The 57671-nt window shown below is 62.0% G+C and carries 50 protein-coding genes and 1 pseudogene (1 of these 51 only partly in view); 26 read left to right on the top strand and 25 right to left on the bottom strand.

Annotated elements, in window-relative coordinates; translation table 11 throughout:
• The 6 genes in view from CH289_RS04340 to CH289_RS04315 are tightly spaced (at most 54 nt apart) and all read left to right on the top strand, a layout consistent with a single transcriptional unit that may run on beyond the window.
• On the top strand, positions 1-180 hold the final stretch of the coding sequence (locus tag CH289_RS04340) for a CaiB/BaiF CoA transferase family protein (protein WP_094727439.1). Its footprint begins 1026 nt before the window's first position; only the last 180 of its 1206 coding nucleotides appear in the window; its start codon lies beyond the left edge, outside the window; the stop codon is at positions 178-180.
• Positions 168-947 (top strand): enoyl-CoA hydratase/isomerase family protein, encoded by a 780-nt coding sequence (locus CH289_RS04335; RefSeq protein WP_094727375.1) that lies wholly within the window; start codon positions 168-170, stop codon positions 945-947. Before CH289_RS04340 ends, CH289_RS04335 begins: the two co-directional genes overlap by 13 nt.
• The gene (locus tag CH289_RS04330) at positions 944-2113 is read left to right on the top strand and encodes an acyl-CoA dehydrogenase family protein (protein ID WP_094727374.1); all 1170 of its coding nucleotides are present in this window, start codon (positions 944-946) and stop codon (positions 2111-2113) included. Before CH289_RS04335 ends, CH289_RS04330 begins: the two co-directional genes overlap by 4 nt.
• A gap of 28 nt (positions 2114-2141) precedes the next feature.
• Positions 2142-3632: an aldehyde dehydrogenase gene (locus tag CH289_RS04325; protein WP_179276723.1), complete on the top strand. Its 1491-nt coding sequence runs from the start codon at positions 2142-2144 to the stop codon at positions 3630-3632.
• Positions 3629-4840, top strand: coding sequence for a CoA transferase (locus CH289_RS04320; RefSeq protein WP_094727373.1), 1212 nt, complete (start codon positions 3629-3631; stop codon positions 4838-4840). Before CH289_RS04325 ends, CH289_RS04320 begins: the two co-directional genes overlap by 4 nt.
• Positions 4841-4894: 54 nt before the next feature.
• Complete coding sequence (locus CH289_RS04315; protein ID WP_094727372.1) at positions 4895-5917, top strand: zinc-dependent alcohol dehydrogenase family protein; 1023 nt, start codon at positions 4895-4897, stop codon at positions 5915-5917.
• A 68-nt stretch (positions 5918-5985) separates the two neighbouring features.
• Here CH289_RS04315 and CH289_RS04310 read toward each other — a convergent pair whose 3' ends face one another.
• Positions 5986-6954: an NAD-dependent epimerase/dehydratase family protein gene (locus tag CH289_RS04310; protein WP_094727371.1), complete on the bottom strand. Its 969-nt coding sequence runs from the start codon at positions 6952-6954 to the stop codon at positions 5986-5988.
• A 107-nt stretch (positions 6955-7061) separates the two neighbouring features.
• A complete protein-coding gene (locus tag CH289_RS04305) occupies positions 7062-7895 on the bottom strand; it encodes a FadR/GntR family transcriptional regulator (protein ID WP_256977016.1) in 834 nt (277 codons plus the stop codon).
• A 108-nt stretch (positions 7896-8003) separates the two neighbouring features.
• Between CH289_RS04305 and CH289_RS04300 the strand changes: the two genes are divergently transcribed.
• The 10 genes and pseudogenes from CH289_RS04300 to CH289_RS04255 all read left to right on the top strand — a co-directional run bounded on the left by CH289_RS04300 (position 8004) and on the right by CH289_RS04255 (position 22701).
• Entirely contained in the window at positions 8004-9005 is a 1002-nt protein-coding gene (locus tag CH289_RS04300; RefSeq protein ID WP_094727369.1) for a MaoC family dehydratase, read from the top strand.
• Positions 9002-9853 carry an HpcH/HpaI aldolase/citrate lyase family protein gene (locus CH289_RS04295; RefSeq protein WP_094727437.1) on the top strand — a complete coding sequence of 284 codons (852 nt, stop codon included), beginning with the start codon at positions 9002-9004 and terminating at the stop codon, positions 9851-9853. The genes CH289_RS04300 and CH289_RS04295 overlap by 4 nt, the downstream gene beginning before the upstream one ends.
• A 272-nt stretch (positions 9854-10125) precedes the next feature.
• Positions 10126-11118 carry an ABC transporter permease gene (locus CH289_RS04290; RefSeq protein ID WP_218828445.1) on the top strand — a complete coding sequence of 331 codons (993 nt, stop codon included), beginning with the start codon at positions 10126-10128 and terminating at the stop codon, positions 11116-11118.
• Positions 11119-11168: 50 nt separating this feature from the next.
• A complete protein-coding gene (locus CH289_RS04285; RefSeq protein WP_179276722.1) occupies positions 11169-12419 on the top strand; it encodes a substrate-binding domain-containing protein in 1251 nt (416 codons plus the stop codon).
• A 35-nt stretch (positions 12420-12454) separates the two neighbouring features.
• Entirely contained in the window at positions 12455-14989 is a 2535-nt protein-coding gene (locus tag CH289_RS04280; RefSeq protein ID WP_179276721.1) for an ATP-binding cassette domain-containing protein, read from the top strand.
• A 35-nt stretch (positions 14990-15024) separates the two neighbouring features.
• Complete coding sequence (locus CH289_RS04275; protein ID WP_306427510.1) at positions 15025-15909, top strand: SMP-30/gluconolactonase/LRE family protein; 885 nt, start codon at positions 15025-15027, stop codon at positions 15907-15909.
• A complete protein-coding gene (locus CH289_RS04270; RefSeq protein ID WP_094727364.1) occupies positions 15906-17564 on the top strand; it encodes an AMP-binding protein in 1659 nt (552 codons plus the stop codon). The genes CH289_RS04275 and CH289_RS04270 overlap by 4 nt, the downstream gene beginning before the upstream one ends.
• 43 nt (positions 17565-17607) lie before the next feature.
• Positions 17608-17813: pseudogene (locus CH289_RS28985) on the top strand (MFS transporter); the annotation flags it as partial.
• A gap of 555 nt (positions 17814-18368) precedes the next feature.
• Positions 18369-19238, top strand: a complete 870-nt coding sequence (locus tag CH289_RS04260) for an NAD(P)-dependent oxidoreductase (protein ID WP_094727363.1) — start codon at positions 18369-18371, stop codon at positions 19236-19238.
• Positions 19239-19293: 55 nt separating this feature from the next.
• Entirely contained in the window at positions 19294-22701 is a 3408-nt protein-coding gene (locus CH289_RS04255; RefSeq protein ID WP_094727362.1) for a pyruvate carboxylase, read from the top strand.
• 74 nt (positions 22702-22775) lie between these two features.
• Here CH289_RS04255 and CH289_RS04250 read toward each other — a convergent pair whose 3' ends face one another.
• The 3 genes from CH289_RS04250 to CH289_RS04240 are packed head-to-tail and all read right to left on the bottom strand — an operon-like array spanning position 22776 to position 26554.
• Complete coding sequence (locus CH289_RS04250) at positions 22776-24941, bottom strand: xanthine dehydrogenase family protein molybdopterin-binding subunit (RefSeq protein WP_094727361.1); 2166 nt, start codon at positions 24939-24941, stop codon at positions 22776-22778.
• The gene (locus tag CH289_RS04245) at positions 24938-25915 is read right to left on the bottom strand and encodes an FAD binding domain-containing protein (protein ID WP_094727360.1); all 978 of its coding nucleotides are present in this window, start codon (positions 25913-25915) and stop codon (positions 24938-24940) included. The genes CH289_RS04250 and CH289_RS04245 overlap by 4 nt, the downstream gene beginning before the upstream one ends.
• A 3-nt stretch (positions 25916-25918) precedes the next feature.
• A complete protein-coding gene (locus CH289_RS04240; RefSeq protein WP_256977013.1) occupies positions 25919-26554 on the bottom strand; it encodes a (2Fe-2S)-binding protein in 636 nt (211 codons plus the stop codon).
• Between the two features lie 288 nt (positions 26555-26842).
• Here CH289_RS04240 and CH289_RS04235 point away from each other — a divergent pair, with 288 nt between their 5' ends.
• On the top strand, positions 26843-27964 hold the full coding sequence (locus CH289_RS04235) for an XdhC family protein (protein WP_094727359.1): 1122 nt from the start codon (positions 26843-26845) through the stop codon (positions 27962-27964).
• 56 nt (positions 27965-28020) lie between these two features.
• Here CH289_RS04235 and CH289_RS04230 read toward each other — a convergent pair whose 3' ends face one another.
• From CH289_RS04230 to CH289_RS04215, 4 genes are all read right to left on the bottom strand, one after another.
• A complete protein-coding gene (locus CH289_RS04230; RefSeq protein WP_094727358.1) occupies positions 28021-28305 on the bottom strand; it encodes a hypothetical protein in 285 nt (94 codons plus the stop codon).
• Between the two features lie 17 nt (positions 28306-28322).
• Complete coding sequence (locus CH289_RS04225; protein WP_094727357.1) at positions 28323-29660, bottom strand: TRAP transporter large permease subunit; 1338 nt, start codon at positions 29658-29660, stop codon at positions 28323-28325.
• The gene (locus CH289_RS04220) at positions 29657-31120 is read right to left on the bottom strand and encodes an MmgE/PrpD family protein (RefSeq protein WP_094727356.1); all 1464 of its coding nucleotides are present in this window, start codon (positions 31118-31120) and stop codon (positions 29657-29659) included. Before CH289_RS04220 ends, CH289_RS04225 begins: the two co-directional genes overlap by 4 nt.
• 230 nt (positions 31121-31350) lie before the next feature.
• A complete protein-coding gene (locus CH289_RS04215; RefSeq protein WP_094727355.1) occupies positions 31351-32244 on the bottom strand; it encodes a LysR family transcriptional regulator in 894 nt (297 codons plus the stop codon).
• A 173-nt stretch (positions 32245-32417) separates the two neighbouring features.
• On the opposite strand from CH289_RS04215, the gene CH289_RS04210 reads away from it, so the two are divergent.
• Together CH289_RS04210 and CH289_RS04205 are read left to right on the top strand one after the other, a co-directional pair.
• The gene (locus CH289_RS04210) at positions 32418-33518 is read left to right on the top strand and encodes a tartrate dehydrogenase (RefSeq protein WP_256977012.1); all 1101 of its coding nucleotides are present in this window, start codon (positions 32418-32420) and stop codon (positions 33516-33518) included.
• 291 nt (positions 33519-33809) lie between these two features.
• Positions 33810-35258, top strand: a complete 1449-nt coding sequence (locus CH289_RS04205; RefSeq protein WP_256977011.1) for an aldehyde dehydrogenase family protein — start codon at positions 33810-33812, stop codon at positions 35256-35258.
• 84 nt (positions 35259-35342) lie between these two features.
• On the opposite strand, the gene CH289_RS04200 is transcribed toward CH289_RS04205, so the two are convergent.
• Both CH289_RS04200 and CH289_RS04195 read right to left on the bottom strand, forming a co-directional pair.
• The gene (locus CH289_RS04200) at positions 35343-36737 is read right to left on the bottom strand and encodes an MFS transporter (RefSeq protein WP_094727353.1); all 1395 of its coding nucleotides are present in this window, start codon (positions 36735-36737) and stop codon (positions 35343-35345) included.
• On the bottom strand, positions 36734-37192 hold the full coding sequence (locus tag CH289_RS04195; RefSeq protein WP_094727352.1) for a MarR family winged helix-turn-helix transcriptional regulator: 459 nt from the start codon (positions 37190-37192) through the stop codon (positions 36734-36736). Before CH289_RS04195 ends, CH289_RS04200 begins: the two co-directional genes overlap by 4 nt.
• Positions 37193-37474: 282 nt before the next feature.
• Between CH289_RS04195 and CH289_RS04190 the strand changes: the two genes are divergently transcribed.
• Entirely contained in the window at positions 37475-38251 is a 777-nt protein-coding gene (locus CH289_RS04190; RefSeq protein ID WP_179276719.1) for an IclR family transcriptional regulator, read from the top strand.
• A gap of 88 nt (positions 38252-38339) precedes the next feature.
• Here the strand turns inward: CH289_RS04190 and CH289_RS04185 are convergent, their stop codons facing one another.
• The 8 genes from CH289_RS04185 to CH289_RS04150 all read right to left on the bottom strand — a co-directional run bounded on the left by CH289_RS04185 (position 38340) and on the right by CH289_RS04150 (position 46173).
• Positions 38340-39107 (bottom strand): SDR family oxidoreductase, encoded by a 768-nt coding sequence (locus CH289_RS04185; protein WP_218828444.1) that lies wholly within the window; start codon positions 39105-39107, stop codon positions 38340-38342.
• Positions 39108-39160: 53 nt separating this feature from the next.
• The gene (locus tag CH289_RS04180; RefSeq protein ID WP_256977008.1) at positions 39161-40591 is read right to left on the bottom strand and encodes a sugar porter family MFS transporter; all 1431 of its coding nucleotides are present in this window, start codon (positions 40589-40591) and stop codon (positions 39161-39163) included.
• 436 nt (positions 40592-41027) lie between these two features.
• Positions 41028-41480, bottom strand: coding sequence for a cupin domain-containing protein (locus CH289_RS04175; RefSeq protein ID WP_179276718.1), 453 nt, complete (start codon positions 41478-41480; stop codon positions 41028-41030).
• 74 nt (positions 41481-41554) lie between these two features.
• The gene (locus CH289_RS04170; RefSeq protein ID WP_094727348.1) at positions 41555-41977 is read right to left on the bottom strand and encodes a nuclear transport factor 2 family protein; all 423 of its coding nucleotides are present in this window, start codon (positions 41975-41977) and stop codon (positions 41555-41557) included.
• Positions 41978-42022: 45 nt separating this feature from the next.
• A complete protein-coding gene (locus CH289_RS04165) occupies positions 42023-43018 on the bottom strand; it encodes a ketopantoate reductase family protein (protein WP_094727347.1) in 996 nt (331 codons plus the stop codon).
• A 17-nt stretch (positions 43019-43035) separates the two neighbouring features.
• The gene (locus CH289_RS04160; protein WP_094727346.1) at positions 43036-43827 is read right to left on the bottom strand and encodes an HpcH/HpaI aldolase family protein; all 792 of its coding nucleotides are present in this window, start codon (positions 43825-43827) and stop codon (positions 43036-43038) included.
• A gap of 29 nt (positions 43828-43856) precedes the next feature.
• Positions 43857-45311, bottom strand: a complete 1455-nt coding sequence (locus tag CH289_RS04155) for an aldehyde dehydrogenase family protein (protein ID WP_094727345.1) — start codon at positions 45309-45311, stop codon at positions 43857-43859.
• Positions 45312-45351: 40 nt separating this feature from the next.
• Positions 45352-46173, bottom strand: coding sequence for an SDR family NAD(P)-dependent oxidoreductase (locus tag CH289_RS04150; RefSeq protein ID WP_094727433.1), 822 nt, complete (start codon positions 46171-46173; stop codon positions 45352-45354).
• A gap of 147 nt (positions 46174-46320) precedes the next feature.
• Here CH289_RS04150 and CH289_RS04145 point away from each other — a divergent pair, with 147 nt between their 5' ends.
• Entirely contained in the window at positions 46321-47160 is an 840-nt protein-coding gene (locus tag CH289_RS04145; protein ID WP_094727432.1) for a hypothetical protein, read from the top strand.
• A gap of 121 nt (positions 47161-47281) precedes the next feature.
• Positions 47282-48772 (top strand): NAD-dependent succinate-semialdehyde dehydrogenase, encoded by a 1491-nt coding sequence (locus CH289_RS04140; protein ID WP_094727344.1) that lies wholly within the window; start codon positions 47282-47284, stop codon positions 48770-48772.
• Between the two features lie 128 nt (positions 48773-48900).
• Here the strand turns inward: CH289_RS04140 and CH289_RS04135 are convergent, their stop codons facing one another.
• Both CH289_RS04135 and CH289_RS04130 read right to left on the bottom strand, forming a co-directional pair.
• Positions 48901-49947 carry an NAD(P)-dependent alcohol dehydrogenase gene (locus CH289_RS04135; protein ID WP_094727343.1) on the bottom strand — a complete coding sequence of 349 codons (1047 nt, stop codon included), beginning with the start codon at positions 49945-49947 and terminating at the stop codon, positions 48901-48903.
• Between the two features lie 98 nt (positions 49948-50045).
• A complete protein-coding gene (locus CH289_RS04130) occupies positions 50046-50708 on the bottom strand; it encodes an SDR family NAD(P)-dependent oxidoreductase (protein WP_094727342.1) in 663 nt (220 codons plus the stop codon).
• Between the two features lie 219 nt (positions 50709-50927).
• On the opposite strand from CH289_RS04130, the gene CH289_RS04125 reads away from it, so the two are divergent.
• The 4 genes from CH289_RS04125 (at position 50928) to CH289_RS28640 (ending at position 53999) form a co-directional block, all read left to right on the top strand.
• Complete coding sequence (locus CH289_RS04125) at positions 50928-52112, top strand: MFS transporter (RefSeq protein WP_094727341.1); 1185 nt, start codon at positions 50928-50930, stop codon at positions 52110-52112.
• The gene (locus CH289_RS04120) at positions 52099-53076 is read left to right on the top strand and encodes a serine hydrolase (protein ID WP_094727340.1); all 978 of its coding nucleotides are present in this window, start codon (positions 52099-52101) and stop codon (positions 53074-53076) included. The genes CH289_RS04125 and CH289_RS04120 overlap by 14 nt, the downstream gene beginning before the upstream one ends.
• A 533-nt stretch (positions 53077-53609) precedes the next feature.
• Positions 53610-53840 (top strand): hypothetical protein, encoded by a 231-nt coding sequence (locus CH289_RS28645; protein ID WP_256977006.1) that lies wholly within the window; start codon positions 53610-53612, stop codon positions 53838-53840.
• Between the two features lie 24 nt (positions 53841-53864).
• Positions 53865-53999 carry a hypothetical protein gene (locus CH289_RS28640; protein ID WP_256977005.1) on the top strand — a complete coding sequence of 45 codons (135 nt, stop codon included), beginning with the start codon at positions 53865-53867 and terminating at the stop codon, positions 53997-53999.
• Between the two features lie 130 nt (positions 54000-54129).
• On the opposite strand, the gene CH289_RS04110 is transcribed toward CH289_RS28640, so the two are convergent.
• The 4 genes from CH289_RS04110 to CH289_RS27935 all read right to left on the bottom strand — a co-directional run bounded on the left by CH289_RS04110 (position 54130) and on the right by CH289_RS27935 (position 57537).
• Positions 54130-55371 (bottom strand): MFS transporter, encoded by a 1242-nt coding sequence (locus CH289_RS04110; RefSeq protein WP_256977004.1) that lies wholly within the window; start codon positions 55369-55371, stop codon positions 54130-54132.
• 633 nt (positions 55372-56004) lie between these two features.
• A complete protein-coding gene (locus tag CH289_RS28635; RefSeq protein WP_256977003.1) occupies positions 56005-56130 on the bottom strand; it encodes a hypothetical protein in 126 nt (41 codons plus the stop codon).
• An 83-nt stretch (positions 56131-56213) separates the two neighbouring features.
• Positions 56214-57305, bottom strand: a complete 1092-nt coding sequence (locus tag CH289_RS04105; RefSeq protein ID WP_094727339.1) for a PQQ-dependent sugar dehydrogenase — start codon at positions 57303-57305, stop codon at positions 56214-56216.
• A gap of 19 nt (positions 57306-57324) precedes the next feature.
• A complete protein-coding gene (locus CH289_RS27935) occupies positions 57325-57537 on the bottom strand; it encodes a hypothetical protein (RefSeq protein ID WP_143545036.1) in 213 nt (70 codons plus the stop codon).
• Positions 57538-57671: the final 134 nt, after the last annotated feature.

The following is a 57671-nucleotide window of genomic DNA, read 5'->3' as shown; positions in this document are numbered from 1 at the left end:
GCCGGTACGTTTCGCGGCGTGGGTACGCCATGGCGTCTTGCGTCCGACCCGGAGGATCGGCAGTCTCGTATTCCGGCACCTCTGCGGGGGGAACACGGGAGGGCTGTGCTGAGCGAGATCGGACTCGACGATGCGGCGATCGCACAGTTGGCGAACGAGGAGGTCGTATGGGTTCCGTGATCGACACCATGCGTTCCGGACGAGTGCTGACCATCGAGATCACCCGGCCGGGCCAACTGAACGCACTCAACTCCACCGTCCTAGGGGAAATTCTCGGCGTAGTCACCGACGCACAACACGATAATTCCCTCGGTGCCCTCATTATTCGTGGCAGTGGGGACAGAGCCTTCAGCGCCGGTGCCGATCTCGACGAGATCCGCGGGCTCGATGTCGAAGCTGCACACTCGTTCATTCGAGCCGGTCATCGAACCATGAAAGCCATTGCCGACTCGGTGATCCCGGTTATAGCCGACGTCGACGGATTCGCGCTCGGTGGCGGTTTCGAGTTGATGTTGTCCTGCCACCTGGTAGTCGCGTCCGACCGGAGTCGATTCGGCCTCCCCGAGGCGCGCATCGGGTGCATCCCGGGTTTCGGCGGCACCCAGCGGCTCGCCATGTCAGTGAGCAAACCGGCGGCACTTCTCATGATGCTCGGGGGGGAGCGGATCGACGCGGATCGTGCCTGGCAAATCGGTCTGCTCTCGGTACCTCCGTCGCCGCCGGAGCATTCGACCGCTGAGGCCCGACGCCTGGCCGAGCTGATCGCGTCGGGAAGCCGAACCGGGGTCGCGAACATTCTCGATGCGGCGCGGCCGGCGTTCAGTGCTGCAGCGCTCGATCATGAGGCAGCCCTCGCTGCCATCTCCATTGCTGCCCGCGACGGGCAGGAAGGGATCACGTCCTTCGCAGAGCGTCGCGCACCCGTCTTCCACCAGGAGAACACATGAGTACACCGTGGCCTAGCGTCGACTACGACATCATCGACATCATCGATGCGGTCATCGCGCGCACCATCGCTCCCGAAGCACAGACGATCGACACGACGGGGACATTCCCCGCCGCCGCGATCTCCGAGTTGGCAGAAGCGGGCCTGGGCATTCTGCAGATGCAGAAGTCGCTTGGTGGCGCGGGAGCGAGCACCTCCACCTACGCCGAAGCGCTACTGCGTATTTCGGCAGCGTGCGGAGCGACATCAACCGTCTACATGACGCAGATGCACGCCGCTCACCCGATTCATCTACAGGGCACACGGGAGCAGAGTGAGCGTTGGGTCCCGGCACTGTGCGCAGCGACTGCGATTGGATCCATCGCACTTACAGAACCTGGCGCGGGATCCGATGTCAGTTCGATGCGCACGGTTGCTCGTCGAGATGGGGACAGCTACATAGTCAACGGCGAGAAGACGTTCATCTCCAACGGTGACCGCGCCAACGTGATCGTGCTGTTCGCCACGGTGGATACAGCCCTCGGAAAGTCGGGTATCACAGCGTTTCTGCTCGACACGGCGACTCTCGACGGCTTCGTGCCGGGTCCGCCCATGAAGAAGCTCGGTCAGAAGGGCGCGTCGACGGTGACGTTGTCGTTCCAGGACTGCCGGATCCCGGTCTCGGCTCGGATGGGCGAGGAAGGCGACGGCTATCCGCTGTTGCTGCGCTCCGTCGTTCGATCGCGGATCAGCGCAGCGGCGCAGGGCGTGGGGTTCGCGCAGGGAGCGTTCGACGCAGTGGTGTCCTGGGCTGCGGATCGAGATCTGCTGTCATCGAAAACGTTGCATGCGCAGGACCTGCAGTTCGAGCTCGCCAGGTTGCGCGGCGACATCACGGCTGCGCGGGCGATGCTGCTGTCCGTGTGCGATCAGGTGGACTCGAGTGTCGACGAGCCCGTTGCCGAAGTGTCGCTGGTCAAGATGCACTGCACGACACTGGGAACGACGGTCGCCGCGCGATGCGTCGAGCTTCTGGGGCCGGACGGCGACCTGGTCTCGCTCGGTGTCGAGCGGCTACTGCGCGATGCGAAGATCGCCGAGATCTACGACGGCACCAATCAGGTTCAGAGCATGCTTGTCGCGCGGGACATCCGTCTCACCGCGACACGTACAACCGCGGACGCGTGAGGCATTCGATATGCAGAATTTGAAGGACATGCAGAAGTCAACGTACGAAACGATTTTCGTCGACGGGGAGTGGATCGCCCCTGCGTCGTCCGAAATGACCGAACTCATCTCGCCGACCACCGGCGAGGTCTACGGGACAGTACCCGCAGGATCCGTCGAGGACATGGATACCGCTGTTCGTGCTGCGCGCCGTGCGTTCGACGACGGTAAGTGGCGTGGCACCACGCTGCAGGATCGCCTCGAAATTCTGCAGCGGCTGAGGCAGCTGTTCCTGGACAACGCAGAGGGTCTCGCCACGACGATCACTACCGAGATGGGTTGTCCCATAACCCAATCTCGGTCCATTCAGGCGGCCAACCCGGTCAAGGTCATCGACGCGTCCCTCGACATCGCAGCGGAGTTCCCGTGGCGTTCGCTGCGACGTTCCGAGCTGGCAAACGCTCTCGTCACTCGCAGCCCTGTCGGCGTCGTTGCTGCCGTGTCGCCGTGGAACATGCCGCTCTCGATCAACGTGCAGAAACTCGTGCCCGCGCTCATCGCCGGCTGCACGATGGTGCTCAAGCCGTCGCCGGAAACGCCGTTGGATGCGTATCTGTTGGCCGAGTTGGCAACCGAAGCCGGTCTGCCACCCGGAGTGCTGAACGTCGTGCCCGCAGGCCGAGAGGCGAGTGCGTATCTCGTCGGGCATCCGCTGGTGGACAAGGTGACGTTCACCGGATCCCCGGCAGCGGGTCGAAGCATCGCTGCGCGCTGCGGCGAGGACCTGCGTCGCGTCACTCTCGAACTCGGTGGCAAGTCAGCCGCAGTGGTGCTTCCCGACGCGGACCTGGACCAGGCTGTCGAAGCGCTCCGCATGGGATCGTTCCGCAACAGCGGCCAGGTGTGCTCGCTCAAGACTCGCATTCTCGTGCACGAGTCGCAGCAGGAGGAGTTCACCGACCGACTCGTAGCGATGGTGTCGGCGATGCCCGTCGGTGACCCGATGGACCCCGAGACCCAGATCGGACCACTGGTCTCCGAGCGTCAGCGCACGGTCGTGGAGGGCTACATCGCCGCCGGGCGGGCCGAGGGTGCGCGTTGCGTGCTCGGCGGTGGTCGGACGAAGGACCTCGATCGCGGCTGGTTCGTCGAGCCGACCATCTTCGTCGATGCCACTCCCGACATGAAAATCGTGCGGGAAGAGATCTTCGGGCCCGTGGTGTCGGTACTGTCGTACCGCGACGAGGCGCACGCCATCGAGTTGGCCAACGACTCGGACTACGGACTCAACGGTGCGGTGTTCACCGGGGACGTTCAGCGTGGCCTGCGTGTCGCCGGGCGCATGCAGACCGGCACGGTCGAGGTGAACGGTAGTCCGGCCGGTTTCTCCGCACCGATGGGCGGGATCAAGCTCAGCGGATTGGGTCGGGAGAACGGGCCGGAGGGACTCGAAGCGTATGTCGAGCTCAAGGCTGTCGGTGTGTCGGCGGCGGTTGCCGACGCACTCGTCGCGGCTGACCCGGCACTGGCGAGAACGTGATCGGTGAGGTGGCGGGGCCGCTTGCAGGGGTTCGCGTCATCGAAGCGTCCTCGTTCGTGGCCGGTCCGTCCGCCGGGCTTGCACTCTCCCAGCTCGGGGCGGATGTCATCAGAGTGGATCCGCCGGCCGGCGGTAGTGACGCCGGGCGGTGGCCGCTCTCTCGTACCGGATCGAGCTTGTTCTGGGCGAACCTCAATCGTGGCAAGCGATCTGTGACCATCGACCATCGGACTCCCGAGGGTCGCGAACTCCTCGTCGGACTGGTGACCGCGCCCGGTCCCGGAAGCGGAATTCTGGTCGACAACATGGTGGGCCGCAGCAGGATTCATTACGAGCAGCTTGCCGAGCACCGTGCCGACGCTATCCATGTTCACATCGAAGGACGCAGGGGCGGACCGCCTGCGGTCGATTATTCGATCAATGCCGAGATCGGTGTGCCGATGATGACGGGTCCGAGCCACTCTGTGGGACCTGTCAATCACGTGCTTCCCGCATGGGATCTCGTGACGGGAATGATCGCCGCGACATCTGTGTCGGCGGCGCTGGTCCACCGCGATCGGACGGGGAACGGGTCCAAGGTGGACGTGGCGTTGTCCGACGTGGCTCTCGCCGGTGTGGCGGACATGGGGTGGTTGGCGGAGGCACACGAATCCGGTAGTGCCAGAGCACGGCTGGGCAATCACATGTTCGGGACCTTCGGTGTCGATTTCGAGACCTCGGACGGTCGTCGCGTTATGGTCGTCGCGCTGACGACGGGGCAGTGGCATGCCGTGCAGCGGGCCACGGGCACCGAGACAGTGTTCTCGGCGCTGGCGAAGACGTTCGGTGCGGACCTCGACAACGAAGGCGATCGGTTCCGCTTTCGAGAAACGATCGAATCCGTTCTCCGACCGTGGTTCATGGCGCGCGATTTCTCCGAAATAGAGCAGGCACTCGACGCGGCAAGAGCGCTGTGGAGTCCGTACCGCGATATGAGCGAGGTAGTGCAGCTCGCGCTCGCGGATTCGGCCGGCATCGTGCACGAGATCGATCAACCGGGCGTTGGCACCATGCTCAGCGCTGCGGCACCGTGGCGGTGGGGTGACGTGCATGCGACATCTGCTGCAGCACCAGGCTTGTCGGCGAACACGGACGAAGTCCTTGCCGACGCACTTGGCCTGTCGGGTGCCGAGTTGGCGGGCCTGCACCAGCGCGGTGTCATCGGATAACCCGCTCGGATCGATGAACGAACCTGAGACGATAGCGAACGACAGGAGTACGTGATGCAAGGAGCGGTATACCTCGGCGACAGGAAGGTCGAACTGCGTGACTTTCCGGAACCCACACCGGGTAAGGGCGAAGTCGTCGTGGCCACCAAGGCGTCGGGACTGTGCGGTAGCGACCTCAACTACTACCGGGCCGAGCCCACGGATGGCGAAGGACGCTGCATCGCCGGACACGAGCCCGCGGGTGTAGTGCACGCTGTGGGCGAGGGTGTCTCGGACACCGTCGCGAAGGTCGGCGACCGGGTGATGATCCATCACTACATCGGCTGTGGGGCCTGCTCGGACTGCCGGTCCGGGTGGTCTCAGATGTGTATCGTCTCACCGATCGTCGTGCTCGGTAGCGACGACCATGGCGGCCACGCGCCGTACATCAAGGTGCCTGCGTCTACCCTGGTTCCACTCGATGACACGTTGAGTTTCGAGGCAGGCGCGGCGATTTCGTGCGGAACGGGTACCGCGTGGGGTGCTCTCGACCGGGTCGGTGACGTCGGCGGACGAACGGTGGTCGTCTTCGGTCAGGGGCCGGTCGGGTTGTCCGCAACGATGCTCGCGACGGCCATGGGTGCGCGCGTCATCGCGGTCGACCTCAGTGCCGCCAGGCGGGAGCAGGCACTCAGTTTCGGCGCTGTGGCTGCGATCGATCCGGCGGCCGGGCCGGTACCGGAGGCGGTCCGGAAGGTGGCAGGTGCCGACGGAGTGCCACTGGGGATCGAGACGTCCGGCTCGTCCATCGCCGCTGCCGACCTCGTCGACAGCTTGGCACGATGGGGCCGTGCATGTTTCGTGGGTGTCGGCGCCGAGATCCGGATCGGCGTGTTGCCGTACCTGCGACGTCAGTTGACGGTCATGACCTCGTGGTCGATGTCCTGGGTGGGGCAGAAGGAGTGTGCTGATTTCATTGTCGCGCATGATCTTCCGGTCGATGCCCTGTTCACCCACCGGTGGAAGCTCGGCGAAGTGTCCGAGGCGTATACGGAGTTCGACAAGCAGCGTGCGGGCAAGGGTGTCATCCTGTTCTGACGGTAGCCGAGCGAACGACGCCGACCGTCACACGGTTGGCGTCGTAAACCGTTTTACACCAGTCATTTTCACACGGATGTCGTGTCGAACCACTCGACTACGCTGCGCAAGCCGTCCGTCAGTTCGACCTCCGGCGTGAAGCCCAGCACGTCCTTCATTCGACGCTGGCTCACCAGTTGGTACCGAGTCCGGTTCTCGTCGAAAGCGATCGCTGAGGGGTCAATTCCGGCCATCTCGGCCAAGGTGCCGTAGATCTCCGTCGACGTGCGCGGGGCGCCGGAGACATTGACCGCCATACCCGTCGCGTCGGAAAAGATTGCTCGGCGGACGGCTTCTGCCACGTCGGCAACATGAATCAACCCGTGCTGAGCGGTCGAGGCCCACGGAATGGTCGGTGTCCGGCCGTCGCGAACGGCCGCGAGGAGATCGGTCATCAACGATCCGTTCGAGCCCGGGCTGGTGCGTGGGCCGTAGATCGTGCCCAGCCGCAGCGCCAAGTAGTCGGGCCCACCCGTCGATGCGAACGCCTCGCAATAGGCCTCGCCGGCGAGTTTGGTGGCCGCGTACATGTTGACGCCGGCGCACGGCCACGGCTCGTCTTCTGCGAACGGGGCACGGTGGGCATCGGGAAACGAGCCGTAGACGGTGTGCGAAGACCCGAAAACGAACCGCTTCGCGCCAGAAACACTCGCGGCTGTCAGAAGGTCGAACGTGGATCCGACGTTGACCTCGTGCGCGTCACGGGTGTTCGAGGATGATGCCTTCGTACGGACAGCTGCGAGGTGGACGATCACGTCGACGTCGCGGACCATCGAGGTGATCGAGCACGGATCTCGAAGATCTGCCGAATATGCAGTTACACCGTCCAGTTTGTCCAGTTCTTTCAGCATACCCTCGCCGCCCGCGTCGGTAGCGATCACGTTTGTGTCCGAGTCGGCGGCCAGAAGTTCCACCACATGAGACCCGACGAAGCCCGCTGCTCCGGTGACCAGAATTCTCAGTGGAGCGGCGTCGGGCTGCATTGCAGTGTTCGTCATGGGTGATCTCCAGCCGCAGAATGTAGTCCAGATAGTATGGGTCCACCAAAAATAGCAGCCAGATTAATGTCTGACAATAAAGATGAGTTTACGACTGGACTTGTCCGTCAGCAGGGGAGCGAGTAGCGCAGCACGAAGTCCAGATGTTCTCGCATGGCCGCGCCGGCCTTCTCCGGGTCGCGAGCCTCGATCGCTGCCTCGATGGCGATGTGCTGACGAACCGTCTTCTTTGCGACCTCGGGCGTCACGTCAAGGAACTGGGCGGGGTGGGTGGCGTCGTGCACCGATGAAATGAAAGCCGCGAGCAGGCGATTTCCCGATGCGTAGCCGATCGCGGTGTGGAAGCGAAGGTCGTACTCCGGAATCTCCGGATCGTCGATCGTGATGTTCTTCTGTAGTTCTATGACACTGCGAATTTTGGCAACGTCTTCGTCGGTTCGGTTGCGCGCGGCCCACTCGGCAGCCGGAATTTCGAGAAGCCTGCGCACCTCGGTAATTTCCGCTATGTCCAGAGCGCCGATCCGGACGATCGTGTCCATGGATTCGCTGAGCATCTGGCTCAGTGAATGGGGTGTCACCGTGTTGACGAAGCTGCCACCCGCGACTCCAGGGATTTTGCGTATGAGCCCTGAGCTCACGAGTGCGCCGAGTGCTTCTCGGACGGTCGGGCGGCTGACTCCGAACAGCTGAGCAAGCTCTGTCTCGGGCGGGAGCTTGGCGCCCTGTTTGAAGCGCCCATCGAGGATTGCCTCGCGTAACTGCTCTTCCACCTGATCGCGGGGACGAGTTACTTGACGCGCTTTGAAAGAACTGGTTGGGGTTGAAGGCATGTGATCTCCAGTCGGCGTTGATGAAGTGCTCGCGTTGTCGTCTGACACATCAATGGTCTTACAGTCTCCCATGCTGTCGATCGAACGAGTTTTTGGGCGCTCGACGCTCACTTGTGCAACTGCGCATCTTCGGTCTAGTGGTGAAGGATGTTCAATATGATAAATATCTGACAGTATTCTAGCTGTTCATGTTGTCGATGTGTGAAGGTTGAGTAACGGATGGCAGTGGCAGGTGAGCGTCTCACGACCGAGCGCAGTCCATTTTTCGATGAATTGACGGTCGGGCAAATGTTCGACAAGGCGCCGGCCGTCACCCTGACCGAGGGCATGGCAGCCGTCCATCAGTCCATCGTTGGCAATCGATTTGCGCTTTCGCTCGATCGGCAGCGAGCGCGAACTGTCACCGGTGGCCAACTGGCGAGCCCTGCACTCGTGTGGGATGTCTCGATCGGCCAGTCCACGCCGGCGACCCAGCACGTGCGGGCGAACTTGTTCTACCGTGGGTTGTTCTTTCACCGACTTCCCGCCATCGGCGACACTCTGCGGACCAGGGCTGTGGTGGAAGCACTGAGAGAAAATGCACGAAAGGCTTCGCGGGCTCCTACCGGACTGGCAGTTCTGCGCATCACGACGGTCGACGAACGTGGACGCACAGTCCTGGACTATCGACGGTGCGCCATGTTGCTCCTGTCGCCCGGAGCCCCGCCGACGGACAGTGCCGACGACATCGCGACGGTGAACGACCTCCCTCTGGAGACCGATATGTTCGCCTCGATCACCGACTGGGACATAGCCGGCATTCCCCGGTCGACCAGGATGCCGTGGAAGATCGGAACAGAACTGCGCGTTCTTGGTGGCGACGTCGTCTCCAGCGCACCCGAACTGGCGCGTCTGACAGGAAACGTTGCGCGCGTGCATCACGACAGTGCTGCCGGCGGTGGTTCCCGACTCGTGTACGGCGGGCACACCATCGGGCTCGCATTTCATCATGTGTGTCAGGCCATACCGGGGATCGTCGCGGTCGCGGGATGGCACGGGTGCGACCACCTCGCTGCGGTTCACGAGGGTGACGTTCTGGCGTCGACGGTGGCCATCGAAAGTGTGACCTCGCACCCTTCCGGAATCGATGCACTCGGACTGAAGGTGACCACCTTCCGCAGGCATGCTGACGGCGAACTCGACGAAGTTCTCGCGTGGCGCCCGATCGTGCTCGTGCGATGAGGGCCGCAGATGCAGTCGGTGCCGCGCGATCGTTCCTGTTCGTCCCCGCCTCTCGGCCGGAACTGTTCCGCAAAGCTCACGCGGCCGGCGCTGATGTGGTGATTCTCGATCTCGAGGACGCGGTGGCGCCTGCCGACAAGGACGAGGCTTTAGGTGCTGTCGAGAAATGGTTGACCAGAGCCGACGCAGGTGTCGACGGTGCGTTGACGATGGTTCGCATCAATGCCCACGGAACGCGGTGGCACGGCACCGAGGTCCGCGCGATGCGCGGTCGTGGTGCTGCGATCATGGTGCCGAAAGCGGACTCCGCGGCCAAGCTGGCGTCGCTTCACCGTGAGCTGTCTGCGCCTTTGGTGCCGCTCATCGAGACGGCGAGGGGTGTGGCGAACTCCGAGCGCATCGCTGCAGCCGACGGAGTAACTCGTCTCGCTCTCGGCCATATGGACCTTGCTGTGGCGCTCGGCGTAGATCCGGACTGCCGAGACGCTTTCCGGCACACGCGTTCTCAGTTGGTGCTTGCCAGTGCGGCTTCGGGACTCGCGTCACCCGTGGATGGCGTCACCGCCAGTATCGACGACGCCGCGCAGCTCTCGGACGATGTCGCTCACGCTCTCGCTCTCGGTCTCGGTGCGAAGCTGTGCATACATCCGCGCCAGATCGGCACCGTACACGACGCTATCCGACCGTCACCCGACGAATTAGCATGGGCGACAAGGGTGCTCGAGGTGGTCGAGGCACAGGGCGTCGATGGCGAGGGAGGAGTCGTGGCCTTGGACGGCAAGATGATCGACCCGCCCGTGGTAGCTCGTGCCCGCGCTGTCGTTGCCCGGGTGTACGGGACTGTCTGAGCGTTCGTTCACCGGCTGATGTCCTGAACTGAAGACTGATCGACCCGACCGCTGATCGTGCGGTCGGGTCTTCGGCGTGCATCCGCCTCGGCGTGGCACGACCAGATTTCGGCGAGCTTCGATCGATCGTTGACGAAGCGCCACACTTAAGTAATAGTATGACTTCAATCACTCGGTCACACTTTTGACCGACTGTAAAGAAAGTGTGGCAGATGTCAACGATTATTCAGGGTGGTGGGCCTGCGGGGGCGTCCCGCAGTAGCAGGCAGCGCGTGCTCACCGATCTCAAGTACCGGTATCCGGTCCGCTACCTCGCAGCATGGGGCGCGCTTGGGCTTCTTGTCGTCGTCGCCCTCCTCGCGACTCCGCGGGCACTGTCGGGCGACTCCATCTGGGTTGTCACCGCACTTACCGGTGTGTTGGCACTGGCCGCTCTCGGCCAGATGTTGATCATCATGCTGGGCGCAATCGATCTGTCCGTACCGGCGATCATCGCGGCAGTCGCCGGCATCGTGGTCCATTTCGGTGGTGAAGGAGCGAATGTCACGCTCGTCATCGTCGCGGCGATCCTGACGGCCATCGCCATCAGTGTCGTCAACGGCGTTCTGATCTCCGCTCTCGGGCTGAACTCGCTGATCGTCACCCTGGCCACGTTCGGCATCGTGAGCGGTCTGATCAGTTACCTGACCGGCGTCTCGTTCTCGCTCTCCGGTCTTGCGCCGCAGGTCTTGCAGGACTTCACTCAGACGTCGATCCTCCGAGTGAACGCATGCTTCCTCGTCGCAGTCGTGGTGGCCCTGCTCGTCGCGGGAACTCTGCACCTCACGCGCGCCGGTCGCCGAGTCGCCGAGGTCGGGTCGAACCCACGGGCAGCGCGGGCGCTGGGAGTGCGGGTCACCACCGTTCGCGTGTCCGCCTTCGCCGCCGCAGGACTGCTCTACGGCATCGCCGGTGTACTCGTGTCCGGCTTCGTCGGTACCCCCGACGTGAGCATCGGAATGCCATATCAGCTGGCAACGGTCACCGCAGTCGGCATCGCAGGCGGGATCTTCGCAGGCGGACCGGCAAGTGTCCTCAGCGTGGTCGTGGCCAGCCTGTTCCTTCAGCTGTTGGATCAAGTGCTTGCGATCCTCGGCCTATCGGCGGGTGCCCGAACAATGGTGCAGGGCATTGCACTGGTCACTGCGGTGGCAGCGATCACGCTGGCGACTTTCGGTGCCAGCGGCTTGCGCCGCATCACCGGGGCCATGCGGGTGAAGAAATGACCGATCAGGCTGGACGTTCGCACCCACATTCACGACATCCGGAGAGTTCGATGATTACTGCGCGACTGCGTGGACCCCGTTGGCTGTACCTGGCAGCCCTCGTACCGCTGCTGGTGTTCGGTGCCGGCTGTTCCAGCACAACCTCCGCCGTGGTCGAACGCGGTGTGGTCGAGCCGGTCTCTGCTGACGTGGCCGATCCGGCTGCCCTGCAGGCCACCATCGACAAGGCGTTCTTACAGAGCATCCCCGCCGATTCCCTGAACCCGGTCATCCGCAACACGATGGCCGTCGCCTCGGTTCCGTTCACCCCCGAATTGGACGCCGTCTACGCAGACTGCCTCGACAACAACACGTGTGAGACGGGTCGAGGATCGATGACCGTCGCGTTCGCCAACGACAACGTCAACCCGTGGCGAAGCATCTTCCGCGCCGAGATCACCGCTCAGGCCATCGCGTCGCCGCAGGTCAGCAGATTCATCTACAACACCTCGACCGATGTCGCCGGGTTCCTCGCCAACTTCCGCAGCCTGGTCGTCCAGCAGGTCGACGTCATCGTGATCAATTCGATCTACGGCGGCGCGATCGGGCCGGTGCTCGAGCAGGCCAAGAATGCCGGGATCCTGGTGGTGGAGGCGCAGACTCCGCTCCCGGCCGACCTCGCCGCCACGGTGTCGGCCCAGGTCGTTCCTGATCTGTGCCAGACCTACGCCGAGGCCGGCGACATGATCGCCGCCGCCGGGTCATCCTCCGAGACGTACGCGCTCTACACGGGAATTCCGGGCAACGGCAACGCAGCTGTGTGGCAGCCGTGCCTCGATCAGTCGATGGCCGACAACGGCTGGGAGAAGTCCGTGGAGGGATTCACTCAGTGGACTCCGCAGGGCACATCGCAAGCGGCCAATGCCCTTCTTGCCTCCGGTGAGAATCCGGGCGCTGTCGTCTACGACTACACCCCCGAGGATCTCGTGCGTCCGTTCATCGACCGCGGTGTGACTCCGCCGGTCACGATGTCCGACGTGGTCAACCAGTCCTGGTTGACGGCGTTCTCGGAGGCGCGAGACGCGGGGCTCGAGCCCGTCGGGTTCATCACCAACAGTCAAGTTTGGTCAGGCCGCATCGCGGTGACGGCCGGAATCATGCTCAGGGCCGGGCAGGACGTCGACCAACAAATGGTCTCACCGAATCCTGTTGTTCCGGTGGGCGACATTCTCGATCAGATGGACAGCTCCATCCCCGCGAGCACACCGGTGCCGAGCCTGCTGACCCCTGAACAAATTCGACTCGCACTGTCGGCGTCATGATGCCCGCGGCCATCAATCCGGAAGAAGAAATTGGCATGAACAACAACGATCGTGACACCTCGGTCCGCACCCGCGAGAAGCTGACGCAAAAATCGGATCGGACCCCCGCGCTGGTGATGCGCAACGTCACCAAGACGTATCCGGGAGTTCGTGCGTTGGACGCTGTGTCCTTCGATGTGCTTCCCGGTGAAGTTCACGCCCTGGTGGGCGAGAACGGTTCGGGCAAGTCGACACTCATCAAGTCGGCATCGGGAGTGGTCGTGCCCGATCAGGGCACCGTGATCATCGGCGGGGAAGAACTGGGTGGCCGCGGGGTGCGCCAGGCACGAATGTTGGGGCTGATGGTCGCCTACCAGGACACCTCCCTGATCGCGAACATGACGGTCGAGCAGAATATCGCACTGTCCTTCCACTCGATCGGCGAGACACCGCCGGAGAATCTGACCGGACTGCTGGCGAAATACGATCTTCCGTTCAAGCCGTCCGATTCGGTGGTCGCACTGGGTCCCGGTGCACGCCAACTTCTCGAAGTCGCGAAAGCGATGTGCCACAACCCACTGGTGCTGATGCTCGACGAACCGACGGCGGCCCTGGATATGCGCTACGCAGAGCATCTGGAGGGCCTGGTCCGCCAGTCTCGGGAGGACGGCACTGCCATTGTGTACGTCAGCCATCGCCTCCATGAAGTGCGACGCCTCGCCGATCGGATCACGGTCATCCGCGACGGCATCGGGCAGGGCACCTTCGATTCGGGGGAGTGGGAGGTCGACGACATCGTCGAACTCATGGTCGGTGCGCCGACCGCACTCGAGTTCCCGGAACGCAAGCGTGTGAATTCGGATGCGGCCGAAAGGCTTCGGGTCACCGATCTGTCGGGTCCCGGGTACGGACCCATCGACTTCACTGTGTGCGCGGGCGAGATCGTCGGCGTCGCAGGCGCAGAAGGTAACGGCCAGCGGGCTGCTCTGCGCGGGATGATCGGTATCGGTCAGACCGGCGGCTCGGTATCGATCGACGGCAAGAACATCTCGCGGTTGTCGCCTCCATCCGCACTCGACGCGGGAATCAGCTTCCAAAGCGGTGACAGGGCGGCAGAATCGGTGTTCCTTCCGCTGTCGGTGATGTCCAACGCCACCACCCAGCTCGGATCGGACGCCGGACCCTTCGGCTTGGCTCTGCCCGGGCGACTACGCAGGAGCTTCGAGGACGTCAAAGCCAGTCTGGGAATCGTGACAGTGTCCCCTTACCAGCCCATCGGCGGGCTCTCGGGCGGCAACGCGCAAAAATCGGTCCTCGCGCGCGCGGCTATGAAGCAGGTCAAAGTCCTCATGGTCGACGAGCCGACACAGGGCGTCGATGCCAAGGCTCGCTTGGACATCTATCGGCTCTTGGCGAATGCGGCCGAGTCCGGTGTAGCCGTCGTGGTGAATTCCTCGGACTCGTCGGAACTCGCAGGCCTGTGCGACAGGGTGGTAGTCATGTCCAAGGGTGCGGTGATAGAGGAAATCAATTGTCCCACAACCGAATCCGCGATCGTCAGCTCGTTCGTGGGCGCAGTGGACGTCGACGAGGAGGTGTCCTCGCTTCCGATCGGTCCCAGTTGGCTCGGAAGATTACTGGCCAAGGCCCCGGCGTACGTGCCCGTCACCATGCTGCTTGTCCTTCTGACATTGGTCTCGATCTACACGGGAACGCAGTCGGATGTCTTCTGGACACCGCAGAACTGGGCCAACTTGATGTTGCTGACGTTGCCGCTCGCATTCGTCGCCCTGGGACAGCAGTACACGATGATCTCGGGCAGTCTCGACATCTCGGTCGGATCGACCATGAGTCTGACGGTGGTGATCGCCTCCCTTGTGCTACCGGATTTGTCCGTGGGCACCCTGATGGTGGCGATACCGCTACTCCTGCTCACCGCGTTGGCGGTCGGCGGTCTCAATGCGCTGCTGATCGAAAAGCTGAAGATCAACCCGATCGTGGCGACCGTGGCGACCATGGCGATCATCGCCGGATTGGCGATCGTTCTGCGACCCACTCCCGAAGGTGTCATCGCACCCCAGTTGTACGACTTGTTCGCTCTCGGTGTCGGATTCGTCCCCACCGCCTTCATCGTTCTCGTTCTCGTAGCACTGGCAGGCGAATGGTGGCTGTACCGCCGCGCGGCCGGTCTCGCACTTCGTGCGACGGGCTTCGACATCGAGTCCAGCCGACGTGTCGGCCAGCCGGTCGCTCGTGTGCGAACCATTGGACTGCTCGTCTGCGCATTCGGTGCTGTCGTCGCCGGCGTGTTCCTGGCGTCGCAGACCGGTATCGGATCGAACTCGGTCGGCTCGGGATACACGTTGACCTGTTTCGCGGCGGTGTTCCTCGGTGGCGCGGTACTCACCGGCGGCCGCGGCTCGTTCATCGGCGCGATGTTGGGAGCCTTGTTCCTCTCGCTTCTGAACAACGTCACGCCGTTGCTGAACATCCCGGATTCGTCGCGGCAGGCAATATACGGATTCATTCTGCTGATTGCGGTCGGCACCTACGCCTACGCTCAACGCGGACGGAGGCGCGCCGAAGCATGAGCATTCGGACAGAAACCACCACTGAGGAGTCCACTGTGTCCGAAAAATTCGAGACCATCGTTCCCGGACTGACGTTCACAGAAGGGCCGCGCTGGCACGACGGCCGTATCTGGTTCTCCGATTTGTACACCCACAAGGTTCAGTCGGCACGCCAGGACGGCTCGGACCTGAGAGAGGAAGCGACGGTGCCTAATCAACCGTCGGGTCTCGGGTGGCTCCCCGACGGTCGTTTGCTGATCGTGTCGATGATGGACAAGACACTGCTCCGGCGGGAACCGGACGGGACCCTCGTCGTGCACGCGGATCTGTCCGATTATGTCGGCGGATTCCTCGGTGACATCATCGTCGACACTCAGGGGCGGGCGTACCTCGGCGATTTCGGTTTCGACCTCTATGCAGGCGAGGACATGCGATGCGGCTGCATTCACCGAGTCGATCCGGACGGGACAATCACTCGCGTTGCCGACGACCTGTGGTTCCCGAACGGCTGTGTGATCACCGACGACAACGTCATGCTCGTCAACGAGACGTTTGGCAATCGCATCACGGCGTTCGACTTGACCGACTCGGGAATGCTCGTCAACCGACGGGTGTGGGCGACCTTCGGGTCGCTACCCACGTCGCGGTCAGCGGACGACGCGATGAAGGAGTTGACGGTCTCCCCTGATGGGTCGTGCATAGATTCCGAGGGCGGTGTGTGGCTCGCCGACATCCGACAGGATCGGCTGCTTCGCCTGGTCGACGGTGAAATCGTCGAGAACGTCGACCCGGGCTCTTGTGTCTTCGCGTGCGCACTGGGTGGCGAGGACGGTCGCACCCTGTTCTTCTGTGCGACACCGGATTTCGATGTCGAGGCCCGAAAGTCGGCACGCGACAGCAGCATCGTCACGATGCGAGTCGGCGTCCCGGCAGCACGATGAACACTGTGACCAGAGGGTTGCCCGACGGTTCGGTCGTCACGCACGAGGAAGCGCTCCGCCGGTTGGACGAGGGGGAGTGGCGGCCGGAGTCGTTGTGGGCTTTCCTCGATGACGCGGTCGCCCGCCATCCCGACAGGGTGGCGGCGGTCAGCGTCGACCACACAGGGCGAACCGTCGGCGAGTCGACATATACCGAGCTGGACACGATGAGCCGACGGATCGCAGCCGGTCTGCAGGCCAACGGTGTGAAACCACGCGACGTGGTGACCGTGATGATGACGAACTCGGCGGAGTTCCTTGGCGTCGTCTACGGCGTGCTGAGGGCGGGAGCGACGTATTCGGGCCTTCCGATCACATATGGCTCGCACGAAGTGGAGTCGATGACCGGTGCGACCGGAACGAAGATGCTTGTCGTCTCTCGTTTCCACGGGACCACCGACGTCGTGACCACTGCCCTGTCGGAGAAGATCCGTCAGAACGACGATCTGACGATCGTGGTCGTCGGGGAGCCGGTCGAGGGGACCGTGTCGCTCGACGCGCTTCTGGGGGAAGCGGAGGCATTCGTCGAGGTGCCGGCAGATCCCCTCGGCGTTGCTCAGCTCGCTTTCACTTCCGGGACGACGAGCGAACCCAAGGCCGTGATGAACCTGCACGCCACCCTCGATGTCGTGGTTCGTGGGTGGGCTGTTCACGTTGGTCCCGAGTCGCTTGGTCGGCCGTTCAGAAATCTCGTCATGTCACCGGTAGGGCACTCGACTGGGTTCTTCTGGGGAGCGCTGTTCACTGTTCACCTCGCCGGAACCGCTGTCTTCATGGAGAAGTGGAGTCCCGAGGTCGGCGCTCGCGTCATCGAATCGCAGCGCATCACCACCATGGTGGGCTCTCCGACGTTCCTGATCGACCTGTTGCGTACGTCCGAGCTTCGTCGCGAGAACGCTCCTGATCTCGCCCTGATCGCGGTGGCGGGCGCACCCATCCCACGCCCGCTGATGCGCGAGGCGGAAGAGGCGCTCGGATGCTCCGTGATCCCCGCGTGGGGAATGACCGAGTTCGGTATCGCCGTGTCCGGCAAGCCGGGTCTCGAAGATATCAATAGCACAACCGACGGTATACCGCTCGCGAGTGCTGAGGTCGTCGTTCGTACCGCCGAAGGCGACGACGCGGTCGACGGTGAGATGGGCGATCTCTGGCTGCGCGGTACGGGCATGTTCGTCGGCTATCACAATCGTCCCGAGGCGACCGGGGAGGCGTTCGACGACGGCGGTTGGTTCGCCACCGGTGACACGGCGGTCCACCACTCGGACGGTTCGGTGACGATCACGGGCCGGACCAAGGACATCATCATTCGCGGCGGCGAGAATATTCCGGTCGGATCCGTGGAGAGCCAGATCTTCCGCCATCCGACCGTGACCGATGTGGCTGTGGTCGGGTACGCCGACGACAGGCTGGGCGAGCGCGCGTGCGCCTTCGTCCGGTGTCGACCTGGCACCACAGTGACGGTGGAATCGTTGCGGGACTTCTTGATCGAGTCCGGCTTGGCCAAGCGTTACTGCCCAGAACGGGTGATCGTGGTCGACGACTTGCCGAAGACCATGAGCGGAAAGATTCGTAAGGTCGAGTTGCGCGAGTGTCTCGCAAGCAACCAGTGGAACTGAGGTACACCGTGTCCAGACACCTTCCAGGAATGACGTCTTAGGGGTGGGCATCGCCAGCTTGATGGGCACCACCATCGAGTACTACGACTTCGTCATCTACGGAACCGCTGCCGCGCTGTGTTCGGCACGGCGTTCTTCCCCAATTCCGATCCGGTGACAGGCACGCTGTTTTCGCTCGCGACCTTCGGCGTCGCATTCGTGGCTCGGCCACTGGGTGGAGTCGTCTTCGGTCACTTCGGGGATCGGGTGCTCGTCATCCTCAGGTTGATCATTCGGTCGCGTCTGCAGGAGAGCCCCGAGTTCGAGGCCCTGCTCGAGTTTCATGTCGTCTCGCCGGCCCCCGCGCTGGCCGTTCTTAGTCGACACAAGATGGCTGTTCTTTTGATAGCGGTTGCAGCCGTGGGCAACTCGGTGACCTCCTACTCTGCGACCGTCTTCGGGCTGTCGTACGGCTCCAACCATGGTTTCACCCGAAAAGAGTTGCTCGTGATCATCATTGCGGCGGCCGAGTGGGTGATCGCGGTCAGTATCTTCTTCGGTGCGCTGAGCAACCGCGTCGGTCGGAAGCAGATCTTCATCACTGGCAATCTGGCAATCGCGGTGACCGCGTTCGGATGGATGCGGCCTCCGACATGGAAAACCGGGCCGTCGTTCTCGTTGCTTACCTGGTCATGTTGAACGGCTGCTCGATGACGTGGGGAACCATCGGCGCGATCACGTCGCGAGGAACGCTTAACTGCATTGACAACCAGAACAAAGAATAGCAATATCTAAATTGTCAGACCTACGAAAGAGAGCGGACTCTTGTCGCAGATTATTGGATTCGTCGGCATCGGAGCGATGGGGTCGGCCATCGCGTCTCGACTCGTTGCCACGAGCACGCTGTTGGTCAACGACTTGAACCCCGCCCTCGCAATCCCCCTCGAGGAACGAGGAGCGAGGTTCGCACCACTCGACGAGATCGCTGCATGCGACGTCGTGTTCCTGTCTCTTCCCGGCCCCGACAACGTACTGAAGCTTTTGCTCGGCGACGGCGGCCTCGCCGAGAAGATGGGTCCGGGTTCACTCGTCATCGACACCACGAGCAGCACGCCCATCGTCGACGAGGGGCTCGTCCGTGACCTCGCCGTAAAGTCGATCTCGTACATCGACGCACCGATCGCCGGCGGGGTTCGACGCGCCTACGACGGTCTGGCCACCCTCATGGTCGGCGCAACCGACGAGGATTTCGCCCGCGCCGAGCCGCTGCTGAACACAATCACCTCCAATGTGTTTCACCTGGGGCCGGTAGGTGCCGGACACGCCGCGAAACTGGTCAACAACCTTCTGAACCACTGCAACCGGTTCGCGACGATCGAAATGATCACTCTTGCAGAGCGATACGGAATCGCCCCTGGCGTCATGATCGACGTCCTCAACGTATCGTCCGGGCGCAGCTACGTCACCGATTACACGTATCCCGAGATCGTCTTCCCCAACTTGAAGCAGGGCTTCACGCTCGAATTGATGCGTAAGGACGCGCATCTCGCCGGGGCTTTGGCAGACCACGTCGGGCAGAAACTGCGAGTCGGATCGTTGATCGCCGACATGATGGACGAGGCAGTCGAACGACTCGGGGGCTCCGCCGATCAGACCGACCTCATGCAGAAGTGGTACCCACCTGTGACCGACTGAAGTTCTGCACGACTCAACAGTCCGATTCCAGTTCGTCGAGGGGTTTGCTGTCCGCATGTTTTCCAAGGTATTGGTCGCCAACCGTGGCGAGATCGCAATTCGAGCATTCCGTGCTGCCTACGAGCTCGGAGCGGGCACCGTTGCGGTGTTCCCGTTCGAGGACCGAAATTCGGTGCACCGCACCAAAGCAGACGAGGCGTACGAGATCGGTGAGCCGGGCCACCCGGTTCGCAACTACCTCTCGGTGGACAAGATCGTCGATGCCGCGGTCCGCGCCGGCGCAGATGCGATCTACCCGGGCTACGGATTCTTGTCGGAGAATCCCGATCTGGCGTCCGCGTGCGCAGAAGCGGGAATCACCTTCGTCGGCCCGTCTGCCGATGTGTTGGAGCTGACGGGGAACAAGGCTCGTGCCATAGCAGCGGCGAAGGCCGCGGGTCTGCCCGTGCTCTCGTCGTCGGAACCGTCTTCGGACGTCGACGAGTTGATGGCGGCAGCCGAGACCATGACCTTTCCGGTGTTCGTCAAAGCGGTCGCGGGCGGTGGCGGCCGCGGCATGCGTCGGGTGGCAGAGATCGCAGGTCTGCGCGAAGCGATCGAAGCTGCTGCGCGCGAGGCGGAGTCGGCGTTCGGTGATGCGACGGTATTCCTCGAGCAAGCAGTGATCGAGCCCCGGCACATCGAAGTACAGATCCTCGCAGACACCTATGGCAACGTCATTCATCTCTTCGAGCGAGACTGCTCGGTGCAGCGTCGCCACCAGAAGGTGGTCGAGATTGCACCGGCCCCCAACATCACCGACGCCTTGCGGTCTCGGTTGTGCGGGGACGCAGTCGCCTTTGCGAAGAAGATCGGTTACTCGTGCGCTGGGACCGTGGAGTTCTTGGTCGATCGCGACGGACACCATGTGTTCATCGAGATGAATCCGCGTATTCAGGTCGAGCACACGGTCACCGAGGAGATCACCGATATCGATCTGGTGCAGTCGCAGTTGCGGATCGCGTCGGGTGAGTCGTTGGCGGATCTGGGGCTTCGGCAGCAGGACATCACGATTCGTGGGGCGGCGTTGCAATGCCGTATCACCACGGAGGATCCGGCGAACGAGTTCCGCCCCGATACCGGGCGGATCACCGCGTACCGGACGCCTGGTGGGGCCGGTGTGCGTCTGGACGGTGGCACCACCACCGGTGCGGAGGTCTCCGCCTATTTCGATTCGATGCTGGTCAAACTTACCTGCCGTGGCCGCACCTTCGATGACGCGGTCGCCCGCGCGCGGCGGGGAATCGCCGAGTTTCGCATTCGTGGCGTGGCCACGAACATCCCGTTCCTACAGAGCGTTCTGGCAGATCCCGACTTCCGAGCCGGACACATCACGACCTCGTTCATCGAGGAGCGGCCCGGTCTGCTGACGTCGTTCGCCTCCGGTGACAGAGGCACAAAGATTCTCAGCTACCTCGCGGACATCACGGTGAACATGCCGCACGGCCGTCGCCCGACCGTGGTCTACGCGAGAGACAAATTGCCGGGACTGGACATGACGGTTCCCCCGCAGGACGGTAGTCGTCAACGTCTCCAAAAACTGGGTCCGGAAGGCTTCGCCCGCGCACTACGTGAGCAGAAAGCGCTTGCGTTGACCGACACGACGTTCCGAGATGCGCATCAGTCGTTATTGGCGACGCGTGTACGTACAACTGGTTTGATGGCCGTAGCACCCTACGTGGCGAGAGCGACACCGGAGCTGCTCTCGATCGAAGCGTGGGGCGGCGCGACATACGATGTGGCGCTGCGGTTCCTGCACGAAGATCCGTGGGAGCGGCTGGCTTCCCTGCGCGAGGCTGTGCCCAACATCTGTCTCCAGATGTTGCTGCGAGGTCGCAACACCGTGGGGTACACCCCGTATCCGCAGAAGGTGACGTCCGCGTTCGTGGCGGAGGCCGCGCAGACCGGCGTCGACATCTTCCGTATCTTCGACGCGCTCAACAACGTCGACCAGATGCGACCAGCCATCGACGCCGTACACGAAACTGGCACTGCCGTAGCGGAAGTGGCGCTGAGCTACACCGGTGACCTGTCGAACCCCGGAGAGGACCTCTACACCCTCGACTACTATCTGAAGCTTGCCGAGCAGATCGTCGACGCCGGCGCGCACGTGTTGGCGATCAAGGACATGGCGGGTCTGTTGCGGGCACCGGCGGCGACCACTTTGGTGAGCGCGCTGCGCAAGAACTTCGACCTTCCGGTGCACATGCACACTCACGACACACCCGGTGGGCAGCTTGCGACGTACCTCGCTGCGTGGACGGCCGGGGCGGACGCTGTCGATGGTGCGTCCTCTCCGATGGCGGGCACGACGTCTCAGCCGGCGTTGTCGGCCATCGTGGCGGCTGCGGCGAACACCGAACGCGATACCGGTTTGAGGCTGCAGAGCGTGTGCGATCTGGAGCCGTACTGGGAAGCTCTGCGAAAGGTGTACGCGCCGTTCGAGTCCGGGCTGCCCTCGCCGACAGGGCGGGTGTACCGGCACGAAATTCCTGGCGGTCAGCTGTCGAACCTGCGCCAGCAAGCCATCGCGCTCGGACTCGGAGATCGATTCGAGCTGGTGGAGCGGGCCTACGCCGACGCGGATCGGCTGCTGGGGCGACTGATCAAGGTGACACCGAGTTCGAAAGTGGTCGGCGATCTCGCACTGCACCTGGTAGGTGCGCAGGTGAGCGTCGATGACTTCGCAATGGACCCCGGAAAGTACGACATACCCGATTCGGTGATCGGGTTCCTGCGCGGCGACCTCGGGACACCGGCCGGTGGATGGCCGGAGCCGTTCCGAGAACGGGCGCTCGCCGGACGAACCGGGGCACGCCCTGACGCACCCCTGACACTCGACGACGAGACAGCACTCGACACAGCCGGACCGGTCCGTCGAGAAGCGTTGAACCGGTTGTTGTTCCCCGGCCCCGCCAAGGAACTTGCTGAACACCGCGAAAAGTACGGCGACACCTCGTCGTTGTCGGCGAACCAGTTCTTCTACGGTCTACGACAGGGTGAGGAGCACCGGGTGAAGCTCGAGAAGGGGGTGGAGCTTCTGATCGGGCTCGAGGCCATTTCGGAGCCCGACGACGCCGGAATGCGGACGGTGATGTGCATCCTCAACGGGCAGTTGCGCCCGGTTTCGGTGCGCGACCGGTCGATTGCGGCGGACGCCCCGGCGTCGGAAAAAGCGGATCGAGACGATCCGTCTCACGTGGCGGTACCGTTCGCTGGAGTCGTCACGATGGTTGCGGCGGAGGGGGATGCGGTGTCGGCGGGGGACACGTTGGCCACCATCGAGGCCATGAAGATGGAAGCCGCAATCACCGCACCACGCGGCGGCCGTATCACCCGCCTCGCAATCACCGGTGCCGCGCAGGTCGAAGGTGGAGACCTCATCGCCGTCATCAGTGTCGGGGATACGACCGATCCGTCCTAGGCGGGATAGACCGAGACCGAGAACAGGTACGGCCGTTAGCACACGCGGTCGGCCGCACCTGCTTCATGTTGTGGTCAGAGCATGCTCTCGACGGTGATGGGAAGATCGTTCACCCTGCGACCCGTCGCGTTGTACACAGCGTTGGCAATCGCTGCGGGAACTCCCACCATGACCACTTCACCCAGACCTTTGACGCCGATCGGATCTGCAATATCGTCGCGGGCGTCGAGATACGCAGCGTCCAGAACGGGGACGTCCGCATTCACCGGTACGAGGTAGTCGGAAAGATTCGCGTTGACCAGACGTCCGTCGCGGTAGTCGACTTCTGCGGACTCGAGCAGAGCCATGCCGATGCCCTGTGTCATTCCGCCGAGGGCTTGGCTGTGCGCCATCCTGGGGTTGATGATTCGGCCAGCGTCGTAGACGGCGTATATTCGCCGCACCCGCACGGTACCTAGCAGCTCGTCCACGGCTACCTCGGCAAACACGGCTCCGTATGCGTGCATGGAGAACCGGGCACTTACGTCTTCGGGAGTGTAGGTCTCGGACGCTTCGATGCTCGGTTCGCCGCGGCGCCGCAACATGTCCCGATAGGTCTCTGCTCGGCCAGAGTCGCCACGTACCTGCATCTGCCCGTCGACAATGTCGATCTCGTCCGGCCGCGCCCCGTTCAGGGGGGATGCGGGATCGAGTACGGCGGTTCTGATGATGCGATCACGCAACATGTTCGCAGTGATCTCGATGCTCGAACCGATGCTGGCCATTCCTTGTGACCCGTACTGAGTTGCGGCCTGAGGATAGTTGCTGTCGCCGAGGGAGAATGTGACCCTGTCGAGTGGCAAACCCAGCGCGTCGGCAGCCAGCTGAGTCATCGCAGTGTAGGTACCTGGCCCGATATCACTTGCGGCGGCGAAGATCTCGGCTCTGCCTTCGGAGTTGATCCGAGCCATCGCCGAGGACGGTGAGCGAAGCGTATGGTAAAGCGCCGAAGCTGTACCCATGCCGATGAGCTGGTCGCCGTCACGTACGGTGCCGGGGGTCGGGTTGCGTCGAGACCATCCGAACGCGTCGGCACCTCGGCGGAAGCACTCGGTAAGTCTGCGCGTGGAGAACGGGGTGCCGTTGGTCTGGTCGACGGTAGGCTCGTTCCTGAACCGAATCTCTATCGGATCAAGCCGAAGCTGCTCTGCAACCTCGTCGATGGCGCACTCGAGGGCGAACGCACCGGTGACGGCTCCCGGTCCTCGCATGTATGTCGACTCGCTGGTATCGAGGGGAACGACGGTGGCGGCCGACCGGTATGCCGGCGACGTGTACATCAGTCTCGTCCCCTCCGTTGGGGAGTCCTCGTAGCCTCCGTAACGGGACACCTCGACTTCACTCTCGTGCACGGTTGCGAGAAATCTCCCATCACGATCGGCACCGAGAGCCAGGCGCTGACGGCTCGTAGGGCGGTAGCCGATCGCGGCGTACATCTGGGGTCGCGTCAGTGACAGCTTCACTGGACGACGCAGCTGACGCGCGACCTCCGCCGCGAGAAACTGATGCGGCCAGGTTTCACCGGCGCTACCGAATGCGCCACCCACGAAGGGGGATATGACGCGGATGTTCTCGGCCGGAATTCCGAGTGCGCCACTGTATGCGGCCCTGCTGTAGTGGATTCCTTGCACCTTGTCCCACACCGTCAGGCGGTCGCCGTCCCACGACGCGATCGTCGCGGGGATCTCCATCGGGTTGTGATAGTTGCGGGCAATAGAATATTCGCGGTCGACGACGACAGGTGCGTTTCGGAGTGCTGCGTCGGCGTCTCCGCGGGAGTATGCGGGGCCCATTCGGCTGGGTTCGCGACCCACTTCAGCCGCGTCATCGAGATTGGTGCTCTGGGGTTCTTCGTCGTACTGAACGGACACCAGTGCCGCACCGTGCGTCGCTGCCTCGAGGGTGTTCGCGACGACCACCGCCAACGGTTGTCCGAAGAAGTTGACCCGAGAGATGTCGTAGGGGAGTTCGATACCCGGGAAGTCGGTGATCACACTGACGACGTCAGAATGACCGCTGGCCGCATCGGTGTTCATCGACGCCACGGTTGCCCGCGAAATCGTACTGCACACCAGGACTGCGTGCAGATGGTCCGGTACCGGGTTGTCTGCAGCATAGAGCGCAGCTCCGGTAACCTTCAGACGACCGTCGACGCGGGTGAGGGGTTGACCGGACAGTCTCGCACTCAGTGGGGTCGTCACAACAGGGCCGCCACTCTGGCGAGCTGACGTCGGACGGTGCGTTGGAGCAGTATCACCTTGAATCCGTTCTCGGAGAGGGGTTGCGCGCCTGCTGCCGCAGCATCCGCCGCGGTGTTCCACAACTCGGGGCTCGGCCTCTGTCCAACGAGTCGTTCCTCGACGCCGGTCAGGCGCCACGGCACCGTGCCTACTCCGCCGGCAGCGACTCTGGCCGAACGGACGGTACCGTCGCTGATGTCGAGCGCGACAGCAGCCGAACACAGCGCGAACTCGTAGGACGAGCGGTCACGCACCTTCAGGTACCCGGATCGCCTGGTGTCAGGACGGACCGGGATCTCTACGGCGGTGATGAGTGCTCCGGGGGCGAGGTTGTTCTCGCGGTCAGGAGTGTCTGCGGGCAATCTGAAGAAGTCGGCGATCGGGATCGTACGCTCTCCGTCTCGATCTCGGGTGACGATCGTGGCGTCGAGCGCGGTCAGCGCGACGGCAAGATCGGACGGGTGGGTTGCCACGCACTCCGTGCTGGTTCCGAAGATCGCCAATGTGCGATTGCGCCCATCGATTGCGGCGCAACCGGATCCGGGCTCACGCCGGTTGCAATTGGCATTGACGTCGCGAAAGTACAGGCATCGTGGCCGCTGGAGCAGATTTCCGCCGATAGAGGCCATGTTGCGCAGCTGCGCCGAGGCACTGAGATCCAACGCTTGGGTGATCATCGGAAACTGTTCCTGCACTTGTTCATTGGCCGCAACTTCCGACATTCGAGCGAGGGCACCGATGCGCAGGCGGTTCGAGTCGAGTTCGATGTCGCGGTAGGGTAGCGCGTTGATATCGACGACTCGGGTGGGCCGCTCGACGGTCTGACGCATCAGGTCGACGAGGGTGGTCCCTCCGGCAAGATAACGGGCGCCGCCGTCGGCTGCGTCCAGCGCTGCTGCCTCATCGGCAGCCGTGCCGTACTGAAAAGGAAACATGATTTACGCACCTCCCTGTTCTGCCACGCGGGAGATGGCGGTAACGATGTTGGTGTACGCACCGCATCGGCAGATGTTGCCGCTCATCGATTCTCGAATCTCTTCGGGAGAGCCGGCGTGACCTTCACGGATACAGCCGATTCCCGAGAGAATCTGGCCGGAGGTGCAGAAACCGCACTGGAAGCCGTCTTCGTCGATGAATGCTTGCTGTAGCGGATGCAATTGGCCATTGGTTTCGAGGCCTTCGATGGTTGTGATGTCGGATCCGTTCGCTTGAACGGCAAGCGTCAGGCAGGACAACACCCGCTGACCGTCCGACAGGACGGTGCAGGCACCGCACGCGCCCTGGTCGCAGCCCTTCTTCGTTCCGGTCAACTCCGTGTGCTCTCGCAACATGTCGAGCAGGGAAGTGCGATTGTCAACGGCAAGTTCACGTTCGGCACCGTTCACCGTCAAGCGCACCGACGATGTTTCGGACGGGGTGACCGGGGCGGCCTCGTCAGTGGAGCAGCCGTTCAACAAGGACGTGGCCGCGATCGCTCCACCGGCTGCAACCGAGGTGCCGACGAAGGTGCGGCGCGTTATGGTGCGTCGAAGATGGGTTGGGATGGGCGAATCGACGTCGTGCTGTGGGGCCACTGCAGTCTCCTTGGCACTCTTCGAATGTGAAAACACGAATGTGAGCACCATGATTACCAGCGTCCCGCAGAACTGGACAGGCACTGGCGAGGCGTGCACTGGCAGGGAACCTCAATGTGAGCCGGATTAGTGAGGCGACCGTCCAGTGCGGCGTAGTCTCGATCAGGCGTTGCATCACGCCCGGTCGATGTACCCCAACATGTGGTGCCCGCTGGTCGGTCGTATTACATCGCGCGCGGTCTCGAATGTCGAGGCCTTCAACTCGCCGCACTCCGGGAGGGCCCGTAGATGTACGAATTGCTCGACGACATCAGCACGCTTATCGTGAACTCGCCAGTCGCGTTGGCACGGGTAGTGGCCACGTCCGGGGCGGGACCTCGCGCAGTCGGAGCCAGTATGCTCGTGACCGGGGATGGGGAACCATTGGGTTCGTTGTCGGCAGGCTGCGTCGAATCAGTTGTAATTCATACGGCGCTTGAGGTCATCAAAACCGGAATATCCGCGCGCGAGCTGTTCGGCTACTCCGATCCTGACGCAATCGAGGTCGGACTACCGTGCGGTGGAGAGGTCGAGGTATTCATAGAGCGAATCGACCTCTCGGACAAACAATTGATCGATCGGTTGATCGTGGCTCGGAATCAGGATCGACGGTTCGTGCTGGTCACGGTGCTTAACGACGAGCCGCGGCGTTTCGTATTGGGCGACCAGCAGTCGTCCGAAGACAACGGGCGAGCGAGCGAATTCCCGGCGGGCGAGCTCGCTGTGCACATAACGGGATCGACCGGCATTGTCGTCAGAGCGGACGACGGTGCCCGAGCATTCGTCCACACCTTTCGGCCTCCGCCGCGGATGATCTTGGCCGGCGCGAACGATTTCGTTCGGGCATTGGGTGCATTTGCCACGTTGCTCGGGTACCGGGTGACCGTCGTCGACGCCAGGCCTGTGTTCGCAACCGCCGAACGTTTTCCGAATGTGCGCGAGGTAGTGGTCGACTGGCCGCACCGATATTTGAAAGCCGAATACGCTGCAGGCAAGCTTGACGCTCGCACGGTGGTCTGTGTGATGACCCACGACAGCAAATTCGATGTCCCGATGTTGATGGCCGCACTGGAGCTGGATGAGCTTGCCTTCGTGGGTGCGCTCGGTTCACGGCGGACGCACTCGGAGCGACTCGAAAAACTACGGGCTACTGGACTTTCCGAGCACGTGCTCGCGCGTGTGAACTCACCCCTCGGACTCGATCTCGATGCACGGTCCCCCGAGGAGACCGCCATCTCGATCTTGGCACAGCTGGTAGCTGACCGAAGCGGAGCCTCGGGACAGCGGCTGCGCCAGTTGGACGGTCCCATTCATCGACAGCACGGAGTTGTTGGAGTCGACACGCGCGCGTCGATGAATGCGGTTGTCTAGCAAGAAAATTTTTGCATTCGTCCGTGGGTGCCCGACCTCTGGTCGTTAGGGCTCGTTCATTGCGTTGCGGACGATGCTCCATCCGGTGCCGCGTCACGAATGCTGGAGTCGGCCGTAGAGTCTTCCTCGGGGTCGTCGAGATACGACATGACGAATGCAAGCAACCCGGCTACTCCCGCGCTGCCGAATACGTAAGGGCTCATCAAGGCAAAAGTCTGAGTAACGAATTCCCCTTTGCCGAGGATCAGTCCGGCCGCCTGGCAGAGAACGATCACCAGCCCCCCGACCAGAAAAACGACTGTGCTGAGGCGGAAAAGGGTCGAGACGACTATGCGGAACATGAAGGTGTCCTATCCATTCAGACGGGGAGAATGCCGAGCGCGATCAGCACACCGATAGCGAGAATTGGAATGCAGTAGTACTTGAGCAGCGGCACAAAGATCTTCGACGGATCGATTCTTGCTATTCCTGCGGCGATGTAGATCGGCGCGCCGGACGGTGGTGAAGCTCCCTCGGTGGATGCAAAGACCAGCACCGCGGCAGCCGCGATCGGTGCAGGAACCCCGGCCCCGGCCAATGCTGCGACCGCCACCGGTCCGACGGTTGCCACGGTGGCCGACGCCGTCAAGGGGATTGCGATGACCACTATGATGATGCCGACCAGGATTGCCATCAACCATTTCGGTGCGGCCAATGACTCGAGCATCGAGGTCAACTGCTCGGGCAGGCGCAGCTGGCCAAGGACGGCGGACGCGGAGAACGCAGCGACGAGCGTCGTGCCGATGATTCCGAACTGAGGTGCCGATTCGCCGAGTATTTTCCACCAGCCTTTGCCGTCTCTTGGCAGGTGTCGACGTCCGAGAACGAGGACGAGCAAGATCATCAGCACGGGGATCCAGGTGATGATGCTTATCGCTCTCGACATCACCAAGTCGGTGTATCGACCGAGTGCGTTCGCGATCGGCCCCTGGGTGAGGAACAAGGGGACGAGCAGCGGAATCAGTAGAAGGCCCGAGGTCCACCCAGCACGAAGACTGCGTCGGGTAGGAATTCGGTCCTCGACCGCGATCGGCTGCAGGCCGTTCCTGCGAATCAGATAGAAATTGAGCGCAAGTCGGTAGACGAGACACCACACGCCAGCGATGGCGAGAGGGACGATGATTTCGTCCGCGTCCATCATGCCACTCACAGTGGCCGATCCGACCAAGATGAACATCGTGGCACTGAATGGAAACGTCAAGCCCATACCTGCTGAACCGGCTACGACGGTGGCGGACAATTCTCCGCTGACGCCGGAACGCTTCATCCAAGGAACAGTCACCGATCCCACGACTGCGGCCATGGATGCGCCGACATGGGCAACAGCACCGAAAATCGCGCCAGCCAGCGTCGTGGTGTAAATCGGCCCTCCCTTCATTCGCCCGAGGAATGAGTTGAGAATATCGATGAGCCGATCGAGCACCGGTGTCTTCGCCAGAATGAAACTCATGAAAATGAACGCCAGAGCAGCGAAGGTAATTTCGGCCTGAATCGCGCCGACGAAGCCGCTCGCCATATATCGCGGCGCATCTCGGCCGGCGAATGCGCCGACTACGACGAAGCCGACAAGCATCGCCTCGCCGATGTTTCTTTTGAGTACTGCATTCCACGTTACGATCGTGCCGATGAATGCCACGAGCGCCCAGATAGCGATCACAATCGCGCCTCGGATTTCGTCGAAGTCGACTGCGACGATGTCCCGTACTTCAGTGAAGAACTCTCGCCCGCAGCAGGACTGAGAATTTCCATTATGACCGATGCGTCGTCGAGCGACTCCAAGTTCTTGATCAAGTTCACGACCTTGTCAAGACTGTCGTCTGAATGCTTGATAACGGCGACTGCGGCACAATCGATGAACTTTTCGGCCAGGTCGCTCCAAGAGAGCGGCGCATCATTGTTTCCTGGTACCCCGGTGCCGGGCTTCTCGTATCGCCGACCGTCCTGAGTGACGATCTCGACTCGTCCCGGAGGTAACTCGAGAGTCCAGTCCAGAGACGCATCACTTATCGGCACTATTTTCTGAGCAACGGCCAAAACAGATGTGTCTTTCAATGATTCGCTGCTGAAGTGCGAGATCTTTACGGTTCCATGAACTGCGCCGACAGCGACGAGAAACGGTAGACTGAACTTTGCGTCGACCAACGTCGTCGGGGTTCGGCGTGCTTCGAGCGGACGGCACATGAGATCGTGGTAATCGCCGACGAATACGCGAATCTCGATGAGGTCGTCCGCAGTCAAATCATTTTCTTTCAGTAGCTCGATGGTCGCGTGAATGTGGCTGTGAGCGGTACCGACGGCCGGCCACTTCTTGTAGAGAGTTCCGCTACCTCGGTAATCGTTTCCAAGGCCCTCGAGGATTTTCTCGCGGTCGTATACGCCGCCGAAGTATGTTTTCAGGAAGCCATATTCGCCCTCGAACAGGGTGTCGACGCCCGTGGTGCCTTTCTCGGCCAATAGAACGGCTGTTACTGCCCCGCGGGCGGAAAAACCAGCGTACATACCCCGCAGGTCGCTTCCGGTTCCAGCCACTACCTCCATGACACCGCTCGATTGCATGCTTGCGATGCCGAGTGCGTGGGCGAGCTGACTGGCGGAAAGGCCAAGTACGCGGCCCGCTGCCGCGGTGGCGGCAAACACCCCCACCACTGTCGACAGGTTCCAGTCCTTACGCCAACCGACGTTGCACCGAAGCCGGGCGAACAGGTCTTGACCCGTCGCGACCGCCGCGATGAGGTCCTGGCCGGTTACGCAGCCCTTGCGCTCTGCGACGGCGAAAACGGCGGGGATGATCGAACTGGAAGCATGTTGACCCCAGGGAGTCTGATCGTCGTAGTCGAGGCAGTGCGCCAAGGCACCGTTGGCGAATGCTGCAGCGATGGCCGGTAGCTTGCCTCCGAAAGCCATGAGGGACGCCTCAGGGGTACCACCACCCTCTCGGGCCAGGTCGATAGCTGCGCGTACCGCCGGCTCGACGCCACTGGCGGCGAGGATTACCCCGAGAGTGTCCAAGACGCTCTTCTTGGCGGCGTCGATTGCTTCCTGCGAGAGCATCTCGAACGTCGTGTTGGCCGCGGCGTAGGCCAAATGATGGACCAGATCGTCGGTTTCGGTCGGCATGTAGGAACCCCTATCGCGATTACCTCGAATAACAGTGACCGGTCCTGGAGGCACGTTGTCGCCGGGGTCACAGTTCGAGTAGGTCTATTAAGGGGTTGCACTGTGCGAATGTCCAATACGAATCATCAATCGCGGTTATTGATTCTGCCGATGTTCGGGTGCGGGATGAATATCGAGAACGGCTACGGTGGTTGCGAATCACTCTGGTGCAGCGAAGGCCTTGGCAATCATCATTTAGGTACTTCGACGGCGTATTTTCGGGCTTCGTCCATGAGAACTCGTGCCGGCGGAGTCACGTGTGTCTGTCGGCACACGGCAGCGACGTGTAGGTAGGACTCCGGGACGATACGGCGAACTCGAGCACCTGCCTGCGTGGCAGAGGTTGCCCACGCGGAGGGTGTGACCGCATGTCCGAAGCCACTGAGCACCATGGGAAGAATGGACGTCCGGTGTGCGACCTCGGCGGCAATGGTGACGGGGATCCCGCTGGCAAGAATGTCGTCCACCAGCGATCGCATCAGGGACCCTTGTTGAGAAGCGATCAACCTGAGCCCGGACAGCTCTGATCGCTCGATCTCGGGGCGGTCGGGTAGATCGGCGTTGGGGCTCGACAGAAGGAGTAGAGGTTGCCTCTCTAGGGTCACCACGTGCAGGTCCGGTGCCTGAACGGGCTGGGGTGAACCCAGAATGCCGATCTCGCTGACACCGGTGCGAACTGCTCGGAGGACCTCCTCAGGTGTGAATGCGGCTTGGGCGTTCACGGTTACTGCAGGGAACAGCCGGCCGAAAGCGGTGAGGATAGTTGTGAGTGGCTCAATCCCTGGTGATGGCATCGTGATCAAGTCGATGCGTCCACCTCGGAGTCCTTTCAGTGCGTGTACAGCTGCTTCTGCGTCGTCTAGATCGCGTAGAACTACGCGAGCCGGACCTACCAGAGCTTCGCCCGCGGCACTTAGAACGAGTCGTCGACCGATGCGATGAAACAACGGGACTCCCAGTTCGCGTTCCAGTCCGGCGATGGCCTGAGAGAGAGTGGGCTGGGCGATGAGCAACACGTCGGACGCTCGGTTGATACTTCCTTCGTCGACGATCGCTAGAAAGTACTTCAGCTTTCGGACGTCCACTCGAACCTGCCTCCTTGTTGTGCGGGTCGTGAGTTCGATGCAGTCTAGCTGCGGTCGAACCCTTCCTATTGGTCGAGCCTATGAGGGGCATCGGAACTTGGTATTGGACGGGGGCAGCTTGCGCAGTCTTAATTAGTGGACCAAGCGTGATCTGTCTGACATCGGAGGTAGTTGTGGGGTCGCAATCGACCACGTATCGGATCGCATCGATCCCTGCCGACGGTGTCGGCGCAGAGGTGGTGGACGCGGGCAGGCGAGTACTTGACGTCGTGGCGGGACACTCCGGCGGTGCGTTCGCCTTCGAATGGAACGAGTTTCCTTGGGGTAGCGAATATTACGCGAAGACAGGAAAAATGATGGCAGACGACGGGCTCGAGATACTGAGAGCCTACGACGCCATCTACTTCGGTGCCGTGGGGTGGGAGAACGTCCCGGACCACGTCAGTCTGTGGGGTCTGCGTCTGAACATCACACAGAACTTCGATCAGTGGGCGAATGTGCGACCGGTGAAGTTTCTGCCCGGAGTGCAATCCCCGCTACGCAAGGCCGACGACACAGAACTCGACTGGGTCGTCGTCAGAGAAAACAGTGAGGGCGAATACGCAGGCCTCGGTGGACGCAACCTTGGTGGACGCGGACTCGGTAACGAGGTGGCACTGCAGACGTCTTTGTTCACCGACAAGGGTTGCGAGCGGATCATGCGTTTCGCGTTCGATCTGGCGCGCACTCGTACTGTCGCAAAAGTCTCCTCGGTCACGAAGTCCAACGCCCAGCAGTACGGCATGGTGCTGTGGGACGAGGTCTTCCGTCGAGTGGCAGCGGACTATCCCGACGTTGCCACGGAGAGCGTTCTGGTCGATGCGATGAGCGCGAAATTCATTCTCCACCCTGAAGAACTGTCCGTCGTTGTCGCGTCGAACCTCAACGCTGACATTCTCTCCGACCTCGGGTCTGCACTCGCTGGCAGCCTCGGCATCGCAGCGAGTGCCAACCTCAACCCCGAACGCCGTTATCCGAGCATGTTCGAACCCGTCCACGGATCAGCCCCCGACATCGCAGGCAAAGGCATCAGCAACCCCATCGGTGCGATCGCCAGCGCAGCCCTCATGCTCGATCACTTCGGACGCCACGCCGAGGCGAGGCAGGTCGAAGCCGCCATCGAAGCCACCACCGCTGGGGGAGTTCTTACCCGAGACATCGGTGGCACAGCAAGCACCAAGGCCGTCACCGATGCCATCGTGAGCGCGCTACGGACTGCGCTCACCCCAGTATGACCCGGTGTATCAGACCCCGGTCGGCTCGATAGGACTCTTGTCGAGCCGACTGGTTCCAAACCAAGTTCCACCCGAGCGTCCGCGTACATCCGCCGGAGGGGCTCCGAGATGTGAAATTCTTGTACGCGAATCAGTTTCGGCCCATGTATGCAGAGTCTGCGTCCGAAATACAGAACCGTCAATTTGGTTGAGGCTCCGCCGACCGACGCGGTGTCGTCGGAGATTTTCGAGAGGATGCAAGTGAGTACGGATCTCCAGAATTTTGTACTTTTGGATAATGCACAGAGTTTCTTGGCACGAGAGGTGCACCACCCCTTCGTTGACGGGCGCATTGTACCGGTTGATTCCGGAGAGACTCTGACAACCGTCAATCCGTCGACGGGCGAGATACTCGCCCGGATCGGAGCAGGCGGCGAGTCGGACATCGACCGGGCGGTGGTCGCGGCTCGCCGCGCCTTCCACGGTCAGTGGAGCACCTGGTCGCCCTACGAACGTCAAGCTCTGTTGACGCGTGTTGCGCACATGATGGACGACCGTTTCGACGAACTGATTCAGATCGAGGCGCTGGACATGGGTGCCCCGGTCACGAGGTTGCGCAACTCCAAGGCAGCCTTGATGAAGATGTTGTCGTTCTTTTCGACGCAAGCGGGAAACATCTCCGGTAGTACCTTGATGAACGGCATCCCTGGCGACATCGCCACCATGACGTTGAAAGCTCCAGTTGGTGTCATCGGGGGGATCATCCCGTGGAACGGTCCGTTGGGTGGTCAGTTCTGGATCATCGGCGCGGTGCTGGCCAGTGGGTGTACCACCGTCCTCAAGCCATCCGAGGACGCGTCGCTATCCGTTCTGAGAACAGCAGAAATACTGCACGAGGCGGGCGTTCCCGCCGGCGTAGTCAACGTGGTCACTGGCTTGGGCAAAGATGCAGGCAACGCGCTGGCCAGTCATCCTGACGTCGACCGAATTGCGTTCACAGGATCGACGCAGACCGGCCGCAACATCATCAAGGCGTCGACCGTAAACATCAAAGGCCTGCAGCTCGAACTCGGTGGAAAATCCGCTGACATCGTCTGCTCCGATGCAGATTTGGACAAGGCGGTACCAGGTGCCGCCATGGGTGTGTTTGCCAACTCCGGTCAGATTTGTTTCGCCGGAACGCGTGTGTTGGTTCAGCGGTCCATCGTCGATCAGTTCACCGAACGACTCCTGCAGTACATGGACGAGATCCGAGTCGGACACAGCCTCGACGACGCGGCCACCCTGGGCCCGATCATCTCGCAGCCTCAGTTGGACAAGGTCATGGCCTACACCGACATCGGTCGTGAGGAAGGAGCAGAACTGCTCCGTGGCGGCGAGCGATTGGGCGGCGATCTCGGCAGCGGCTACTTCATGGCACCGACCGTGTTCGGCGGTGTGTCGAACGATATGCGTATCGCGCGCGAGGAGATCTTCGGACCGGTGCTCTCCATTCTCCCGTTCGACGACGTGGACGAGGCCATTCATATTGCCAACGACAGCGACTACGGGCTCGGCGGTGCAGTGTGGTCGCGGGGTCTGTCGACCGCCATGAAAGTGGTTCGTGGGGTGCACACGGGCACGATGTGGGTGAACTGCTACGGCTACATCGATCCCATGGTCGGTTTCGGCGGCACCAAGTTGAGCGGATACGGAGCCAAAGGCAACGTTGCCCACATGGACAACTACCTCTACACCAAGTGCGTTTACATGGAGCTGTGACGACTCGCTGACCGCACAAGCGGGCCCTTCCGTCGATTGTGTTGCGTAACTCCGTAATCAACGGAAAGGGCCCGCTTTTTGTGCTCAACCTCGTGACGTCGCCGCTCGACGGTAGGCGAGCAACCCCGCGAGTACGACTGCGGCGCAGACCATGATGAACACACCTGTACGGTGCAGGCCGTCGTCGTCGACAACCGGACCTGCAGTGATCTGGAGTACGACCACCGCAAGATTTGCTCCGACGAAGGCGATGGTCCGGTACATCCCGATAGCGGTGCCGACATCGTCGACCGAGGTCGTCGCATTGATGAGGCTCTGGTTGCCGATGTTATGGAAGCCGTTGGGAATTCCGAGTACCGCGGCGACCAGAAGGAGTACGTAGATCGGGGCGGTGCTGGACTCGACGGTGGCGATCAGAGTGCCACCGACGAGCATCATCACCGTGCCGGCGAGAAGGGTGCGTCGCGCGCCGAACCGGCCGTACACGCGGGCTCCGAGCACCGTGGACAGGACGGTGACTCCGGCGACCGGCAGCATGGTCAGGCCGGTCTCGATGGGTGTCATTCCCCGAGACGCCTGCAGCCATTGTGGAATACCGAAAAACACACAGTAGAAGCACGTGTACGTGATCAGCGCACCGCCCAGGGTCGCGGCCAGCGCACGGTTCTGGGCGAGTGTGCGTACGTCGAAGAACGGTTGCATCGTGCGACGTTCCCATACGACGAACAGCACGAACGCGACCGAGGATACGGGGAGTATCCACCATCGGGCTGTGTCTGCGATCGACGCCAGAAACACCATCAACGACGCCACTGCGGTAACGAAGAACGCGATCCCTATTCCGTCCATGGCTCCGAGTGCCTCTCGCACGGACACTGTCGAACGACCCTCGTCTCCGACGTCGACCGATAGCACTGCGATCGCGCTGATGACCACGACGGGAAGGTTCACCCAGAGGATCGACTGCCAGCCGAACGTTCCTACCAGAAGCCCCCCGACTGTCGGGCCGAGCGCAGCAACAGACTGCCCGCACATCACGATGGTGGTGAGCGCGGTGCGGGTTTGCTGCCCGTGCAGTTCTCCGTAAGCACGCACCATGGTCATTGCGTTGGGCATATGCGCCGAAATACCCACTCCGAGAACGACGTACGATGCGATCAACGTCCCGATGTTCGGTGCGAAGGCACCACAGACGGAACCCAACGCCACGAAAACCAAACCTGCCAAAAACACGCGACGAGCGCCGAGCATCGATCCCAAGCGACCCGCCATCGGCGCGCAGACTGCCGTTGTGATGTACATAGCCGAGATGACCCACGAGACATTGGCGCTCGGGCCGAACTGGGCTGCAATTCCGACGATGGCCACAGCGATCATGGACGAGTTGAGCGGTTGAAGCACGGTTCCGGTGGCGGCCGCTCCTCGGACGCTGAAGGGAACCGATGTTCGCGTCAGCCCTGTTTCGGTACTCCGCGTCATTCGCGCACCGCCCGATCGTCGACGCCGTCGCTGACGACAGGCGCGCTCGACAGGCGGCGCAGCAGGGCTCCGGCGGCGAAGAGTACGTCGCGTTCCACGGCACTGCAATGCGTGTCGAGTGCGGTCGCCAACCACTCGTCGCGCTTGCGACGATCGGCTCCGAGCTTGGCCTTACCCTCGCGGGTGATCGAGATGATTTGCGCGCGACCGTCATAGGGGTCTTGAATGCGTGTCACCAGTCCGCGCTCTTCCAGGAGTGTGACCGTCCTGGCCACCGTCTGCGGTGTCACCCGCTCCACTTTGGCCAGTTCACGGGCGCTCATTGCACCGATGCGGTCGAGATTCCCAAGGGTCTGAAGCTGGGTGGGTGTCAGTAGGTGGCCGGCGACGTTCGTTCGAATTGCTCGGTTGAACAGCACGATGTCTTCTCGAAGTACATCGACCCGATCGTCCACGCGATCCTCCTCTTTAGTAGACAGCATTGCTTACAAATATACGCCTTATAGTGCATTTTTGGAGCTACCCTGTCGGAAAAGTAGGCAGCATCACTGGCTAAACCTTTGTTGACCGCTCGACCGTGCGGCGTTACACGCCATGACGGTCCAAGCACTAGGATGAGCGGTACGCGGCGAACGACGGAAGAAACGGGTCGGACTCGAACGATGGCACAGTCTCATGCATCGAATGACGTCGATGAGGTGGCGGAAAGCCCGGACACGGCTGGCAGTCTGGAGAAGATGCTCCACATCCTGCAATTGTTCAGTGAAGCCCAGCCCATGTGGTCCACTGCCGAGATTCTCGGGTACCTCGATACTTCTCGTTCGACGGGATATCGGTACATCAAGACGTTGAACGATGCCGGGTTGATCGCCGCTGTGCGAAACGGGCAGTACGCTCTCGGCCCCCGCATCATCGAGATGGATCGCCAGATTCGTGAGACCGATCCTCTTCTGCTGGCCAGCCGTGGTGTGCTCGAGGATCTCGTCGACAACATCGGCCACTCGGCGTTGTTGTGTCGACCATTTGGTGACTCGGTCCTCTGTGTCGGTGAGTACCGAGCTCCGCTCAGTCCGGCCAACCGTTTTTCTCGCGGCGAACGGCGTCCGTTGTTTCAAGGAGCGGTGTCGAAAATAATATTGGCCTACCTTCCGCATCACCGCCTGAAGGCGTTGTACCCGCGTCAACGTGAGCAAATTCAGCAGGCGGGTCTGGGTGACTCGTGGACCGCCTTCCGTGCGACTTTGGGTGCATTCAAGAAAGACGGTTTCGTTGTCACAGTGGGGGAGTTCAACCCTGGGGTCTGCGGCGTTGCGGCACCCGTTCTCACTGGGCAGAAAACGGCGCTGGGTAGTGTGGGGGTGGCGTGGGATGTGAACGAGCGGCGCGACGTCGACGTGCGGCGGGCGGTGGCGGCCGTGAAGCTCGCAGCGTCGAAGATCTCGGACGGGGTAGCCGATATACAAAGTCGAGCCGACGCCGCAGACGGGGCGGGGCCGGTCCCGACCTCCCTGTGATCGAAGCTTTCGAGAACACAACGGAAATCGCCGCCAGACTATGTGCTCTCACATAGTCTGACGGCGATTCGTGATACTGGGAGGTCGATCAGATTCCTACGGTCTGGCCTCCGTCGATCACCATTGCATGACCGGTCGCGAAGCTTCCGAGGTCTGACGAGAGCCACAGAACCGCAGACGCGATCTCGGCGGCGGTTCCCATCCGTCCCACGGGTTCCTGGCCGATCACACGAGCCCTGCCTTCAGGAGTGCCGCCCGAGAACCTGTCCATCATGGGCGTCTCGATGATGCCAGGACAGACCGCGTTGACCCGAATTCCCTGGTCAGCGTAGTCGAGCGCGGCGGACTTGGTCAGTCCGATCAATCCGTGCTTGGCAGCGACGTATGCGGCCTGCCCTCGAATTCCGATGACACCTGCTCCCGACGACGTGTTGACGATGGATCCACCACCGTTTTTGAGCATCGCTGGAATCTGGTACTTCATGCAGAGAAAAGCGCTTCGCAGATCGATGTCGATCAGCCGTGTCCACTCGTCTTCCTCGATGTCGACCAGTGGTGCGGCCGGCTGTTCGATGCCTGCGTTGTTGAATGCGACGTCGAGCCGTCCGAATTCGGCGACGGTCCGCTCGATGGCGCTACGAATGTCGGCGGAGGACGACACGTCGCAGTGCACGGCTATCGTTCGGCCGCCGTGTTCGGCTGCAAGCCTGGCGCTTTCGTCATTTCCGGCGGCATCTATGTCGGCCAGAACCACGTCCGCGCCCTCGCTCGCAAAGGCCAAGGCGGTTGCGCGGCCGATTCCGCTGCCGGATCCCGTCACGAATACGGCTTTTCCGGCAAATCTGCGTTCAGTCATTTTGGGCATTCGCCTTCTGTTAGGTGAGTGAGAAAGGTCGGCTCTGCGTCAGGTTACGAACTGGACGCGGTGCCGCGGGCTCGCATCTCGACTTCCACTTCTTCGAGGGTGCGCCCCTTGGTCTCGGGAATGAACCGAAACGCGAACAGTGCGGCGAGCACGTTCAGCACCATGAATCCGCCGAACACCACCACTGACCCGAACCGCTCCGCGAGGATCGGGAAGAGGAACGAAATGAGTGAGTTCGCAATCCAGAGCCCGCCCAGAGAGGCACCCATGGCAAACCCACGGATAGGCAGGGGGAACAGTTCGGACAGCACCAGGAAGCCCGTCGTTCCGAGGAAGGTCACCATGAAGCCCGTGACCGACAGCATGAACAGCAGGATCAGGTACGAACGTACGGTGGATTCGGGCATCATGTACGTGACCAGGAGACCGAAGTGTGACACCGCGACACCGACGAAACCGAACATCATCATCTTGCGTCGTCCCATAAGGCCGAGGATCCACATTCCGATGATAGTGAAGATGATCATCGCAAGGCCTACCGTGACGGACGCGAGCAGCGCGGCGGATCTGGTCAGGCCGGACGTTTCCAGGACTGTTGGTGCGTAGTACATGACCACGTTGATTCCTGTGGTCTGCTGAGCAACCGCTAGAATGATGCCGACGATAATCAGGCGCTTCATCCACGGTTCGTTGCTGAGTACGGCGAGGACGGACACTTTGCCCTTGATTTGATCGTCTTCCACGATTGAAGAGATCTGCTCGTACTCGGCTTCGACCCGGTCTGCCGAATGGGCACGTCGGAGCACATTCTTTGCTTCGTCCCATCTCTGCTTGCTTGCATACCAACGAGGGGTGTCGGGTAGCGCGAGCATGCCGAAGAACAGGGCGACGGCAGGGATAGCGGCAATGCCGATCATGTAGCGCCACACAACTGAGCTGTCGACCAGGTTTGCCAGTAGCGCGTTGAGTACGAAGGCCAAGAATAGTCCGACGGTGATCATCAACTGATTCATCGTGACGATGCGGCCTCGCTGCGACGCCGGTGCCATCTCGGCGAGATAAAGCGGGACGACCACGGATGCGACTCCGACGGCATAACCCAGGGCAATTCGTCCTGCGACCAGAATTGCGACCGTCGGAGCGAGAGCACAGACGATTGTGCTGACAATGAAGATGAAGCCAGCGATGACCAATGATTTTCTGCGTCCCAAGCGGTCTGCGATCGGACCGCCCAAGAGTGCACCTGCTGTCGCGCCGGGAAACAGCAGCGAGGTGACGACCAGCCCTTCGCTGACGGCGCTAAGATTGAAGTCGTCGCGTAGATACACCAATGCACCTGCGATCACGCCAGTGTCGAGGCCGAACAGCAACCCGCCGATACTGGCGATCAGCGTCAGTCGGAACAGAAACGTTCTGGGGTCTTCGCGACTACCTTGAGCGGTCGTGACCCGCGTGGAGTCCAACTTGTCGGACACAGAAATTCTCCTTCGTAATGAATGGGCTGTGCCGCGGAAGTTCGCATTCATCGGTCGATGTCCGGTCTTGCGGTCGGTCTTCGGCAACAGTGTGGGTGCAGCCGTGATTGTCACGGCAGCGACACGTTCTACTGTGAAACGCGGGCACCGGGGCGGGCGGCAGTGGCCGCGCTGCCTGATGGTCTACGCGTCGTTGGAGGGCTGACACTTGCTGGCGTTACGCAAGTGACGGCACTCACATCATTGAAGATATCCTGCCATGTGGGAAATAGTCAACAGTCTGGTGGGATCTGTCCAGCAATATCGCCGTGCGGGTGGTGAAGGAGCAAGATCTCGGGTGCCGGGTACCGACCCTGGATTCGATTGCTTCGGTCACGTTGATGGACAAAAGATTCCGGCTCCGCCCAGCGGAACCGGAATCTCGGGTCGGTATGAGTCAGCGAGTCGCGCTGATGTGCACAGCGGAGACTACACAGAATTCGTCGGTCCGATTTCGCCACGCATGCTTGGTTCCACGTTGAATGATGGTGTCGCCCGGCCGCATGACCGTCTCGCCGGTGTCGAGTACGACGCATGCCTCACCCGAGATGACGGTGACGATGTCGATGGTGTCCGTCGTGTGCATCCCCGGGGGGTCTGTCGAGTCGACCGCATCGCCTGCGCCCGATTCCGCCAAGATTCGCGCGTAGCCGCCTTCGTAATCCCACTCGTTGTCTGGGGCGAAAGCGGTAATTACGTAGTTGTATCCGGCCGGCGGGGGCGGAATCACGGCGGCGCTCGGAGGGCCGTTCGGAGCCGTAACCGGAGTCGGAACCTCGGTTCCCTGCCACAGGTGGTTCCGGGTGTAGCCGTCGGCTACCAGGCGGTCGGTCGTCGGACCGTCACTCATGATCGTTGAAAGGCCATCGTTGCCAAGGCCTGTGACGATCAGGCGAGACTGAAACTCGCGGTGCTCTCCGGTCATCAGTGAATCTTCTTTCCGCTGTCCAATGTCGCCGACTCTCGCAGCAGTGCCTCGTCTACAGGTGCATTGTCCACATAGATTCTCTGGTCCACGAACTTCCCATCGACAATGGTGATCTTGGAGGCGGCCTTGATCTCGACGACCTCACCGCCGCGCAAGGTCCAACGACCGAGAGACTCGAAGAAGACGACGCCTCCGTCCTCTTCCCAGACGTTGACGAGATCGTGTGCGAGTGATTCGACCCTGTCCAGCGCGGTGGTGAAGGCCGAGACGACGTTGTCCCGCCCAACGACTTCAGGGCTGTTCCCGAACGTCAAAGTCATGTTCTCTGCGTAGTACTTTGCGAATTGTCGAGGATCGTTCTTCTGCATGGCCGTGTAGTACTGGGTGAGCAGAGTGATCGTGTCGGACGTTGCGCGCATGGGTGCGATCTCCGTAATTGACAGTGGTAGGGGTGGGTCGACGGTTCAAGCCGGGTCGCGATAGAGTCCCGCAGCACGTGCTCGTTGAATGACCAGTTCGATCACGAAGGACAACGCCGGTGTCGGTACATGCGCCAGCGCGGCCAGCTCGAGAGGGACTCGAAACAGAGCGTCGATCTCCATCGGCCGGCCGGCCTGTAGATCCTGAACGACGCTCTGCAGATGAGTCGACGCCGATTGCTTACGTAGAACGACTTCGGGATCGGCCGGTTCGCATCCCAGCGCTCGTGCGATGGCGCTGTTTTCGGTCACCATCGTCAACGCGGTCGCTGCCACAGGTGGTTTGTCGAGGACGTCCTTCATGACAGAGCTGCTCAGCACGCCGAGCGCGCCACCGATCAGATTCATCGACAGTTTGACCCAGACGGCGTCGCGGATCGTCGAGGTGGTTGTTGCTTCGAGCCCGCTCGAGTCGAAGAGCGACGCGACGGCATCCAAGCGGCTGTCGACTCGACCGTCGGGCCTGCCGAGTATCAGCCTGTTGCTTGGATTGGTGGCAGCGATTTCGCCTGGTCCAACGACGGTTCCCGCGGTGTAAGCAACGGCACCCACTGAGCGATCGGGACCGATGAGCGAGAACAGGGAGAGATCGGGATCGAGTCGTCGTAAATCGGTGCCGTCCAGCTGTCCACCGTGGGAGTGGAAGTACCACCATGGAATTCCGTTCGAGACGAACACGACGAGGCTGTCATCGTGCAGCAGCGACGCGATGTCCGCGGCGATGGACGGCAGCGTGGGGGCCTTGACCGTGACGAAAACGATGTCCTGTGGCTCGAGATCGCCCGGGTGGTCGGTGGCGAACGGGTGCGAGTGCAGTTCCCCGTCGTGGGTTCGCACCCGCAGGCCGCGTTCGCGAACCGCGGCGAGATGTGGGCCTCGCGCGATGACCGAGACCTGGGGACCGCCCTCACCTGCAGCAAGGCGGCCTGCAAGGTGTCCCCCGACGGCTCCGGCTCCGTAAATACATACTTTCGTGGGCATGTGACTGCTTTCCCGCGTCAGGAGAATTGCTGACGCTTCTGAACGGCGGCGCCGGCGAGGAACGAAATGTCGTTGCCGGTCGAGACGTAGCCGGCACCCATTTCCAGGTACTGACGGATCAAGTCCGGGCGACCACCCATTCCGCCGATTCCCACAGTCTTTCCACCGGCCTTACATGCTGCAATGACTCGCAGGTACGCCTCGTGAATTTTCGGATGATCCACCTGCCCGGCGACACCGAGGGCGACGCTCAGATCGTTGGCTCCCACAAGCACCACGTCGACGCCGTCGACCGACGCGATGTCCTCGGCCGCGTCGAGACCGGCCTGAGATTCGATCATGACGATGACCATCGACGACTGGTCCAGCTCGCGCACGACCTGCTCGGCCGGCAGTGTTCGATAGAGCAGTTGGGGGGCTGCCCCGGCAAGCGAGCGCTCGCCGAGAGGGGCGTGCTTGACCGCTTGAACAGCGGCCCGCGCCTCGTCGGCGGACGCAACACCCGGAACAACAATTCCCATTGCGCCGGAGTCCATCACGCGTGCGATGAGCGCCGGATCGAGGTCAGGAACGCGAACCAAAGGCGTGACGCCGAGATGATTGCACGCCATACATATCTGGCCTGCGTCCTGCAACGAGAAGCTGCTGTGTTCGAGGTCGATGTAGACAGTGTCGAATCCCGCGGTATGTGCGATCGAGGCGATGTCGATCGTCCGTACGAGGCGTACGGTCATCGAGTAAACGGGTTCGCCTCTCGAGAGTTTCTCTTTGGCGAAATTGTGCAGTAGAACCGGGGTTTCGTCGCTCATGTGCTGGGTCTCCTGTTTGATCTGTGTGTTCAGCCGAACAGGGCGGGCAAGTCGCTCGCCTCGTCGTCGAACCCGTAGACAGACTTGACTTCCAAATATTCCTCGAGGCCGAGCCTGCCCATCGAGCGACCGATGCCGGATTGCTTGTAGCCACCCATCGGTGTGTGGGAATCGGTTGCTGCGCCGTTGATACTGATGCGTCCGGCGCGAATACGGTTCGCCACCTTCTTGGCGTTCGTGAGATCGCCCCCGAACACGTAACCACCGAGGCCGTAGGGGGAGTCGTTGGCAATGTTCACTGCTTCGTTCTGGTCGCGGTAGGGAAGCACGACCAGAACGGGTCCGAATACCTCCTCGCGGGCGATCGTCATCTTCGGTGTGACTCCGGTGAACACCGTCGGTTGCACGAAGTAACCGCGGTCGGTGCCCTTCGGTCGGTCGACGCCACCCGTTTCCAGCACGGCACCCTCGTCGATGGCGGTCCGGATCAGATCCTGGATAGATGCGAACTGGGCAGCGCTGACGACCGGACCCATGGTGGTCGAACTGTCAAGTGGGTCACCGATGCGGAAGCGCTCCGCCTCGTCGAGGAGGAACGGAATGACTTTCTCGATCTGGCTCTCGTGCACCAGCATTCGGCTGGGGGCGTGGCACGACTGGCCGGTGTTGACGAAGCATCGCTGGATGTTCCATCGTGCGGCCTTCTCGAGGTCTGCGTCCGGAAGAACGATGTTCGCAGACTTGCCGCCCAGTTCGAGGCATACCCGCTTCACAGTGCTTGTTGCCGCTGCAGCTCCCACGAGCTTGCCGGCACCAGTGGATCCAGTGAACGAGATCATGTCGACGTCGGGGTGATGGGATAGCCGGTCACCTACTTCGCGACCGGTACCACTCACTAGATTGAACACGCCGGCGGGGACACCGGCCTCGTCGAGCACCTCGGCCAGGAGTACGCCGCTGGCAGCGGATTCGACGCTCGGTTTGGCAACGACGGTACACCCGGCCGCCAAGGCGTAGATGATTTTGATGACTCCCGTCTGAACCGGCCAGTTCCACGGCGAGACCAACGCGCACACGCCGATCGGTTCGCGACGAACGATCGCTGTGCCGACCCTCGACTCGAACGGATAGTCGCGCAGGATGTCGCGGGCAACCTTCATGTGGTCGGCCGGTCCTGCGACCTGAGCACGGTTCGAGACCGGGATGCCGACCTCCCGTGCGATGAGCTCCGAGAAGTCGTCGAGGCGCGACTCGTACACCTCGATTATGCGGTCGATCAACGCGATTCGACTCTCGACAGAGGTCTCGGAGAAGGTATCGAATGCGCGCCTCGCGGCCTCGACCGCGAGGTCCGCGTCTGCGACGCCACCGAGTGCGACGGTGGCGAACGCTTCCTCGTGCGTGGGGTCTATCAGTTCGATCTGTCGGGGTGCGATGGGCTCGACCCATCGACCGTCGATGTACAGGTGGGGATACTGCCTCATGGTCGAGCCTTCCTCCGGGGTAGATGGCACGTTGGGTGGACTAGCTGCTGTGTGTGTAGCCCCCATCGCACGCAATCGTCTGCCCTGTGACGAACGCGGACGCAGGTGTAGCCAGGAAGAACATAATTCCGACGAGATCGGTCGGCACCATTCCGCGTGGAATGCATTGAAGCGACTGCGCGCGCTGGCGCACCTCGGCGGTGGGGTTGATGACTCTTTCGACCTCGGTGGCAACTGACCCAGGGCGAATGCAGTTGACGGTGATTCCGTAGGGGCCGAGCTCGCGTGCCAACGAGTTGGTCATACCGATCAGTGCGGACTTCGAGGTCACGTAGTGCAGGTAGTTCACCGTGCCACGGGTCACCGCATCGGAGGAGATGTTGACAATGCGACCGAAGCCCGCCTTGCGCATGTGCGCCGCGACTGCCCGGACACAGAGGTAGGTCCCGGTGATGTTGACCCGCAACACGTGTTCCCACTGTGCGACGGGAATTTCGTCGAAGGGGCCCTTCTCGATGGTCGCGAATACGGATGCGTTGTTGATAAGCACGTCGACACGGCCCCACTTTGCGACGACGGTATCGACCATCGCGCGCACGGCCTGCTCGTCAGCGACATCGACCTGCACGGCCAACCCGACGCCCCCTGCGCTCTCGATTTCGCCGACGACAGACTTTGCCCTGGCTTCGTCGAGATCTGCAACAACGGCCAGAGCCCCGGCGGCAGCGAACTGTCGTGCGATCTCACGGCCGATGCCTTGTCCTGCACCGGTCACGATGACCACCCGATCTTCGACGCTGAAGTCGCGCGCCGAAGCGGGAACTCCCGAATCCTGGGGGGCGTGTGTGAGCGCTGTCGTCATGTCGGTCCTTGTCGGAGTCGCGGTGTGTTGTGTCTCGGTGGTCAGCGGGATTGTGACCCGCATCTAGCTGATGCTGGACAATATCCCGAACTGTGGGATATTGTCAACGAAGTTCGGATCGATTGTCACCTGGTGAAGGAGCAGAAAATGCGAGTGAGTAGGGCATCGGAGACCGGTGAAGAAGCCGTCGGCACAATGCGCGAGGGAAAGCTCGAACAGAAGCATCTGCTGTTCGGTGTGGACGGCTCGCCCAACAACTACGACCTGAACACCGGCTACACCGGTAGCGGTGGATGGAGAACTCCACGTCACCGGCACGACTTCGATCAGGTCCGTTACGTCGTCGAGGGCCGGCTGCCGTACTCGGAGACCGACTACCTGGAACAGGGTTGGGTCGGCTACTTCCCGGAAAGCGTCCATTACGGACCGCAGGAACGTGAGGAAGGTTTGCGCACACTGGTTCTGCAGGCAGGTGGAGCCAGCGGCAACGGCTATCTCTCTGTGGCGCAGCGTGAGGCGACCAACGCCGAGCTGAACAAGAAGGGTGTGTTCAAGAAGGGGCTCTACCACTACACCGATGAGAATGGCGTGGAGCAGACCTCGGACGGTTCGCAGGCGATCTTCGAGCACGCCACCGGCCGCAAGCTCGAGTTCGCTCCTCCGCGGTACACCGACGTGATCGCCATGAACCCAGAGGCGTACGACTGGATCCAGCAGGGTGACACGGGCGTGTGGGACAAGTGGCTCGGCAACTTCACCGAGCGCAACCTCCGCCTCGGGTTCGTCCGCCTAGACGCAGGTGCAACCTACGAGGCCGGACAGTTCTCGTCGATCGAGATTCTCTTCCAGCTCGACGGCAACGTGCTGGTCGGTGGCGAAAAGTACGGTGCCGAAACGGGTTACGAGTTCCTGGCCAACGAGGGGCCCGTGGCCATCGAAGCCGTCGAACCCACAGAGTTCTTTCGCGCGGTGCTGCACACGTTCTGAGAATGCTGCTGAACGATGGCGTGCCTTGCCTTGACGTATGCCTACACGCGCCGCGTGCGCAAGAGTTGGACGATCGGCGACTGGTCGACACGCCGTCACCGGAAAGTGGGCTGAGAAAATCATGACTACCCATCTCATCGACAGCCGTTCGTCCCAACCCGCAAGGGCGGCCATCGCCGCAGTCCCTACCGGCGTATTTATCGGTGGGGAATGGGCAGAAGCAGCATCCGGTGAACGTTTTGAGGTCATCGACCCAGCAAGTGGGTACGTCATAGCGACAGTCGCGGACGGAGGACCGGCGGACGCACAGCGTGCCATCGAAGCAGCCGGCCGCGTCCAGAAGGACTGGGCCAAGACCTCGCCCCGCGAGCGAAGCGAGCTCCTGCGCCGGGCGTATGAACTGATACTGCTCAAGCAGGAGGATCTCGCACTCATCATCACCAGCGAGATGGGCAAACCCATTGGGCAGGCGAGGGACGAGGTCGGCTACGCTGCCGAATTCTTCCGATGGTTCTCCGAGGAAGCAGTTCGCGTCGCCGGTGACGTCACGACGACGGGTGACGGAAAGAATCGCATCATCGTCTCTCGTGAACCGGTTGGACCATGTGTGCTCATCACTCCGTGGAACTTTCCCCTCGCGATGGGTACGCGGAAGCTCGGGCCGGCCATCGCGGCAGGATGCACCGTGGTATTCAAACCCGCGAATCTCGCACCGCTCGCTTCCCTCGCACTCGTGGACATTCTTGTTCGGGCCGGCCTACCCGAAGGTGTCGTCAACGTCGTGTGTACGACCGATGCATCGGCTGTCGTGTCGCCGTGGATGTCCAGTGGAATAGCCCGCAAGATCAGCTTTACCGGCTCGACGGCGGTCGGCGTCCTGCTTCTAAAGCAGGCGTCTCGCCATGTCATGCGGTCGTCGATGGAGCTCGGCGGTAACGCTCCATTGATCGTGTTCGAGGATGCGAATCTGGATCGAGCCGTCGAAGGCGCGCTCGTGGCCAAGATGCGGAACATGGGCGAGGCGTGCACAGCGGCCAATCGTATTCTGGTGCAGCGGTCGGTCGCAGATGAGTTTGCCAGTCGGCTCGCAGAGCGGTTTGGCGCGCTCGCGCTCGGTGATGGGGTCGAAGAACATACGGAAGTCGGCCCTCTCGTAGATACGAATGCTCTAACGAAGGTCGAGGATCTCGTCGGCGATGCCGTCCGCAGAGGAGCGAAGGTGATCTGCGGCGGTGCGAGGCCGGACCGTCCTGGATACTTCTATCTGCCAACGGTTCTCGTCGACGTCCCGGCCGACGCTGACCTCATGTTCGAGGAAATTTTCGGGCCCGTGGCTGCCATAGTGCCGTTCGACTCGGAGGACGAGGCTGTGCGTCTCGCCAACGACACCCCGTGGGGTCTTGCTGCGTATCTGTTCACCCAGGATGTCGATCGAAGCTTTCGCGTCGGGGATGCCCTGGAAGTCGGAATGGTAGGTCTCAACACCGGCATCGTGTCCAACCCTGCCGCGCCGTTCGGCGGTGTAAAGGCCTCTGGTTTGGGGCGCGAGGGTGGACGGGTGGGGATCGACGAGTTCCTCGAGTACAAATACATGGCACTTCCGCGTACCTGACCGGCACCGGATTCCATACGTGCACGGGCGTTGCAAATGCCGATACCACGAACAACGATGGCAATGACTGCCGGCGCAAGCACCTCACGGGCGTGCGCCGGCCGTCGGCGTCGTAGTCGAGTGAGGACTCAGACCAGGGTCGCGGTATCGATGACGAATCGGTAGCGGACGTCGGATGCGAGGACCCGCTCCCAGGCGTCGTTGATCTTGTCGGCGGAGATGACCTCGATCTCGGCACCGAGATGGTGCTCGGCACAGAAGTCGAGCATTTCCTGAGTTTCGGCGATTGATCCGATGGCCGACCCTGCGAACGTCCTGCGGTGAGGGATGAGCGAGAAAACCTGTATCGGAAGCGGTTCCGCGGGGGCACCGACGTTGACCATGGCGCCGTCTACTGCGAGCAGGGACAGGTGTGCGTTCAGGTCGATCGAGGCGCTGACGGTGTTGATGATCAGGTCGAACGACGACGCGAGCGTCTCGAAGGTATCCGGATCGCTGGTTGCGTAATAGTGGTCGGCACCTAATCGGAGTCCGTCTTCCTGCTTCTTCAGTGACTGCGACAGAACCGTCACCTCGGCACCCATGGCGTGAGCGATTTTGACGGCCATGTGACCCAATCCGCCCATGCCGACTATGGCGACCTTCTTTCCGGGTCCGGCACCCCAGTGGCGGAGGGGGGAGTAGGTGGTGATCCCGGCGCACAACAGCGGGGCAGCCGCGTCGAGCGCGATGCCCTCAGGGATCTTGACCACGAAGTGCTCGGTGACGACGACCTGCTGGGAGTAACCGCCCTGGGTCACAGTGCCGTCGCGGTCCGTGCTGCCGTAAGTCTGGATGTTGCCGACGAGGCAGTACTGCTCGAGGCCCTGGACGCACTTGACGCACTCACCACACGAGTTGACCATGCACCCGACTCCGACGCGATCGCCGACAGCGTGCTTGGTGACTTCGGAGCCGACCTCCGCAATGATGCCGGCGATCTCGTGTCCAACGACCTGGGGGTAGCTGATCGGTCCCCATTCGCCGCGCGCGGTGTGGATGTCGGAGTGGCAGATGCCGGCAAACTCGATGTCGATGCGGACATCGTGGGGCCCAACGTCGCGGCGTTCGATCGTGGTGGGCGACAGGGGCTGGTCGGCTGCGGTGGCGGCGTATGCCTTCACTGGAGTTGTCATATTTCGATGAAACACCCCGAACGGCAACCGAACCAGTCTCTGAGAAAGGGTGTACCGGCAGGGTGCCCTTCGTCGACGCTCGACCGCCGGTTCGAAGCTCAATCCAGAGGAGCGACGAAGACGCGGAATTCTTTGCGCTCGGTGTGAATCCCCCACAGCGACTGGGCAAGGGCATCCGGCTCGTGCGATGGCTCACCTGCGCCGATTCCCCGCGGAATGATCAACTGGCCGACATGGAGCCCCTCGGGTGCAAGGGCATCGTGAAGAAGTTGCGCGTAGGCACTTTCCCCGGCGAACGCGATCGAGGTACCCGCGACGGATGGTCCGGGACGAACAGCGCTCGATCCGTTCACGAAGAGGACTGTGCCACGCCCTAGCGCGCGCATTCCGGGCAGCACGTGCGTCACAGCCGTGATCGGGCCGTAGATGGAGAATTCGACTGGACCGGCAAGATCCTCGGCAGTGGTCTCCAGTACAGGCTTCATGAATTCCTTCGCGGGCACGGGGCTGTATTGCAGTACCTCGACCGGGCCCAGTTGTTCGGCCGCTGAATCCAGTGCTGCCGTCAGCGATTTCGCATCCCGTACATCGGCGGCGAAACCCTGGGCGGTAATTCCGTCGTCGACAAGCCGTCCGGCGATGCGGTCGACGTTGTCCTGGTTCCTGGAAATGAGCGCTACTGCGAGTCCTTCGCGTCCGAAGCGTCGAGCCACAGCGGAGCCGAGACCTTCGCCCGCACCGATGATTGCGATCGTGGTCATTTGTTTTATCTCCTCGTGTTGGGGTGTTCACTGATCTCTGTCCTTTCCACAGTGTCGTGAAATTTCCCGAGTGGCAAGTTCGGTGCTGACGGTGACCAGGCCTTTTCCGCGATAAGCGGTTCCCTGTCAGGACACCCCACAGCAGGGACTTCCGCGGTCGCCGCTCGCTCTGTTTACTCGAGTGCATGCCCCTAGGACAATCGCCTTTCATCGCCGCCGATGACCGCGCCTGAAGATCGAACGCCGCAACCGTTCGCTTTCGCGACCGCAACAACGGCGCTCGTCGCGGTTTTCGCTGCGTCCGGGGCCCCTATTCCGTTGTACGAGCGATACCGAGCTGCGGCAGGATTGAGCACGCAAGACCTGTCGCTGGCCGCGGTCGCGTACTTCGTCGCGGTCCTGATCGCACTGGTAGTAATGGGCCGCTTGTCCGACCATCTGGGCCGCCGTGTCGTTGCAATTGCGGCCGTGATCCTCGCCGCGATCGGAAGCCTCATCCTGCTCGATGTGTCGAACCTCGGTATTCTGTTGACCGGCAGAGTCTTTCACGGATTAGCATGTGGGCTCGCGTCTTCAGCGCTCACCACCTACGTCATCGACACTGCCCCCAACCGCCCGCGCTGGCTTGCTGCCGGCGCAGCTGCGGGTGCACCAGTCTCGGGGCTCACTATCGGGTCGCTCGGAACCGGAGCTCTCGCTCAGTACGCTCCGGCACCCCTGGTGGCCACCTACGTGATCGATGCAGGCCTGCTCGCAGTGTGCGCTGTGCTGCTCCTGTTCGCTTATGACCCTGCGGACCGGCGACAGGGAGCATTGACGTCGCTACGTCCTGGCGTGTCCATTCCCGCGGCGGTTCGACCGTTGTTGCCGGGCGCTGTTGCCGTGTTCGGTGCGACGTGGGCGCTTGGCGGTTTCTACCAGGCCTTCAGCCCCACGATCGCGGCCCGAGACCTGGGGACCACCAACACCCTCGTGGCTGCAGTGGTCTTCGCGTCGTTCATGGCCCCATACGCACTGGGCGGCCCACTCGCCGCCCGCCTTGCGCCATCCGTGGCGCAGCGCGCGGGCATCGTCGTGTTCGCAGTTGCCGTCGTCGGCATCGCAACAAGTTTGCTTGCCGGATCGACTTTCGGGGTCATCGCTTTCGGCGTAATCGCCGGTGCGGCGCAGGGTATGGCGTTCACAGGGTCCGTCAGCGCGTTATTGGCAAAAACGACTGGGGGCGAACGTGCAGGCCTGATGTCGGCGGTGTATCTCTTCTCCTATTGTGGAGCTGCCGCACCGAGTCTTGTCGCCGGCCGTTTGTCCAGCATCGTTGCCCTCCCACACATCGCATTCGGATATGCGGCGATCGCCGCGGTGTCCGCCGTCGTCACAGTAAGGACTTCTCGTGCAGAGCGCTGAAATACCGCGCCGGCAGATCGCTTGGGCCGGGTCTCGAATTGCAGTCGGCCGTGCTGCTCTGACTGCAGTCGTCGTTCTCGTGCTGTCCGTGTCGGCACCGATGCACTGCGTTGCAACCGATCTGGTTGCTGCGCCTGGCGCTGTCGAGAGTGCGGAACCATCTGCCGAGACAGCCACCGACGTTTCAGGGATCGAATTGGCGCGCATCGAGACGCGGATGCACGCTGCCACCGAGGTTGGGGCGCTGAACGGTGCGCGAGTGTCCATCACTTTCATGGACCGGGTCAGCGGGATTCAGGCTACCAACGGTAACGAGGAGCCGATCGAAACTGCGTCGGTGTCGAAGCTCTTCATCGCCGACGATCTCCTGTTCCGTAACGAGCGCGGTGAGGTCGATTTGAGCGGAAGCGACAGGGCCCAGATCGACGCTATGCTGCGTTCCTCGGACGATGCCGCGGCCGAGCAACTCTGGAATCGGTTTGGGCGCACCGACATCGTGGGACGCGTAGCTGCTCGCTACGGGTTGCCCTCCACTTCGGTGCGGCCGGGTGACGAATGGTGGCGAACTCGAACCACGATGAACGATGTGGTGACCTTCTACTCTGCGATGATCGACGGTGCTGGTGGTCTCTCGCGCTCTCGGTCGGTTGCTGTCCTTTCGAATCTGCAGAACTTCACGCCTTTCGGCGCGGACGGCTACTACCAACGTTTTGGACTTCCTGATGCGTTGCCTGATGAGGACAGCCTCGGTGTCAAGCAGGGGTGGATGTGCTGCGTGGGTGGCGACTGGATTCATTTGTCGACCGGGTTCGTCGGTCCCGACCACCGCTACTTAGTGGCAATCGCCTCTCGCGAGGCCGCGAGCGAATACGGCGGAGGTTCGGTCGGCGCGGACCATGCTCGTCGGACCATGACCGCGATTGCGTCCGAGCTGTTTCCCTCAGGCCGTGTCGATCCTCGTTGAGCCCCCCCGGCAAGCAGACTCGCTCTCGTTTGTGACCCCTACGGTCGGTCCACCACCGTAGTGCGGTGTCGGCTCCTTGCCCTGGCAAGGTCCGGGTCGTCGGCCATTCCGACAACATGGCGAACGGCCATCGGTGCCAGCACGGACGTGACGGGATCGTCGACGTTGCGGACGTGACCGACGGTTTCGAGTGCGGCGAAGCCATGAACAAGGCACCACAGTTTGTGGGAACTCCACCAGTGGGGCAACTGTCCGCGTGGACTTGCTGCCGGGACTCGCACGGGTTTTCGGCCAGGTACTCCCGCCCGGCGCTGCGATCCGTTCCATCACCGACGTCAGTTACTTCGGCGGCGCTCACCACTGGGTCGGTTGGTCGATACTCGCTGTCTGGATTGTGGTGGCAGGTGGACTCACAGTTCTGAAAGATGGAGAAACAAGACGCCGGTGTTATGAAAAGGTATGTCTTACAATGCTTTACCCTCAGGGACTTCCGTCCTGGATCTCCTGCCACTCGACCGAAGGGAGCGACCGTCATGCCGACAACTGCCGCACTGAATGCTCCGTCGTCATTTCCGCCGAAGGCATTGATCGCCGGGCGCATCGTCGTCGCTGCGACCCAACTGTTCACGCCACGCCTCGTCGCGGAGGTCTTCGGGATGGAATCGAGGGATACTCCCGCCATCGCCTGTGGACGGATGTTTGGGATACGCAATGCAGCATTGGCACTTGGCCTGATCAACCTCGGAAGTTTCGGTGGACCATAGCGTTTCGTTCAACTCAACATTGTCATGGACGCCGTCGACGCGGCTGCGTATCTCGCCGCGGGTACGCGCGGCGAGATCGGTGTGAGGTCGACAGTGATGAGTACAGCGGTCGCGCTGTCGGCCGTGGACGGCGGGGCTGCTGCGCTTCGAGCTCTCTGAAACTGGACGGCGGGCGTGGTTCGACATCGATGTCGAACCACGCCCAACCATGCTGAGTTCCGGATCGTCGCCGGGTGCTCACGGTTCCGAACGGGGCCGCCGCACCGCGACGCGTTCATGACCGGATCGGTCAGCACACCGCCACTTCGTGGTCGGTGACCGAGTGCTTCGGTGCAGACGCACCATCATCATCGTTACCCCGACGTGCCCGGTCCATGATCACGAGCGTGGCCAGCGGAACCAGAAGTAACACTGCGAACAGTGCACCCACGACGGGAATTGCGGCGGGTCCGTATGCGCTGATCGCCTCCGCTGTGACCCATGTGCCGACGGCGGTGCCGAGGTTGAACATCGACGTGCACAGCGAGGTGGCCAGAGTCGGCGCGCCCTCTGCGAATCGGACGGCCATCGACATGAGCACGGGGTTCGTGCCCAGGCCTGCCATGCCTGCGAGTGAGAGAAGGACGATCGATGGCGCAGTGAACGATGACAAGACACTCAGCAAGCTGAGTGCGACCACGACGATGACGCCACCGGTCAGCGCGGTGACGTAGGGCGCGCGGTCTGCGAACCGACCGCTGTTGAGAGTGCCGGTGACGGCACCGACACCGAAGACGGCGAGACCTACGGGAAGAAGTCCGGCGGACAGGCTGGAGCGTTCCGTGAGCAGGGGAGCGATGAACGAGTAGGTCGACATCACGGCCGTCGAGATCAGAACGCACGCCGCCATCACAACCCAGAGTCGACCGGTGGCGATTGAGGCGAGCTGCGAGCGCAGCGGCACGGTCGTCGACGTCGAGCGACCGCCGGGAACGAATCGCGCGATGGGAATCGACGCGAGCACGGCGAGTACTGCGAGGATCCAGAACGGACCGCGCCACCCGACGAGCTGTCCGGCGACCGAGCCGAGAGGGACCCCGATCACCGTCGCGAGAATGCCGCCACTGAGGACCAGGCCGATGGCGCGCGTACTGGCGTCCGGTCCCGCAATGCGGGACGCGACAGATGCAGCGATCGACCAGAATGCGCCCGTTGCGAGCGCGGTCACGAACCGGGCCACGAGGACGATGGAGAGGTCGTCGGCGAGTGCGACGACGATGTGTCCGGCGGAGTAGACGGCGAGCGCGAGGAGGAGAGTCGTCCGTTCGGGCATCTTGAGTGCCGCCACCGAGATCAACGGGGTGGCGATCATGCCGATCGCGAACGCAGTGACGAGCAGTCCGGCCTCGGAGATACCGATGGCGAGGTCAGAGGCGATATCGGGCAGGAGTCCGGCAACGACGAATTCCGACGTGCCCATGAGAAACGTACCCATTGCGAGGACGTAGACGAGGAACGGCAAGGACTTTCGTTCGTTGGTGGAAGTAGACACAGCTGAATTCTCTCGGGTGGGGTCGTAGTGGAGTCGAGTTCGGACCAGGCGCGGGCGAGATCGGAGTCCGACCCTGGGTGCGCGATACCGATTTGCCCCTCAGGACCGGAAACGACGTGGCCTGATCCGTCTTCGACACTATTGGCTACGAAGCATGTGTAGAAGGCACGGACAGGGAACCCCACCTGCGTCGATCGAGAAAACCGGCGTCCGGTGCGGATTGTGGCAGGAGTGCCCGAGATTCGAGTTCGCCTCACGCGTTCGCGACCGAAATCACCAAAAGTGTTCGCACTCAGATGTTTTGACCGAAGGAGAGTTGCAATCTTGCCGATTTGTCGCTCAGCGCTGGGGCAGGATTCGCGAAATTCGTTCCGCCGCTGCGTGCTCGAATGCGAGTGCAAGTGACAAAGATCTCGATGCATGTGGTCGATGACGTCGATTGCATTTGGGACAGCTGATACGAGTTTCGGCTGATCGCGGCCGGGACGCAAGGGTTGACGCCCCACGGTCCAACTGTAGGAAGGCATGTTGATCCGCGGACTATGGAATGCATTTTCGGAGGCCGTCGGTGGCCGAGATTTCGAGCCCGAAGCCGGGGTGCCATGGTTATATTTATCGAGAAATACTGTCATTTCACGTACCGCGCGCGTCCAGATAAGTAAGCACCCCCAGCAGAACTACCAGCGCGACGAAGAGCACAACGGTGGGCATGTCGGGGTCAGGTCTGGGTGGTAAATCGCGCCGGTTGTCGTTGTCCATATTCCGTCCTCAGTCGACGTTTGCGGATCGAGGCATTTCCTTGGGTCCAACCCGACCCGGCGGCATCCGTGCGCAGCTTCACATTATCGAATGTCGAAGCGGAGAAGCCTGTCGTCACCGGCCGTTGGGTTACCTCGCCCATCGGTGTTGTTGGTCAGTATCAACAATGAGCCGTCGGGGGCGACGGTGACGTCTCGCAGTCGTCCGTATGTTCCAACGAATCGATCGACGGCCGAGTCGGGGTCGTCGAGGTTCACCTCGGTCAGTCGTTCGCCTCTGAGATTCGCCATGAACAGGGTGGAACCATTGATAGCGATGCCACTCGGACTTGCCTCACTCGTGGCCCACTGGTGGATGGGGTCGACGAATCCGTCGGTATCCCCGATGCCTTCGATCTGTGGCCACCCGTAATTGCTTCCGGGCTCGATGACGTTCAGCTCGTCCCACGTGTTGGCACCGAATTCGCTTGCGTACATCACGCCGTTTGCATCCCAAGCAATGCCTTGAGGGTTGCGGTGACCGAAGCTGTACACGAACGAATCCGGGAAGGGATTGTCCAGTGGCACCGCCCCTTCGGGAGTGATTCTGAGGATCTTTCCAGCAAGCGAGGAAAGGTCTTGTGCGCGGTCGCGTTGGCCGGCGTCCCCGGTTGTGGCGTACAACATGCCGTCTGGCCCGAATGCCAACCGGCCGCCGTCGTGATAGCTGGCCGCCGGGATGCCGTCGAGCACAGTGGTTCGCTCACCCAAGGTGAGAGAACCGGGTGCGCCGAGTAGGTCGAATCGGTCGATTCGATTTCCATCAGTGTCCGTGGAATAGGTGTAGAGGTCACCCTCGTGGACTTCGAGTCCCAACAGCCCGGCTTCGCCCGCAGGGGCCACATCCACCGTTCCTGCAGTGTTTCGGCTGCCATCGTCACCGAGTTCGATGATGTGTCCGGTGTCGCGTTCGCTTATCAGCATGCTGGTCTCGAAGAAGGCTACGGCCCATGGTGTCTCCAAGCCATCTGTCACGATCGAGGCTTCACCGAAGTCCGACGACGCAGGTGCCTCGACTGACCCAGTAGATCCGCTGGGTGCGGGTGCGTCCTCGGCTGGCGGCGATGCGCACGAGGAGAGGGTGAGGGCGACGATGGATGCGGCGGCGTAGGCGGCAGCGCGGTACGTGGTCCTCATCGGAGGCTTGAGACTGCGGTCAGCCGAGACGTCGGCGATGCTTGTTCCATTGTGTTGCTCCCGTGAGTAGATCGCGTTGGATGTGCGGGCAGTGCCAATGGAAGCCGCTGGTATCCGAACCGTCGGGCGGTATCAGTGCACTGTCCGGCTTCGGGCCACCGATTCCGGTCTTGTGCCGAACCCATTTCATGCCTACGAGTCGAAGGCCCGAGAGCCGATCTCCTCGCGGCATGGCTCGACAGTAGGTGACAATTGGGGCAAACGGGATGCCCTCCCAGTACACCTCACATCAGGGACTCCCTCTCGCGGGCGCGAGGCGGTTATCTGGTTGAACGCGACTCGGCCGTTCGACCGGGAACCAATCAT

Origin of the sequence: Rhodococcus sp. RS1C4 (assembly GCF_002258225.1) — a bacterium.
GTDB classification, from domain to species: Bacteria; Actinomycetota; Actinomycetes; order Mycobacteriales; family Mycobacteriaceae; genus Rhodococcoides; species Rhodococcoides fascians_E.
The sequence above is the reverse complement of the archived record's forward strand: the minus strand, read 5'-3'. Positions and strand labels throughout refer to the sequence as shown.

Coding starts and splice junctions, on each gene's coding strand:
- CH289_RS04335 (WP_094727375.1), top strand. CDS start 168: ATGGGTTCCGTGATCGACACCATGCGTTCCGGACGAGTGCTGACCATC.
- CH289_RS04330 (WP_094727374.1), top strand. CDS start 944: ATGAGTACACCGTGGCCTAGCGTCGACTACGACATCATCGACATCATC.
- CH289_RS04325 (WP_179276723.1), top strand. CDS start 2,142: ATGCAGAAGTCAACGTACGAAACGATTTTCGTCGACGGGGAGTGGATC.
- CH289_RS04315 (WP_094727372.1), top strand. CDS start 4,895: ATGCAAGGAGCGGTATACCTCGGCGACAGGAAGGTCGAACTGCGTGAC.
- CH289_RS04310 (WP_094727371.1), bottom strand. CDS start 6,954: ATGACGAACACTGCAATGCAGCCCGACGCCGCTCCACTGAGAATTCTG.
- CH289_RS04300 (WP_094727369.1), top strand. CDS start 8,004: ATGGCAGTGGCAGGTGAGCGTCTCACGACCGAGCGCAGTCCATTTTTC.
- CH289_RS04295 (WP_094727437.1), top strand. CDS start 9,002: ATGAGGGCCGCAGATGCAGTCGGTGCCGCGCGATCGTTCCTGTTCGTC.
- CH289_RS04285 (WP_179276722.1), top strand. CDS start 11,169: ATGATTACTGCGCGACTGCGTGGACCCCGTTGGCTGTACCTGGCAGCC.
- CH289_RS04280 (WP_179276721.1), top strand. CDS start 12,455: ATGAACAACAACGATCGTGACACCTCGGTCCGCACCCGCGAGAAGCTG.
- CH289_RS04270 (WP_094727364.1), top strand. CDS start 15,906: ATGAACACTGTGACCAGAGGGTTGCCCGACGGTTCGGTCGTCACGCAC.
- CH289_RS04255 (WP_094727362.1), top strand. CDS start 19,294: ATGTTTTCCAAGGTATTGGTCGCCAACCGTGGCGAGATCGCAATTCGA.
- CH289_RS04245 (WP_094727360.1), bottom strand. CDS start 25,915: ATGTTTCCTTTTCAGTACGGCACGGCTGCCGATGAGGCAGCAGCGCTG.
- CH289_RS04235 (WP_094727359.1), top strand. CDS start 26,843: ATGTACGAATTGCTCGACGACATCAGCACGCTTATCGTGAACTCGCCA.
- CH289_RS04230 (WP_094727358.1), bottom strand. CDS start 28,305: ATGTTCCGCATAGTCGTCTCGACCCTTTTCCGCCTCAGCACAGTCGTT.
- CH289_RS04220 (WP_094727356.1), bottom strand. CDS start 31,120: ATGCCGACCGAAACCGACGATCTGGTCCATCATTTGGCCTACGCCGCG.
- CH289_RS04200 (WP_094727353.1), bottom strand. CDS start 36,737: ATGACGCGGAGTACCGAAACAGGGCTGACGCGAACATCGGTTCCCTTC.
- CH289_RS04190 (WP_179276719.1), top strand. CDS start 37,475: ATGCTCCACATCCTGCAATTGTTCAGTGAAGCCCAGCCCATGTGGTCC.
- CH289_RS04185 (WP_218828444.1), bottom strand. CDS start 39,107: ATGACTGAACGCAGATTTGCCGGAAAAGCCGTATTCGTGACGGGATCC.
- CH289_RS04175 (WP_179276718.1), bottom strand. CDS start 41,480: ATGAGTGACGGTCCGACGACCGACCGCCTGGTAGCCGACGGCTACACC.
- CH289_RS04170 (WP_094727348.1), bottom strand. CDS start 41,977: ATGCGCGCAACGTCCGACACGATCACTCTGCTCACCCAGTACTACACG.
- CH289_RS04165 (WP_094727347.1), bottom strand. CDS start 43,018: ATGCCCACGAAAGTATGTATTTACGGAGCCGGAGCCGTCGGGGGACAC.
- CH289_RS04160 (WP_094727346.1), bottom strand. CDS start 43,827: ATGAGCGACGAAACCCCGGTTCTACTGCACAATTTCGCCAAAGAGAAA.
- CH289_RS04155 (WP_094727345.1), bottom strand. CDS start 45,311: ATGAGGCAGTATCCCCACCTGTACATCGACGGTCGATGGGTCGAGCCC.
- CH289_RS04150 (WP_094727433.1), bottom strand. CDS start 46,173: ATGACGACAGCGCTCACACACGCCCCCCAGGATTCGGGAGTTCCCGCT.
- CH289_RS04145 (WP_094727432.1), top strand. CDS start 46,321: ATGCGAGTGAGTAGGGCATCGGAGACCGGTGAAGAAGCCGTCGGCACA.
- CH289_RS04140 (WP_094727344.1), top strand. CDS start 47,282: ATGACTACCCATCTCATCGACAGCCGTTCGTCCCAACCCGCAAGGGCG.
- CH289_RS04135 (WP_094727343.1), bottom strand. CDS start 49,947: ATGACAACTCCAGTGAAGGCATACGCCGCCACCGCAGCCGACCAGCCC.
- CH289_RS04130 (WP_094727342.1), bottom strand. CDS start 50,708: ATGACCACGATCGCAATCATCGGTGCGGGCGAAGGTCTCGGCTCCGCT.
- CH289_RS04125 (WP_094727341.1), top strand. CDS start 50,928: ATGACCGCGCCTGAAGATCGAACGCCGCAACCGTTCGCTTTCGCGACC.
- CH289_RS28645 (WP_256977006.1), top strand. CDS start 53,610: ATGCCGACAACTGCCGCACTGAATGCTCCGTCGTCATTTCCGCCGAAG.
- CH289_RS28640 (WP_256977005.1), top strand. CDS start 53,865: ATGGACGCCGTCGACGCGGCTGCGTATCTCGCCGCGGGTACGCGCGGC.
- CH289_RS28635 (WP_256977003.1), bottom strand. CDS start 56,130: ATGGACAACGACAACCGGCGCGATTTACCACCCAGACCTGACCCCGAC.
- CH289_RS04105 (WP_094727339.1), bottom strand. CDS start 57,305: ATGAGGACCACGTACCGCGCTGCCGCCTACGCCGCCGCATCCATCGTC.
- CH289_RS27935 (WP_143545036.1), bottom strand. CDS start 57,537: ATGCCGCGAGGAGATCGGCTCTCGGGCCTTCGACTCGTAGGCATGAAA.